Below are 56771 nucleotides of genomic sequence, written 5' to 3' on the forward strand. Positions count from 1 at the left end.
TCTGGTGCGTTATCGATCTGGTCGAAAGCACGAGCAGCACCGCCGTAGGTTTTAGCCAGTACGGTAGTGATTGCAGCAGTCAGGGTAGTTTTACCATGGTCAACGTGGCCGATAGTACCAACGTTGACGTGCGGTTTTGTACGTTCAAATTTTTCTTTAGACACGGCTATATTCCTTACTATAGTGCTCTCCCCTTCGGAGAGAGCACGGGACTTAGGTTTTAATCCTGTGGATTACTTACCACGGGCTTCGATAACGGCCTGAGCAACGTTGTTCGGCGCATCATCATACTTCAGGAATTCCATAGTGTATGATGCACGACCTTTGGTCAGAGAACGCAGCTGAGTTGCATATCCGAACATTTCAGACAGCGGAACTTCAGCGTGGATCTTAACGCCAGTTACTTCGGATTCCTGACCACGCAGCATACCGCGACGACGGCTCAAGTCACCGATAACGTCACCGGTGTTCTCTTCCGGAGTTTCTACTTCAACCTTCATGATTGGCTCAAGCAGAACTGGTTTTGCTTTCTTAAAGCCTTCTTTAAAGGCAATAGACGCAGCCAGTTTAAACGCCAGTTCAGAGGAGTCAACGTCGTGGTAAGAACCGAAGTGCAGACGAACACCCATGTCTACAACCGGGTAACCAGCCAGAGGACCAGCTTTCAGCTGCTCCTGGATACCTTTATCAACGGCAGGGATGTATTCGCCAGGAATTACACCACCTTTGATGTCGTTGATGAACTCGTAACCTTTAGGGTTAGAGCCCGGCTCCAGTGGGTACATGTCGATCACAACGTGACCGTACTGACCGCGACCACCAGACTGCTTAGCGTGTTTACCTTCAACATCGGTAACTTTCGCGCGAATCGCTTCGCGGTAAGCAACCTGAGGTTTACCCACGTTCGCTTCAACGTTGAATTCACGCTTCATACGGTCAACGATGATGTCCAGGTGCAGTTCACCCATACCAGCGATGATGGTCTGGTTAGATTCTTCATCAGTCCATACGCGGAATGATGGGTCTTCTTTCGCCAGACGGCCCAGAGCCAGACCCATTTTTTCCTGGTCAGCTTTGGTTTTTGGTTCAACCGCGATGGAGATTACCGGCTCAGGGAATTCCATACGCTCCAGAATGATCGGGTGATCCGGGTCACACAGGGTGTCACCAGTAGTCACGTCTTTCAGACCGATAGCAGCAGCGATGTCGCCCGCACGAACTTCTTTGATCTCTTCACGTTTGTTAGCGTGCATCTGTACGATACGGCCAAAACGTTCACGCGCCGATTTCACGGAGTTCAGGATGGTGTCACCGGAGTTAACCACACCAGAGTAAACGCGGAAGAAGGTCAGGTTACCCACGAATGGGTCGGTAGCAATTTTGAACGCCAGCGCAGAGAACGGCTCGTCATCACTTGCGTGACGCTCAGCCGGAGTATCTTTACCGTCGTCCAGGATGCCGTTGATCGCAGGAACGTCAACCGGGGATGGCAGGTAGTCAACTACCGCATCCAGCATTGCCTGAACACCTTTGTTCTTGAACGCAGAACCACAGGTTACCAGGATGATTTCGTTGTTCAGAACACGCTGACGCAGAGCAGATTTGATCTCTTGCTCAGTCAGTTCTTCACCACCCAGGTATTTCTCCATCAGCTCTTCAGAAGCTTCTGCTGCGGATTCGATCAGGTTCTGGTGCCATTCGTCAGCCAGGTCCTGCATCTCTGCCGGGATATCTTCGTATTCGAAGGTAACGCCCGCATCTGCTTCGTTCCAGTTGATGGCTTTCATTTTCACCAGGTCGATAACACCGGTGAAGCCTTCTTCAGCACCAATTGCCAACTGAAGCGGAACAGGGTTCGCGCCCAGACGGGTTTTGATCTGGCCAACAACTTTCAGGAAGTTAGCACCCATACGGTCCATTTTGTTAACGAACGCGATGCGTGGAACTTTATATTTGTTAGCCTGACGCCATACGGTTTCAGACTGAGGCTGAACACCACCAACTGCGCAATAAACCATTACCGCGCCGTCAAGAACACGCATGGAACGTTCTACTTCGATGGTGAAGTCAACGTGCCCTGGGGTGTCGATGATGTTTACGCGATGCGGTTCGTACTGCTTAGCCATACCTGACCAGAAAGCAGTAGTCGCTGCGGAGGTGATAGTAATACCACGCTCCTGCTCCTGTTCCATCCAGTCCATGGTGGCTGCGCCGTCATGAACTTCACCGATTTTATGGTTTACACCGGTGTAGAACAGAATACGTTCGGTAGTAGTGGTTTTACCGGCGTCGATGTGCGCACTGATACCGATGTTACGGTAGCGTGCGATGGGTGTTGTACGAGCCATTTGATTCCTCGTTTATATCTTTAGGCGTTCAGTTAAGTTAGCCAGAGCGGGCGGCTTCTCTGAAGCGCCCGCCTGGTGACTACGACTCCGAAGGGATTACCAACGGTAGTGTGCGAACGCCTTGTTGGCTTCTGCCATACGGTGAACGTCTTCACGTTTCTTAACTGCAGTACCTTTGTTTTCTGCAGCATCAGAAAGTTCGTTCGCCAGACGCAGAGCCATGGATTTATCACCGCGTTTACGAGCAGCTTCAACGATCCAACGCATTGCCAGAGCATTACGACGAACCGGACGAACTTCAACTGGAACCTGATAAGTAGAACCACCAACGCGGCGAGACTTAACTTCTACAGTCGGGCGCACGTTGTCGAGAGCGACTTCGAAAGCTTCCAGTTCATTTTTACCAGAACGCTGAGCCAGGGTCTCCAGCGCGCTGTATACGATTGCTTCTGCAGTAGATTTTTTACCATCTACCATCAGGATATTTACAAATTTTGCCAGCAGTTCTGATCCGAATTTCGGATCTGGAAGAATTTTACGCTGACCAATGACGCGACGACGTGGCATGGGATTACTCCGTTGTTAATTCAGGATTGTCCAAAACTCTACGAGTTTAGTTTGACATTAAGATAAATCAGTTTGGCCTTACTTAACGGAGAACCATTAAGCCTTAGGACGCTTCACGCCGTACTTGGAGCGAGCCTGCTTACGGTCTTTAACACCTGAGCAGTCCAGCGCACCACGAACGGTGTGGTAACGAACACCCGGAAGGTCTTTAACACGACCGCCACGGATCAGGATCACGGAGTGCTCCTGAAGGTTGTGACCTTCACCACCGATGTAGGAAGTCACTTCGAAACCGTTAGTCAAACGCACACGGCATACTTTACGCAGTGCGGAGTTTGGTTTTTTAGGAGTGGTGGTATATACACGAGTACATACGCCACGTTTCTGCGGGCAGGCTTCCAGCGCAGGCACGTTGCTTTTTGCAACTTTGCGTGCACGTGGTTTGCGTACCAGCTGGTTAACTGTTGCCATTAAATAGCTCCTGGTTTTAGCTTTTGCTTCGTAAACACGTAATAAAACGACCTCATACAATATGAGGACGCGAAATTTTAGGGCTACGTCGAAAAGGTGTCAAGAAATATACAGCGATCTCAAATCACCAGTTCATTTGACTGGCGTGCGTCACAGTAAGATTGACGAAATCAGTATAGCCAACCACGTCAATTTTGGCTGAAATTTGACCAGAAAGACCCCGCGCATCCAGATCCTCTTTAAGCGCAGAGACTGTTATGGGGGCATTAGCGAGGATTTCAACAAAACGGCTGCCATCAAGCGCCGCGAGCACGCCATCCTGAATCAGCAGCAGATCATCGCCTTCGCGCAGCATGCTCAGTAACGTGTCGATATCGCATTGCCACGGTGAACGGCTCAGGGTATGGAGCATGATAGCCTCAGAAAGTCAGAACGGTATCGTAGTGAGAAAGTTGTTCGCGCAGCGCAGAAGATGTCAGGATCGTCACGTCCAGCACGAACGGTATTTTCTCATTTAACCCACGAGCGGCCAGCGAGTCGGCGCACACATAGAAGGTTTCAATGTCATAGAGCGGCAGAACTTTAAAGGTCGCAATGTAGTCGCGCGCAAGAATAGCCTGCGGTTGTTGGCCTGCCAGAAGCTGGAATACGCCATCGCCTAAAAAGAAGACGCCAATATCTTCGGTTAAAGCCGAGGTCGCCAGCAATGCATCCAGCCCTTCCCGGCCTGAAGCGCTGCCATGCGGGGCAGAAGTAAAAACAAACGCTACGCGCTTCATCAAAATTGCACCACTCTGTCGCAGGTCAACGCCGCCTGTGCTAATGCGCCTAATCCGCTGAGCGAAAAGCCCGGTTGCAGGTTAGCCCCCGCCAGACCAAGGCGTTCGGCTTCAGTCGCATCCGTCACGCCGCGACGCAGTGCCGCCGCGACGCAGATATGCAGGTCGACGCCCTGCGTTTCGTTTAATTTTTGCCAGGCGCGCACAAGGTCAAACTCATCGCTCGCCGGGGACGTAAACTGGTTCGCGTTATAGACCCCTTCACGATAGAAGAAGACGCTTGCCAGTTCATGACCGGCATCAAGCAGCGCATGGGCAAACTGTAGCGCGCTGCTGGCCTGCTGGGTACCGTACGCCGGGCCCGTCACCATTAACGCAAAACGCATTACTTGTCTTGCCCCAGGAAGTCGCCGCTTTTGAACTGGCGAATATAGAGGTAAACCGTGTGTTTGGAGATATTCAGGCGATCGGCCACCTGGTTGATGGCATCTTTGATATCAAAAATCCCTTTCTCATAGAGGTTCAGGACGATCTGACGATTCTTGGCGTTGTTGGATACGTTGCGATCGGCATTCACCTCTTCAATGGTGAACTCCAGCGTCTGTGTCACGAGATCCTCAACAGAAGAGGCAAAGTTCACCGATGAGCCCACGTCCGGCGTTTCTGGCGGAATGAAAGTGCTCATGATTTGCGAGAATGGCACATCAAGGTTCATGTTGATGCACAGCAGACCGATCACCCGGTGTTCGCGGTTTCGAATCGCGATCGTTTCTGATTTCATCAGCACGCCGCTTTTGGCGCGGGTGAAATAGCATTTTGAGACGCTGCTGTCCGCGCCGGTCATGTCATGCAACATACGCAATGCAAGGTCGGTGATTGGCGAACCAATTTTACGGCCAGTGTGCTCACCATTCGCAATGCGGATAGCGGAACACTTAAGATCTTGCAGGGAATGCAATACGATTTCGCAGTGGGAACCAATGAGCATCGCTAACCCGTCCACTACCGCTTCGTAGGATTTCAGAATATCGAAGTCGGTCTGGTCAAATGGACGTTGATCCAGCAAATCAAGTTCACTGGTTTCGTTGGTTAAAAGCGACCTGGACATGAAAAAAACACTCCTTTTCAGGAGCCTGTCGTTAGGTTTTCAGGGCAGGCTCATTATCTACACGGACAACTAAATTAATACAGCGTGTATAACGCTTTCCAGTGTTAATTATATCTGCCCCACAATAAAAAAACCGCCGCCTGTAAAGGCGGCGGTTTTTTTCAGCATTACTTCTTAGCTGCTGCGGCTTTGTCGTCAGCCGGTGCGTCTGTTTTCGCATCCGCTTTCGGCGCCGGTTTGATGTCCAGCAGTTCTACATCAAATACCAGCGTAGAGTTAGCCGGGATACCCGGAACGCCGGTTTTGCCGTAAGCCAGATCCGGTGGGATGACCAGCTTGATTTTACCGCCTTTCTTGATGTTCTTCAGGCCTTCGGTCCAGCCCGGGATCACACCGTCCAGACGGAAGGAGAGAGGCTCACCGCGAGTATAAGAATTATCGAATTCTTTACCGTCGATCAGCGTACCTTTGTAGTTAACTACAACGGTGTCGCTGTCTTTAGGCGCGTCGCCGGTACCTTCTTTCTCAACTTTATAGATCAGGCCAGTAGAAGACGTTTTAACGCCTTTCTCTTTAGCGAACTTATCGCGGTAGGCTTTGCCTTTCGCTTCGTTATCTTTAGCGTCTGCTTCCATCTTGGTCTGAGCGGCGCCTTTCACGCGCGCTTCAAACGCTTGCAGAGTCTGCTCGATTTCCTGGTCAGACAGTTTGCTCTTGTCTGCGAACGCATCCTGAACCCCTGCGATCAGCTGGTTTTTGTCCAGTTTGATGCCCAGTTTCTCTTGTTCTTTCAGAGAGTTTTCCATGTAACGGCCCAGAGACGCGCCAAGTGCGTAGGCGGATTTCTGGTCGTCATTCTTGAATGCCGCTTTGCTGTCTGTAGTCGCAGCAGGCTTCGCAGCAGTATCAGCAGCGAAAGACAGCGGCGCATTGAGCGCTACAGCCATAGTGGTCGCCAGCAGCGTAACTTTAAACAGTGATTTCATCCATATCTCCAGGACCTGAGGTCTCTCACCCCAGTGTTAAACGTAAATGAGTGACGTACTATAAAACGTTGTGGAAGAAATCTACAGACAGACTCCCCCGAATGTCGCTTCTTTTCAGACTATTTTTGTTTAAATAAGTTTCTTGTCAGGGAGATGGATACTGTACTTAAGGAAAAAGTCAGATAAACTTCGCCGCCGCTGGTCCATTATGGCGCATGAGAGATAAACGAGGTGAATGATGAAGGATACAACGATCGAAGCGAGACTGGCTGAGCTGGAAAGCCGCCTGGCTTTTCAGGACATCACCATCGAAGAACTGAACCAGACCGTGACGGCTCATGAGCTTGAAATGGCAAAAATGCGCGATTTGATGCGACTTCTCACTGAAAAAGTGAAGGCAACGCAGTCGTCGCACATCGCCTCTCAGGCTGAAGAGACGCCACCACCTCATTATTGAGGCGTAAAAAAAGCGGGATTATCCCGCTTTTTTATTTTCCGCAGTACGGAATCAGTGGCAGCCGCAGCCGCCGTTACCGCAACCACCTTTACCGTGGCCGTGGTCATGACCATGATCGTGGCCGTGACCACCGCAGCAGCCGTCGTGGCCGTGATCGTGGTCATGGTCGTGACCGTGCGCACCATGAACGTGGCCATGAGCCAGCTCTTCTTCGGTCGCTTCACGGATAGCAACAACTTCTACGTTGAACTTCAGGTTCTGACCAGCCAGCATGTGGTTGCCGTCAACCACAACGTGGTCGTCTTCAACTTCTGTGATTTCAACCGGAACCGGACCCTGGTCAGTTTCAGCCAGGAAGCGCATGCCAACCTGCAACTCGTCAACGCCCATGAACACGTCTTTAGGAACGCGCTGAACCAGGTTGTCATCATACTGACCGTAAGCGTCGTTCGCGCCGACAGCAACGTCGAATTTGTCGCCAACTTCATGACCTTCCAGCGCCGTTTCCAGGCCGGAAATCAGGGAACCGTGACCATGCAGGTAGTCCAGCGGCGCACTCACCGGAGACTCATCAACCAACACACCGTCTTCTGTACGTACCTGATAGGCCAGGCTGACCACCAGGTCTTTTGCTACTTTCATGATATCTCCTGAGCGTGGGAAAATTGCTGGCGCAGATTGTAGCGGAATTCTGCACCCGTGTACCCTTAAGCTTAAAAAAACTCAGAGCATATCGCTAGTCTGGATGAAAAATGCCGATCACTTGCTCTTCTTTGCGAACGTGATCGCGGGCTTCTTTGTCGGCCTCACGCATCTGGTGACCGCACTTAACACATTCAACAATATCGATATTATTCTCCCGCCACATGGCCAGCGTATCTTGCGCCTGGCAAGACGGGCATTTTGCGCCCGCGATAAAGCGTTTACGTAAAGCCATCTTTCGTTACCCTTTATTCAAATTCATCCCAGCCGTCGAGCTGGCGTCGTTCCTGTTGCATCTCACGCTGGAAGATCTCCTCCAGTTCGCGACGCGCTTCCCGCACGCGGGAGATCTGCGCCGTGTCGCTGTGCACAGGCATCAGTTCACGCAGCATTCGCATATCCAGCCGGCGGAAATGCATCTGGGCGCGTTGCGCCTGGTGAGGATGCATACCCAGCGAAACCAGCGCCTTGCGCCCCAGCTCCAGCGCGCTGGAGAAGGTTTCGCGGGAGAAGTGTTTCACACCCGCCTGCAAAAGTTCGTGAGCCTCAACACGTCCGCGCGCACGCGCCAGAATATGCAGATGCGGGAAATGCTGCTGGCACAGCTCCACCAGCTTCATTGTGTCTTCCGGATCGTTACAGGTGATGACGATGGACTCCGCAGCCTCTGCGCCCGCCGAGCGCAACAGCTCAAGCTGCGTCGCATCCCCGTAGTACACCTTATAACCATATTTGCGCATCAGGTTGACTGCGCTGATATCGCGCTCCAGCACCGTAATGCGCATTTTATTTGCCATCAACAGGCGACCAATCACCTGTCCGAAGCGGCCAAAGCCCACGACGATCACCTGCGGTTTATCATCTTCCACCCACGGCGCTTCGTCTTCATCGTCTGCGGGATTAAGACGGCGCGACAGCAGTTTGTCCACCAGCTTCATCAGCAGCGGCGTGGTCATCATCGACAGCGTGACCGTCACCAGCAGCAGCGCCATCTGGTCATCTTTAAACAGCTTCTGTGACGACGCAGTGGAAAACAGCACAAACGCAAACTCTCCGCCCTGACTTAACACGCTGGAAAACTGCATCCTTTCCGAGCTGCGCAGCCCGTAAATCCTCGCGAGGAGATACAGCACCAGCGTTTTGACCGCCACCAGCACGGCGACACTCGCAATAACCCACAGCAGATGGGTATAGAGCACGCCAAGATTAAGCGCCATACCCACCGAGATAAAGAACAGCCCTAACAGCAGCCCCTTAAACGGATCGATGGCGGTCTCCAGCTCGTGGCGGTACTCGCTTTCCGCAAGCAGCACCCCGGCGATAAACGTCCCGAGCGCCATCGACAGCCCCAGCGCATCCATAAACAGCGCTGAACCAAGCACCAGCAGCAGCGTTGCGGCGGTGAAGACCTCGCGTACGCCGGATGCCGCAATAAACCGGAACACTGGACGCAGTAAAAACCGTCCGCCGATCAGCATCCCCGCGAAGGCCAGCACCTTCATGGAGATCTTCATCCAGTCGAAATGATCGTCTCCGGAGCCTGCCAGCAGCGGCACCAGCGCCAGCGCCGGGATCACCGCTAAATCCTGGAACAGCAGCACCGAAAAGCCCAGTTGCCCCGCCTCGTTGCGGTTCATCCCTTTGTCGCGCATCAGCTGAAGCGCCATCGCCGTCGACGACATTGCAAGACCGATCCCGCCAATCACCGCGGCCTGCCAGGAAAACTGCGTCAGCATCAGCAGGCCCGCCAGAATGGCGGCGCTGAGCAACACCTGCGCCGCCCCGACGCCAAAAATAGATTGCCGCAGTTGCCACAGCTTGGACGGATTAAGCTCAAGCCCGATGATGAACATCAGGAACACCACGCCCAGCTCGGAGAAGTGGAGAATTTCATCCACATCGCTGATAAACCCAAGCCCCCAGGGACCAATGGCTATCCCCGCCAGCAAATAGCCCAGCACCGCGCCAATGCCGAGACGCGCGGCAAGGGGGACCGCGACGACGGCGGCAAACAAAAACAGCACCCCGGCGAGGAGTAAATTCGAACCGTTCATTAGCGTCCTCCCGCCGGAATCGGTGACGCCAGCCATTCGCCATAGGCCCTGGCATGGCTCGCCAGCGCTTTCGGATCCTGCCGCCGTGCCCAGTAGATAATAATCGGGCTCATCCAGTGCATACGGCACATCGCCGCCGTCAGCTCAAACGGCCGCAGAATGTCGCTCATGGGGTAACGGTTCAGCCCGTCGTGACGGTAAGCGCTTTCCGGCTCACCGGTGGTGATGACACTCCGCCAGTACTTTCCCGCCAGTTGGTTGCCCCCCACCCCGCTGGAAAAGCCCCGGCTCAGCACGCGGTCCAGCCACTCTTTCAGCAGCGCCGGACAGCTATAGGTATAAAGCGGATGCTGGAACACAATCACGTCGTGCTGACGCAGCAGTTCCTGCTCGTAAGGAATATCAATAAAGAAATCGGGATAGTGCGCGTAGAGATCGTGCACCGTTACGTTACTGAGCTGTGTGGCCGGCTTAAGCAGCACCCGGTTTGCCACCGAGTCCTGTGATTCCGGATGGGCATACAGCAGCAGCACTTTCGCTGTCTGAGACATCACTCCCCTCCCGGTTCTGTTTTTGTGTATTGTTGTCGTTTTGGGCTACCATGGCGGCCCGGTGGGGAAATTGGCCCACACCTTACATTATCATAATGACAAATTAACATAGTCGGAACATACGGCGCTTCTATGATTGTTTTCTCCTCGTTACAAATTCGTCGCGGCGTGCGCGTCCTGCTGGATAACGCGACTGCTACCATCAACCCGGGCCAGAAAGTGGGGCTGGTCGGCAAAAACGGCTGCGGTAAATCCACCCTGCTGGCACTGCTGAAAAACGAGATAAGCGCGGATGGCGGGAACTTTACCTTCCCAGGCAACTGGCAGCTCGCCTGGGTAAACCAGGAGACCCCCGCGCTGAGCGAACCGGCGCTCGACTATGTTATCGACGGCGACCGTGAATACCGCAAGCTCGAAGCGGAGCTCAACGCCGCCAACGAGCGCAACGACGGCCACGCCATCGCCACCGTCCACGGCAAGCTGGACGCCATCGACGCCTGGACCATTCGCTCCCGCGCCTCCAGCCTGCTGCACGGCCTGGGCTTCAGCAACGAACAGCTTGAACGCCCGGTGAGCGATTTCTCGGGTGGCTGGCGTATGCGCCTTAACCTGGCGCAGGCGCTGATCTGCCGCTCTGACCTCCTGCTGCTCGATGAACCGACCAACCACCTCGATCTCGATGCGGTTATTTGGCTGGAGAAGTGGCTCAAGAGCTATCAGGGCACTCTGATTCTGATCTCCCACGACCGCGACTTCCTCGACCCGGTGGTGGATAAAATCATTCATATCGAACAGCAAAGCCTGTTCGAGTACACCGGCAACTACAGCTCTTTCGAGCGCCAGCGCGCGACGCGCCTCGCCCAGCAGCAGGCGATGTATGAAAGCCAGCAGCAGCGCGTGGCGCACCTGCAAAGCTTTGTGGATCGCTTCAAGGCCAAGGCGTCAAAAGCCAAGCAGGCGCAGAGCCGCGTCAAAATGCTGGAACGCATGGAGATGATCGCCCCCGCGCACGTGGATAACCCGTTCCACTTCAGCTTCCGCGAGCCGGAGAGCCTGCCGAACCCGCTGCTGAAGATGGAAAAAGTGAGCGCGGGCTATGGCGATCGCATTATTCTCGACTCTATCAAGCTCAACCTGGTGCCGGGTTCACGCATCGGTCTGCTGGGGCGTAACGGCGCCGGTAAATCGACGCTGATCAAGCTGCTGGCGGGCGAGCTTAACCCGGTCAGCGGCGAAATCGGGCTGGCGAAGGGCATCAAGCTTGGCTACTTCGCTCAGCATCAGCTGGAATTTTTACGCGCCGATGAATCGCCGATCCAGCACCTGGCGCGCCTGGCGCCGCAGGAGATGGAGCAGAAGCTGCGCGACTACCTCGGCGGCTTTGGCTTCCAGGGCGATAAGGTGACTGAAAATACAGCGCGTTTCTCCGGCGGCGAAAAAGCGCGTCTGGTGCTGGCGCTGATCGTCTGGCAGCGTCCAAACCTGCTGCTGCTCGATGAACCGACCAACCACCTCGATCTCGACATGCGTCAGGCGCTGACCGAAGCGCTGATCGAGTTCGAAGGGGCGCTGGTTGTCGTTTCGCACGATCGCCACCTGATCCGCTCCACCACCGACGATCTCTATCTGGTTCACGGCGGCAAAGTGGAACCGTTCGACGGCGACCTGGAAGATTACCAGCAGTGGCTGACGGACGTGCAGAAGCAGGAAAACCAGCCGGAAGAGTCAGCGAAAGACAACGCCAACAGCGCCCAGGCGCGTAAAGACCAGAAGCGCCGTGAAGCGGAACTGCGCACCCAGACTCAGCCGCTGCGTAAAGAGATTACCCGTCTCGAAAAAGAGATGGAAAAGCTTAACGCCACGCTTGCCGCCGTCGAAGAGAAGCTGGGCGACAGCGAACTGTACGATCAGAGCCGCAAAGCGGAGCTGACGGACTGTCTGCAAACGCAGGCGAAAACCAAATCCAGTCTCGAAGAGTGCGAAATGGCATGGCTGGACGCGCAGGAACAGCTGGAAGCGATGCTGCAAGCCGACTAACACGCCGGGAGGGTTATGGGCTTCGATACCACGAGCGAGATTACATTCCGTAAGCTCAGCATCTTCATGACGTTCATGGACAAGGGCAATATCGCACGTACCGCCGAAACGCTCGGCCTGAGCGGTGTCAGCGTGCACCGCGCGCTGCATACCCTCGAAGAGAACGTCCGCTGCCCGCTCTTTGCTCACAAAGGGCGTAACCTGATTGCCCTCCCCTCCGCATGGACGCTGCTGGAGTATTGTCAGGAGGTGATGCAGGTGATGGAGCGCGGGCTGGAAGAGTCGCGCAAGATTGCCGGTATCGGCCAGGGACGGTTGCGCGTCGGTACGCTTTACTCGCTGACGCTGGAAACCGTGCCGCGCCTGATAATGGGCATGAAGCTGCGCCGTCCGGATCTGGAGATGGATCTGACGATGGGCTCGAACGAAACCCTGCTCCATATGCTGGATGAGGGGTCGCTGGATGCGATTTTAATCTCTATCTCCGAGAGCGATATCGACCGTAACAGCCTCGAAGTGCTGCCCCTGTTCCATGACGATATTTTCCTTGCCGCACCGGCCTCTGCCACGCTGAATACCAGCGGTCCCGCCGATCTGCGTGACTATAAAGATCAGAAGTTTGTCGCCCTCGCGGAAGGGTTCGCCACTTACGCCGGGTTTCAGGAAGCGTTTCATATTGCCGGTTTCGAGCCGGAGATTGTGACGCGGGTAAACGATATTTTCTCGATGCTGAGCCTGGTACAGGCGGGGGTCGGGTTTACGCTGATGCCGGGCAGGATGAAGAAAGTGTACGAAAATTCGGTGCAGCTACTGAAGCTGGCACAGCCGTACCAGATGCAGCAGCTGATTGCGATCGTCTTTGCCCGCAACCGCGAGCAGGATCCGAGCCTGCGAGCATTGGCCGCGGAAGGGCGGATGTACGCCAGAAGTTTGCAGGACGGAGCCTGAGGCCTTGCCGGGTGGCGACGCGTTGCGTCTTACCCGGCCTACAAAATAATACAACCGAACCCGTAGGCCCGGTAAGGCGCAGCCGCCACCGGGCAAAAAAACTCACGCACGAAGCCGCCCCGCCAGATGCACCGCCACGTCCACCCCGCTGCGCTCCAGCGAAATGGATTCGCCTTCCCACGCCGCCTGCCGCGTCAGGCAGGTTAATATGCCTCCCGGCGGCATCTCAATCGCCAGCCGCGCTTCACGCTCGTTAGCGGAAATCACCGCCTCCTGCCAGCGCACGGTTCGCGCCATGTTCATTGCCAGATCGTCGGCAATTTTCTCCGGCTGCCAGAGCACGCGTCCGGTACTGCCGCTCAGGTACGCGCAGCGGGGACGGGAAAGCGTGACCGATTCAAACGCCGCTGCCAGCTTCTTCGCCGGTTCCGCCAGCAGCGCGCAGTGCGATGGCACGCTCACCGCCAGCCGTTTGGCCTTGCTTGCACCCTTCGCCAGCGCGCGCTCCGCCACCTGCGCCATACCGTCATCGGTTCCGGCAATCACGATCTGCGTTTCGGCGTTCAGGTTAGCGATATAGGTTCCAGTCCCCTGAATCAGGTTTTCCACCTGCGGCAGGGTCAACCCCATAATCGCCGTCAGGCCGTAGCCGTGCGGATACGCCTGCTCCATCAAATCACCGCGCAGCGCCACCAGCTTCAGCGCATCCGTAAAGTCCAGCGAGCCTGCGATAACCGCCGCAGGATAAGCGCCAATGGACAGACCGCTGACAATATCCGGCGACACGCCGCGACGTTCCAGCTCGCGCGCCCAGGCCACGCCGGCAATCAGCAGTGAAAGCTGAACCGCACGGGTGTGGGTTAACGAGGATGCGCTGTCCAAGGTATCGACTTCCGCCCCCAGCACAGCACGGGCCTGCTCCAGCTCCGTTCCCGGCAGGTTTTGCAGCATACCTTCGTGCTGTGTGCCCTGCCCCGGAAAGGTAAACAGTATTTTCATTACTCCTCCCTGTGCCATGGATCCGCTACCAGGCGCGGTCCACATTGCGTTTTTAGCAGCGTTTTGCCGTCGCGTAACCATTCTGCCAGCGCGAATCCGCCCTCGGGCGTGTCCACCTGCGTATCCACCCGGCACAACGCACGGCTGAGCTGAGCCTGCCAGTCAGTAAACGCCTCAGGGGAAACGGTACGCGGGGCGCGGATCAGCAGATCGAGATCGCTATCGGCGTGGATCACCGGAATGCCGGTCGCCAGCGCGTAACCCGTACTGCCGGTTATCCCCCACGTCCACGGCCACGACTGCTGCGCAAGCTGAAGCGCCACCTGAACCGGCGGCTGAGTGACAAACGGCGAACGCAGCAGGTCGGCGGCAACGCTCAACTCTTCGGGCGACACCACGCGCAACACGTTCTCAGGCTTCACCCATCCGGCCGCCCGCTGGTCGCGGCGCAATCCGCGCACGCCAACGGGAATACGGCCTTCATTATCAACATCACGCCGCACCACTACCGGTAGCCCGGTATGCCAGGCCGCATCTACCCAGGATTCGGTAATCCCTTCCAGGGCGTCGCGCGCGGTAAGCCAGATGAGGTCGTGTGGGCGTAATGTTGTGGTCATGATTACATTCCTGAAGTCAGCGAGATAAACAGCGGCAGCGACAGGATACACAGTATGGAGCTCAACAGCAGCACGGCTTCAGCATCCGGCGACTGCACGCCAAAGCGGTTACCGAACACCACGCCAAAGAAGCCCGCAGACAGCGCAATCATCAGGATGGCGGTGATCGCCACGGAGCCGTGCAGACCGAAGATTAAAACGATACCCCAGGCAATCGCTGGCTGGATCAGCAGCTTGGCGATAGTGGAAGTGATCACCATGGTGTTGATCTGAAGCTTACGCGCGGAGAGGATCACCCCGGTCAGGAACAGCGCCGCAGCGGTCGCGGACAGTCCCAGAGGTTTAATCGCCGCCAGTACCAGCTCTGGCATTTTGATGCCGATAGCGGACAGGATCACACCCAGTAGCGGGCCCATCACGATCGGTTTTTTAATGGAGCGCCACATCAGCACCGGCAGCATGGAAAGCGTTGAACCGGAGTTAGTGCCTTCGGCGCGGGCTTTCTCACGCTCCAGAATAAGCAGGCAGAACGGGGTCATCAGCACCGAACCACAGGCGATGGAGACCGCCACGGAGAGTGAAGTAGAAGAACTTTCACCCAGCACGCTGCCCAGAATCGGCAGGCCGAGCGCCGCATAGTTTGGCAGAGCGACGGTCAGCGTCAGTACGGCCGCATCCTGCGGAGATTTTTTAAAGACTTTGGTGGCGAGGAAGTAGATGGCCGCATAGGTGATCCACATCGCCAGGGTGAGAACCAGGATCAGCGGCGACTGCGCCACAATGCCGGTCCACGGGGTTTGCACGGTGGCGCTGAACAGCGCGGCAGGGAGTGCAAAATCCATAACGAAGATATTCAGCAGGGAAACATTTTTGTTATCGACCATCTTTGCTTTACCGGCCCAGAATCCCAGCAGCATGATGACGAAAATCGGTGCAAGAGCATGAACAATTACGTAAGTCATAAATCACCTGTAGTAAAAAAGTTTAAGCACTGGCGCGATGTTTATTATTTTCAGGATGCAGGTTCCCGCGTGGACGCAACGGGCGCGCCCACGGGGTAATGCATCTGGCAGGTCTCTTTTTACTTACCAGCTGGCTCGCATACGTTCACGTACGAGCGCCGAGCTGCGGCGGTTGTCAGCACCCAGACGGTTTTTCAACGTGGTGTCCTGACGAGCGTCGCTGATGGCCTGTTGCAGGGTAGTTTTCACCCGCGTCAGATCGCTTTCGGAAGGGGCATCCGGGTTGCTGATATCCAGCAGGTCGGAGAGCAGCCCCAGCGTGGCGTAGTTGCTGATGTCGTACGCCATTGGCGGAATGGTTGCCGCCAGTTTTTCCAGCGCCTCCACGGTACGCAGCGTAATGCGCGCCGCAGACTCTTTGCCCATGGCATGGATCAGCACGCCTTTATCGTTGAAGGCAATCAGGCGGTTGGCCTGATAGCCGTGCGCCAGAAACGCGCCGGACATGGCCTTACCGACGATAAGACCAATCACCGGATGCCCCGCCAGCCGCGCATTGGCATAGGCGGCAGCGGCGCCGGCCAGCGCCTGGTGGATACCAAACGCCTCTTCGCGACGGCCATAGGCCTGGCTTGGGACATCGATCACCGCCACAATCGGGCGCTTCACGGCTTTATCGGCGTCAGCGGCGACGGTTTCGCTGACCACTTTTGCCAGCGTCCATCCTTCCAGCAGGCCGACTTCCCCTTGCGCCGCGCGCGGGAAGTGGTTGTTGGCGTCCGGCACCACGGCGACAAAACGCACCGTTTCACCGTTTAGCTCGCCGTCTGCGGCCTGCACGGACGGGCATAACCCCTCCAGACGTTTCGCGTTCGGGGCCAGAGTTTCCAGCCAGAGTTCGCCACGGCTAATTGAGTTAGTCATCATTTCACCTCCCGGGCAAAAAGCGCTTTAATCTGTTCGGCATCGGCCTGTTTGCGGGTGTCGAAATTCGTCAGACGGTTCAGGTAATCGTCATAGTTATCGGTGCGATGTTTCGCCGGTACGCCTTTGGCGATGGCTTCGTTCATCGCGGCTTTCACCGCGTTCACGCCGTCGCCCACCAGCGCGTCCACCAGTCCGCTTTCATAGCGCACTTCGCCGCCGGTCATGCTCCAGATAAACGGACGGTCGCGGGAGTCATACTCTTCAATGCCCGCTTCCTGCTCAATAACCTGCGGGCCGTTGAGGCCAAGACGCGCTTCGCGGGTTACAATCAGGTAGCTGCACAGCGCCGCGGCGATAGACATCCCGCCGAAGCAGCCCACGGTCCCGGCGACAATCCCGACAACCGGGGTATAGCGACGCAGGTCAACGATCGCGGCGTGGATATCGGCAATCGCCGCCAGGCCAAGGTTGGCTTCCTGCAAACGTACGCCGCCGGTTTCGAGGCACAGTACCGCCTGAGTCGGAATGCCGTTGCGGTTATCTTCCGCCGCCAGCTCCAGCGCCGCCGCCATTTTGGCACCGGACACTTCGCCCATGCTGCCGCCCTGGAAGGTGCCTTCAATCGCCACCACCACTGCAGGCTGGCCGTTGATGGTCCCTTTCGCGACTACCATGCCGTCATCGGCCTGAGGAACAATCCCCTGTGGCCCAAGCCACGGAGAGATAATGCCTTCAAACGGATCCAGCAGTTCGCGGTAGCTGCCGTCGTCGAGCAGCGCCTGCGCACGCTGGCGCGCTTTTAATTCGATAAAGCTGCTGTCATCACGCATGGTTCACCCCTTCAAAAACCTGTTCGATACGAATGCGTGCCACGCCCGGCGTCGCGCCGAAGTCGTGGATGGTCAGCTTACCTGCGGGCAGGCTGCTGACGGTTTGCAGGCGATTGAACAACGCCTCCCAGCGCCCACGGCTGTTGTCGACGGAGGTGGTGATATCAATGGTTAAGGTCTGGCCCGGTTCGGCGGTGAAAAGCACCTCCATATCCCCGGAACCGACTACCCCTGCCAGCGCCCTGCCGCTTACTTCGCGGCTGGCGGGCACGGTCAATGTGATTTTTTCCATAACATCCTCTTAATGCTTTGAATAGGGCGTTTCGACGCGGTCAAGAAACAGCGTGGCGGCAAGCAGGTCTGCGGCTCCGCCCGGCGAGGCGTAAAGCGTCAGCATCTGACGGTCTAACCGCGCCAGCGCCTGCTGCCCCGCAAGTGTTGCGCATCCTCCCGCGTTCAGCACCGCACGGGCACCGTTCTGCATGGCATCCAGCCCCTCCATGCCGGCGCGTGACAGCACGCAGGTGTCGGTGAGCGAGGTCATGATCGCCATCAGCGCGTCGAGTCTGGCCTGCGTTTCGCTGCTGCCGTTGAGACGGCTAAGGTGAAGCTGCGGCAGCGCGCGCTGCATGATATGCGGAAACGCCTGCTGAGCCTCTTCACGCGCGCCCGGTACACGGTAGCGGTGCGTGACGCGTAACCCCTTGCTGAATACTTTCGGCGCCGCGTCATCCGGCAGTTTCGCCAGCTGAGCGGCGGTGTTCGCGACGGTTTGCGCCCGGGCATCGCCGCCCAGCATCGCCACCGCGCTCACCAGCAATCCCAGCGCCCAGATCGCGCCACGGTGTGTGTTCACGCCGTCGGTAGCGGCCATCATCTGCCGTTCGCCTTCACGACCCAGGCGGCCAACGGTTTGCCTGAGGGCAATATCCGCCGGACGCTGCCAGCTCTGTTGCGCCAGCGCCTGAAACGTGGGGGTCAGGCTGTGAGCGGAGCGCTCCATCAGCGCAAGCGATAAATCGTGATGCGCGCCGTTCCCCCGGCTGTCCACCAGACCGGGCTTCGGGCTTAAACGTGCTTCGTCAATCAGACACTGCGTGGCGGTTCGCGCCAGCCATTCGGCACCGCCTTCAACCTGGATCTGGGGCAGAAGTTTCATTACCAGCTCCGGAATTTCGCAGGTGGGTTATACAGGCCGCCGGACCACTCAACGAGGTCAGCCACGCTGCCCGCAGCCAGCAGAGAGCGGGTGGCATCGGTACGACGAATGCCAATATCTTCCGGATACACAACCTTGCCGCTCTGGCGCAGTTCCGCCACGCGTTTGGCGTCAACGCCCAGACCGATATCGGTGATACCCGCCACGGCGGCGACCATGGCGCGACGCTCTTCCAGATCTTTCGCCCGGTAGAGGTAAGCAATCCCCTCTTCCGTCAGCACGTGGGTGACGTCATCGCCGTAAATCATGACCGGCGCCAGCGGCATGCCGGAGGCTTTCGCCACGTCTACGGCGTCGAGTTTCTCCACGAAGGTTGGCTTCACGCCCGCCTGGAAGGTTTCCACCATCTGCACAACCAGCTTTTTACCGCGCTGCATCGGGTCAGGCTCGGTGATCATGTTCAGCCAGGCCGGTGTGGCGTGGCGACGACCGTGCGGATCGTGGCCCATGTTTGGTGCGCCGCCGAAGCCGGAGAGACGGCCGCGGGTCACGGTTGAGGAGTTAGCGTAACCATCAACCTGTAGCGTGGAGCCGATAAACATATCGACCGCGTACTGACCAGCCAACTGACAGAAGGCGCGGTTAGAGCGCATGGAGCCGTCAGCACCGGTAAAGAACACGTCCGGACGGGCGCGGATGTACTCTTCCATCCCCAGCTCGCCGCCGAAGCAGTGGACGCTCTCCACCCAGCCGCTTTCGATGGCCGGGATCAGCGTTGGATGCGGGTTCAAAGTCCAGTGTTTACAGATTTTTCCTTTGAGTCCGAGCTGTTCGCCGTAGGTTGGCAGCAGCAGTTCGATCGCTGCGGTATTAAAGCCAATCCCGTGGTTCAGGGACTGCACCTGGTGTTCAGCGTAGATGCCTTTAATCGCCATCATCGCCATCAGGATGTGTTCCTGTTTAATCAGGCGCGGGTCGCGGGTGAAGAGCGGTTCAATAAAGAACGGCTTGTCCGCCACCACCACGTAATCGATCCACGAGCCCGGAATATCGACGCGCGGCAGGTCGCACTCGTCGTCCACCAGCTCGTTCACCTGTGCGATGACGATGCCGTCGTGGAACGCGGCGGCTTCCACCAGCGCCGGGGTATCTTCGGTACTCGCCCCGGTGTAGAGGTTACCTTTACGGTCCGCTTTAAAACCGGCAATCAGCGCCACGTTTGGCGAAAGGTCGACGTATAAACGTGAGTAGAGTTCGATGTAGGTGTGAATCGCCCCGATTTCGAGCTGACCATCCTCCAGCAGCTGCGAAATGCGCAGGCTTTGCGTACCGGAGAAGGAGAAGTCGAGCTTGCGGGCAATGCCTTTCTCAAAGATGTCCAGATGTTCGCTGCGGCCCACGCTCGGCATGATCATATGCAGATCGTGCACGATTTGCGGGTTCACTTCGGCCAGTGAACGGGAAAGGAAATCCGCCTGCTTCTGGTTGTTGCCTTCCAGAACGACTTTGTCGCCTGGTGCGATCAGTTTTTCCAGCATGGCGACAAGATCGCCGGTTGGCAGTACCTTGCCCTGCACCGGTACGGACGCCAGACGACGCGCTTTCTCGCTGCGTCGGGTGTTCCATTGCCGGGTGGGTGTTTGCCCAGATAACATTATTAACCTCCTGATTCAGCACATCATTCTGATTTGCTTAACGTTGAGTAAAGTGTGCGCTCTGGTGAGAAAGGCATCAATTAAGCGTAGGACGTAATCATTAGCCTGAGAGTAATAATCAAGGTAAAGAAATGTGATCGGGATCAGTTCATGTTTCGGAAAAACGGGCTAAACGGGGTACAATTCGGAAGGTATAGTTAATTTCTGACAAGAATCAGCATCGCCCTTATGACCCAAATCATTCCCTCAGACTTCGACATTGCAGCCGAAGAGAGCGCAGAGTTCGTGCCCATGCGCGGTGTGGCTAACCCTCACCTGCAAACCATGCTGCCGCGCCTGATCCGCCGCAAGGTGCAGTTCAACCCCCACTGGCAGCGCATTGACCTGCCGGACGGTGACTTTTTGGATCTCGCCTGGAGCGAAGATCCGGATCGGGCCAGACATAAACCCCGTCTGGTGGTTTTTCACGGCCTGGAAGGCAGCCTGCACAGCCCTTACGCACACGGTCTCATTGAGGCGGCGAAAGCCCGCGGCTGGCTTGGGGTGGTGATGCATTTTCGCGGATGCAGCGGCGAGCCTAACCGTCAGAAACGCATTTATCACTCGGGTGAAACCGAGGACGGCTCCTGGTTCCTGCGCTGGCTAAGAGACAATTTCGGCGAGGCACCAACGGCAGCGGTGGGGTATTCGCTGGGCGGGAATATGCTGGCCTGCCTGCTGGCGAAGGAGAGCGACGCCGTACCGCTGGATGCGGCGGTGATTGTCTCTGCGCCCTTTATGCTGGAGCAGTGCAGTTATCATATGGAAAAGGGGTTTTCGCGGGTCTATCAGCGTTATCTGCTCAACCTGCTGAAAGCCAACGCCGCACGTAAACTTAAGGCCTATCCGGATACGCTGCCTGTGACGCTGCAACAGCTCAAACGCGTGAAGCGCCTGCGCGAGTTTGATGATTTGATCACCTCGAAAATTCACGGCTTTGCCGATGCGATTGACTATTACCGTCAGTGCAGCGCCATGCCTTTACTGAATCAAATCACGAAACCAACGCTGATTATCCACGCCAAAGACGATCCGTTTATGGATCATCACTCGATCCCCGCCCCTGACTATCTGCCGGATAACGTGGAGTATCAGCTCACCGAGTTCGGCGGGCACGTGGGCTTTGTTGGCGGCACGCTGCGTCGGCCAAAAATGTGGCTTGAGACGCGTATACCCGACTGGTTAACGGCCTATCTGGACGGTAAAAAATGATTATTCCCTGGCAGGATCTCTCTCCCGAAACGCTCGATAATCTGATTGAAAGCTTTGTCTTGCGCGAAGGCACCGATTATGGTGAACATGAACGTTCGCTTGAACAAAAGGTCAACGATGTGAAGCGCCAGCTTAAAAGCGGCGACGTGGTGTTGGTATGGTCCGAACTGCATGAGACGGTGAATATCATGCCCCGCAACGCGTTTCATGGCTGATCTTACACTTTTCCAGTCAGGGAGTTGCTATGTCTGCCAGACATCCGGTTATTGCCGTTACGGGTTCGAGTGGGGCGGGAACCACTACCACCAGCCTCGCCTTCCGCAAGATTTTCGCCCAGCTTAACTTACGGGCGGCAGAGGTAGAGGGCGACAGCTTTCACCGCTACACGCGCCCGGAGATGGATATGGCCATCCGCAAGGCGCGCGATCTGGGTAAACACATCAGCTATTTTGGCCCGGAGGCCAATGACTTCGGCCTGCTGGAGCAAACCTTCCGTGAATACGGGCAGAGCGGCACCGGGCAGTCCCGCAAGTATCTCCACACCTACGATGAAGCCGTGCCCTGGAACCAGGTCCCCGGCACGTTCACGCCCTGGCAGCCGCTGCCGGAACCGACTGACGTGCTGTTTTACGAAGGATTGCACGGCGGCGTGGTGACGCCTCAGCACGACGTGGCGCGCCATGTGGATTTGCTGGTGGGGGTGGTGCCGATTGTTAACCTTGAGTGGATCCAGAAGCTGACGCGTGACATGAGCGAGCGCGGCCATTCGCGAGAGGCGGTAATGGATTCGGTGGTGCGCTCCATGGAAGATTACATCAACTTCCTGACGCCGCAGTTCTCCCGAACCCACATTAACTTCCAGCGCGTCCCCACCGTGGACACCTCCAACCCGTTCGCCGCAAAAAGCATCCCTTCCCTGGACGAGAGCTTTGTAGTGATCCACTTCCGCAACCTGGAAGGCATTGATTACCCCTGGCTGCTGGCGATGCTACAAGGTTCGTTTATTTCGCACATGAATACGTTAGTGGTACCGGGCGGAAAAATGGGGCTGGCGATGGAGCTGATCATGACGCCGCTGGTGCAGCGGCTGATGGAAGGAAAGCAAATCGCGTGAGTTGTTTTGCCCGGTGGCGCTGCGCTTACCGGGCCTACGGGCGTGCTTTTGTAGGGCGGGTAAGCGAAGCGCCACCCGCCAAAAATTAAGCCTCGATCACTTCATACGAATGGGTGATGTTTACCGCTTTCTCCAGCATTAGCGCCACAGAGCAGTATTTCTCCGCAGACAGGTCAACCGCACGCGAGACCGCCGCATCCTTCAGTTCTTTGCCGGTGACGATAAAGTGCAGATTAATATGCGTGAACAGACGTGGCGCCTCTTCGCGACGTTCTGACGTCAGCTTCACTTCACAATCGGTCACGTCATGACGGCCTTTTTGCAGGATCGACACCACGTCGATCGCACTGCATCCACCTGCCGCCATCAGCACCATTTCCATCGGGCTGGGGGCTTTATCACCGGAGTTGCCATCCATCAAAACCTGGTGCCCGGAAGCAGACTCGCCCAGGAACGTTAACCCTTCAACCCATTTCACACGCGCTTGCATATTCACTCACTCCAACGTTGCATTTTTTATGACAGATTACGTGTACGTTACATTTCTCGCAACGGAAGGCGACCTGCGTCATGCTGAAGCGAGACACCAGGAGACACGCGGCGAAAGCTATGCTAAAACACTCTGGATGCTACAGTAATACATTGACGTTACACATGTATGCAGAGGACATCAAACTTTACTGGCTGCGAAACGTTACGACAGCCGACTTCCCAGGTATGGGTAAGAATTCGATTGCAACCCCAGAGTCCGGATGCATCTTATGACTCTGGTGACAGCTTATAACAGAGGATAACAGCGCATGGTGCTTGGCAAACCGCAAACAGACCCGACTCTCGAATGGTTCTTGTCTCATTGCCACATTCATAAGTACCCATCAAAGAGCACGCTGATTCACCAGGGTGAAAAAGCGGAAACGTTGTATTACATCGTTAAAGGCTCGGTGGCCGTGCTGATCAAAGATGAAGAAGGGAAAGAGATGATCCTTTCTTATCTGAACCAGGGCGATTTTATCGGTGAACTGGGCCTGTTTGAAGAAGGCCAGGAACGTAGCGCCTGGGTTCGTGCAAAAACAGCATGTGAAGTGGCTGAAATTTCTTACAAGAAATTCCGTCAGCTGATTCAGGTCAACCCTGACATCCTGATGCGTCTTTCTTCCCAGATGGCACGCCGTCTGCAAGTGACCTCTGAGAAGGTGGGTAACCTCGCCTTCCTGGACGTGACCGGTCGTATCGCGCAGACTCTGTTGAACCTGGCGAAACAGCCAGACGCCATGACCCACCCTGACGGTATGCAAATTAAAATTACCCGCCAGGAAATCGGTCAGATCGTCGGCTGCTCCCGTGAAACAGTGGGCCGTATCCTGAAGATGCTGGAAGATCAAAACCTGATCTCCGCCCACGGTAAAACCATCGTGGTTTACGGGACCCGTTAATTCCGGTCAGACGGCGTGCCGCCGCAGGGTGGCACGCCGTTTTTGTCTCTACTCCTTATGTGGCGCAGGCTGATCTATCACCCGGAAGTTAACTACGCACTGCGACAAACGCTGGTGTTGTGTCTTCCCGTGGCCGTGGGCCTGATCCTCGGACATCTTCAGCAAGGCCTGCTGTTTTCCCTCGTGCCCGCCTGCTGCAACATTGCCGGTCTGGACACCCCGCATAAACGCTTTTTCAAACGCCTGATTATTGGCGGCTGCCTGTTTGCCGGCTGTAGCCTTGCCGTGCAACTCTTACTGGCCCGCGACATTCCTCTGCCGCTGATCCTGACCGTGCTGGCGATGACGCTTGGCGTAACCGCTGAAATCAGCTCGCTGCACGCCCGCCTGCTTCCCGCGTCGCTGATTGCCGCCATCTTCACCTTAAGCCTTGCGGGCAATATGCCGGTGTGGGAGCCATTCCTGATCTACGCCCTCGGCACGCTGTGGTACGGGCTGTTTAACTGGTTCTGGTTCTGGTTGTGGCGGGAACAGCCGCTTCGCGAATCCCTGAGCCTGCTCTATGTGCAGCTTGCTGAATACTGTGAAGCAAAATACACCCTGCTCACGCAACATACCGACCCGGAAAAATCCCTGCCGCCGCTGCTGGCACGCCAGCAAAAAGTGGTGGATCTGATCAGCCAGTGCTATCAGCAGTTGCACATGCTTGCCGCCAACAAAAATCATGAATATAAGCGGCTGCTGCGTACCTTCCAGGTCGGGCTGGATTTGCAGGAGCATATTTCCGTCAGCCTTCATAATCCGGAAGAGGTGCAAAAGCTGGTGGAGCGCAGCCATGCGGAAGCGGTGATCCGCTGGAACGCGCAGACCGTCGCGGCGCGCCTGCGGGTGCTGGCTGAGGATATCCTCTATCACCGATATCCGACGCGCTTTAACATGGACAAACAGCTCGGCGCGCTGGAAAAGATTGCGCGTCAGCACGCGGATAACCCGGTCGGGCAGTTTGCCGCCTGGCATTTCAGCCGCATCGCCCGGGTGTTGCGCACCCAGCGCCCGCTTTATACCCGGGACCTGATGGCCGATAAGCAAAAACGACTGCCGTTGCTGCCTGCGCTCAAAAGCTACCTGTCGCTGAAGTCTTCCGCCCTGCGCAACGCCGCAAGAATTAGCGTCATGCTCAGCATCGCCAGCCTGATGGGAATGGCCCTGCACCTGCCGAAACCCTACTGGATCTTAATGACCGTGCTGTTTGTCACCCAGAACGGCTATGGTGCCACGCGGGTGCGCATTCTGCATCGGGCGGGCGGCACGATGGCGGGGCTGATTATCGCGGGCGTAACGTTGCACTTCCACGTGCCGGAAGGGTATACGCTGGTCGGCATGCTGGCGATTACGATGGTGAGTTATCTGATCATCCGTAAAAACTACGGCTGGGCGACGGTGGGCTTTACGGTAACGGCGGTGTACACCCTGCAGTTGCTTACGCTCAACGCCGATCAGTTAATTATTGCCCGCCTGGTCGATACCCTGATTGGCTGTCTGATCGCCTTTGGCGGCATGGTCTGGCTGTGGCCGCAGTGGCAAAGTGGATTACTGAGGCAAAACGCCCACGACGCGCTGGAGGCGGATCAGCAGGCCATTCGCCTGATCCTGAGCGACGACCCGCAGCCGTCTCCGCTGGCCTACGAGCGCATGAAGGTCAACCAGGCGCATAATGCCCTGTTCAACTCCCTTAACCAGGCCATGCAGGAGCCGGGCTTCAACTCGCACTATCTGGCAGACATGAAGCTGTGGGTCACGCACAGCCAGTTTATCGTCGAACACATCAATGCCATGACCACGCTGGCGCGCGAGCACACCATGCTGACGCCGGATCTGGCGCAGCGCTATTTGCAGTCGTGTGAAATTGCCCTCCAGCGCTGTCAGCAGCGTCTGGAGTACGACGCGCCGGGCGAGTCAGGGGATTCGAACATTCTGGAAGCGCCGGAGACGCTGACCCACGGGCCGATGAGCACCCTTGAGCAGCATTTACAGCGCGTTCTCGGGCATCTCAACACCATGCACACCATTTCGTCGGTGGCATGGCGTCAGCGTCCGCATCACGGGATTTGGTTAACGCGCCGGTTAAAACGAACCGCGTATTAGCCTCTGACGATCTTCGCCACCGCCGCGGAAAAACGGGTTAACCCGTCTTCGATGTCTTTGTCTTCCACCACCAGCGACGGCGCAAAGCGCATCACGTCCGGCCCGGCGTTGAGCACCATGACGCCTTCGTGCGCGGCGGCGTGCAGGAAATCGCGCGCGCGGCCTTTGTACTGAGGCTTCAGCTCGGCGCCGATCAGCAGCCCCATTCCGCGGATGTCGCTGAAGACATCAAACTGTTCGTCAATCTGCTGAAGATGTTTCACAAAAAGGGCGCGTTTCGCATTCACGCCATTCAGGACGTCCGGCGTATTAATGATGTCGAACGCCGCTCCCGCCACGGCGCACGCCAGCGGATTACCGCCGTAAGTGGAGCCGTGTGAGCCCACATGAAATGCGGAAGCGATATCCTGGGTGGTGAGCACCGCGCTGACCGGAAAACCGCCGCCGAGCGCTTTCGCGCTGGTCAGAATATCCGGCGTTACGCCGTAGTGCATATAAGCGAACAGGTCTCCGGTACGCCCCATCCCACACTGCACTTCATCAAACACCAGCAGCGCCTGGTGCTCGTCGCACAGTTCGCGCAGCCCTTGCAGAAATTCCGGGGTGGCCGCCGTGACGCCGCCTTCCCCCTGAATGGGCTCGACCACCACGGCACAGGTGTGATCGTCCATCACCGCTTTAACGGCGTGCAGATCGTTAAACGGCACGTGGATGATATCCGCAGGTTTCGGACCAAAGCCGTCGGAATACTTCGGCTGGCCGCCAACGGAAACGGTAAAGAACGAGCGACCGTGGAAGGCGTTATGGAAGGCGATGATTTTGGTTTTGTACGGACTATGACGCGTGGTTGCGTAGTAGCGCGCAAGCTTAAAGGCGGTTTCGTTGGCTTCGGTGCCAGAGTTCATAAACAGCACGCGTTCGGCGAAGGTGGCATCGATGATCTTACGCCCCAGACGCAGCGCCGGTTCGTTAGTGAACACGTTGCTGGTGTGCCACAGCGTTTCGCCCTGCGTTTTCAGCGCGTCCACCAGCGCAGGATGGCAATGGCCCAGCGCCGTCACCGCAATACCGCCTGCGAAATCAACATACTCGTTGCCCTGCTGATCCCAGACGCGGCTGCCTCTCCCTTTCACCGGGATAAACTCAGCCGGTGCATAAATCGGCAGAATCACTTCATCGAATGTCGCGCGGGTAATTGCTGGTTGTTCAGTTGCCATGTCATGACCATCCATTTTTATGTCACAGTGATTGTGAAAATATAATCACAAAATATGCATAAAAAATCACAACAAGGCAACAGATATTCAGCGATTAAGGAAATTGGCCAGCAGCGCGTGCCCCTGTTCGCTGAGAATGCTTTCCGGGTGGAACTGCACCCCTTCCAGATCGTACTCGCGGTGGCGAATGCCCATGATTTCCCGGGTCTCACTCCAGGCGGTCACTTCAAAGTCTGCGGGCAGGGTCGGCGGATCAATCACCAGAGAATGGTAGCGCGTCACGGTTAACGGATTGTTTAGCCCCAGGAATACGCCGGTAACGGTGTGCGTGATCGGTGAGGTTTTGCCGTGCATGACTTTCGCGGCACGGACAATGCTGGCGCCAAAGACCTGCGCAATGGCCTGGTGACCCAGGCAGACGCCCAGAATCGGCAGCTTGCCCGCATAGTGGCGGATTACTTCCAGCGAGATGCCGGACTCCGACGGCGTACACGGCCCGGGCGAAATCACGATTTTCTGGGGCGCCAGCGCGGCAATGTCAGCCAGCGCGATCTCATCGTTACGGCGGACAACCACCTCTGCCCCCAGTTCACAAAAATACTGGTAAAGGTTCCAGGTAAAGGAATCGTAGTTATCAATCAGCAGAATCATGGCGGCTCCTGAAAAAATGGCCGCCCTATTTTACTCAGATCCCCGCGCTTCGCTCACAACTTTGGCAAAGATAGCATTCAGGGCGGTCAGATCACCCATCGCCCCGCTCTGGTTGGCGGATGCCCAGTCGTCCGGGTCGATCCCCTGCCAGTTCAGCACGTAGCCCGCATGGATCGCCAGCTGTTCAAAGAAGATGCGCTGAGCCACGCCATTACCGCTCATAAACGGATGTAGCATGTTGATTTCACAGTAGTAATGACTGATTCTGTCTGTAAACTCTTCTTTCTGAAGGCCCACCAGATATTTATCGCTTTCCAGCGAAGCCATCAGCTCATTACCCACCTTCTCGATGTACTCGAAATGGCAAAATGGAATGTCGCCCTTGGAGATATCGGCGGTGCGCAGCTCGCCAGCGCCTTTCATTTCGTTGCGGAATAAATGGCGGTGAATAAGGCACAGATGGGGTAAACCCGGTGCAGAAGGCCCCAGTGCCAGCGTCTCGATATCGGGTTCAGCGGGACCCTTGCCTTTTTCAAGGAGGCAACTGGCCTGAAGATTGACGCTACGCTGTTGCTCCCAGAGTCGGGATTTTTGCTTGTCGGTGAGTTTTTTCACTACGCCTCCCTGAATAGTCCGTTTGCCACAAGTATAAGCAGCAAAACGCGCTTTCGCAGGGAGGGCGGAAAGACACGGGCAGGATGTGCCCGTGTGAGGGAACGATTACGGCAGCACTTTCGCGGAGAGAATCACCACTGGCTTAGACGGCACATTCTGGTATGGACCGACATCGTGAGTCTGAACCTGAGAGATCTTGTCCGCCACGTCCATGCCTTTCACCACTTTACCGAACACCGCGTAGCCAAAGTCGCGCTGGCCGTGGTCCAGGAAGGCGTTATCCGCCACGTTGAGGAAGAACTGGCTGGTGGCGCTGTCTTTATCCGCCGTACGCGCCATAGAAATGGTGCCGCGCTTGTTCAGCAGGCCGTTATCCGCTTCATTTTTGATTGGCGGGTTAGGCTTTTTCTGCTGCATCTGCTCGTTGAAACCGCCGCCCTGAATCATAAAGCCCGGGATCACGCGGTGGAACGTGGTGTTGTTATAAAAACCACTGTTCACGTAGTCGAGGAAGTTTTTCACGGAAACAGGGGCTTTCTGGCTATCCAGCTCCAGCTCAATATTCCCCGCAGAGGTAGTCAGCAGGACGTGAGGGTCTCCTTTAGCTGCCAGCGCAGCAGGGGAAACGGCAGAAAGAGCAAACACAGCTGCGACAGCCGCCAGTGTTGATTTGAGCATGAGAATTCCTTAACAAAGCGCAGTATAAAAAGCGAATGGCTTGATTCTAAAGAGCAGTATGACCCCAGACCAGTCTTTTACCTAATTTTACGAAATTGAAACAATTATTACCGCGCAAACGATTGTTCACCCCGCGATATAATGTGATCTCCATCACGTTAAAGCCTGCAATTGTGCTCAATATTTTCTGAAAAGATTTAATTAGATCACTTTCGCGACTAAAATCTGCCCGATCAAACGCAGTCATTGCGTTTTTCTTTACTTTTAACAGGCCAGACATGACTAACAGCAATCGCATCAAGCTCACATGGATCAGCTTCTTCTCCTACGCCCTGACCGGCGCGTTGGTGATCGTCACCGGGATGGTGATGGGAAATATCGCAGACTATTTCCAGTTGCCCGTTTCCAGCATGAGCAATACCTTCACTTTCCTGAACGCGGGGATCCTGATCTCTATTTTCCTTAATGCCTGGCTGATGGAAATCGTGCCGCTGAAAACCCAGCTGCGCTTCGGCTTCGTGCTGATGGTTGCCGCCGTGGCGGGCCTGGTGCTGAGCCACAGCATCGCCCTCTTCTCTGCCGCCATGTTCGTGCTGGGCCTGGTGAGCGGGATCACCATGTCGATCGGTACGTTCCTGATCACCCATATGTATGAAGGTCGCCAGCGCGGCGCGCGTCTGCTGTTCACCGACTCCTTCTTCAGCATGGCCGGGATGATTTTCCCGATGGTCGCCGCGTATCTTCTGGCGCGCAGCATTGAGTGGTACTGGGTGTACGCCTGCATTGGTCTGGTCTATGTCGCGATCTTTATTCTCACCTTCGGCTGCGAGTTCCCGGTGCTGGGCAAAAAAGCGCAGACCACGTCTGAGCCAGTTGCGAAAGAAAAATGGGGTATCGGCGTGCTGTTCCTTTCCATCGCCGCGCTGTGTTACATCCTGGGCCAGCTGGGCTTTATCTCCTGGGTTCCTGAGTATGCGAAAGGTCTGGGCATGAGTCTGAACGACGCGGGTAAACTGGTGAGCGATTTCTGGATGTCTTACATGTTCGGCATGTGGGCGTTTAGCTTTATCCTGCGCTTCTTCGACCTGCAACGGATCCTGACCGTTCTGGCGGGTCTGGCAACCGTGCTGATGTATCTGTTCATCAACGGTTCCCCGGAGCATATGCCGTGGTTCATCCTGACCCTGGGCTTCTTCTCCAGCGCGATTTATACCTCGATCATCACCCTTGGCTCTCTTCAGACCAAAGTGGCTTCGCCAAAGCTGGTGAACTTCGTGCTGACCTGCGGCACCATCGGCACCATGCTGACCTTCGTGGTCACGGGCCCAATTGTGGCGCACAGCGGCCCGCTGGCGGCGCTGCATACCGCTAACGGTCTGTACGCCGTGGTGTTCATCATGTGCTTCGTGCTGGGCTTTGTGACCCGTCACCGTCAACACAACCCGGCAACAGCTACCCACTAATCGCCGTAACCCCTTTGCGTACTGCAAAGGGGTTTTCTCCTGCTCACCCGCCCTGCCCGCCGATGGGTAAAAAACCCCACCAAAATTGTGCGAAAAACAAGCAAGCACAAAAATCAAACAATATCCGTAACTTATAAAAATCCTGACAAATCATAGATATACCACCTAAGGGGTAGGTGAAGGCGTATTTGATTTGCATCAATAAGTGCCCCTGCTGAATCGTTAAGGTAGGCAGTAATAGAAAAGAAATCGAGGCAAAAATGAGCAAAGTCAGACTCGCTATCATCGGTAACGGCATGGTCGGCCACCGCTTTATTGAGGATCTTCTCGATAAAGCCGATGCTAACCAGTTCGATATTACCGTGTTCTGTGAAGAACCCCGCAAGGCGTACGACCGTGTGCACTTGTCTTCCTACTTCTCTCACCATACCGCCGAAGAACTCTCTCTGGTGCGTGAAGGTTTCTACGAGAAGCATGGCGTAAAAGTGCTGGTGGGCGAACGCGCTATCACCATCAACCGTCAGGAGAAAGTGATCCACTCCAGCGCCGGACGCACGGTTTTTTACGATAAGCTGATCATGGCGACAGGCTCGTATCCGTGGATCCCGCCGATTAAAGGTTCGGAAACCCAGGATTGCTTCGTTTACCGTACCATTGAAGACCTCAACGCCATTGAATCCTGCGCACGTCGAAGCAAACGTGGCGCGGTTGTCGGCGGTGGTCTGCTGGGTCTGGAAGCGGCAGGCGCACTGAAAAACCTCGGCGTTGAAACCCACGTCATCGAATTTGCCCCGATGCTGATGGCGGAACAGCTGGACCATATGGGTGGCGACCAGCTACGCCGTAAAATCGAAAGCATGGGCGTGAAGGTTCACACCAGCAAGAACACTAAAGAGATCGTGCAGGAAGGCACTGAAGCGCGTAAAACCATGCGCTTTGCCGACGGCAGCGAGCTGGAAGTGGATTTCATCGTCTTCTCCACCGGCATTCGCCCGCGCGACAAGCTGGCCACCCAGTGCGGTCTGGCCGTTGCGCAGCGCGGCGGGATCATGATCAACGACACCTGCCAGACCTCCGATCCGGACATCTACGCCATCGGCGAATGCGCCAGCTGGAATAACCGCGTATACGGTCTGGTTGCACCTGGGTACAAAATGGCGCAGGTCGCCGTTGACCATATCCTCGGCAGCGAAAATGCCTTCACCGGCGCAGACATGAGCGCCAAGCTGAAGCTGCTGGGCGTGGACGTGGGCGGTATTGGCGATGCGCATGGTCGCACCCCGAACTCCCGCAGCTATGTTTATCTGGACGAAAGCAAAGAAGTCTACAAACGTCTTATCGTCAGCCAGGATAACAAAACCCTGCTCGGGGCGGTGCTGGTGGGCGACACCAGCGACTTCGGCAACCTGCTCCAGCTGGTGCTGAACGCCATTGAGCTGCCGGAAAACCCGGACGCGCTGATCCTCCCGGCGCACGCCTCCAGCGGTAAGCCGTCCATTGGCGTGGATAAACTGCCGGACAGCGCGCAAATCTGCTCCTGCTTCGACGTCACCAAAGGCATGCTGATCTCCGCCATTAACAAAGGCTGCCACACCGTTGCGGCGCTGAAGGCGGAAACCAAAGCCGGGACCGGCTGCGGCGGCTGTATCCCGCTGGTCACCCAGGTGCTGAACGCCGAGCTGGCAAAACAGGGCATTGAAGTGAACAACAACCTGTGCGAGCACTTCGCTTACTCTCGCCAGGAGCTGTATCACCTGATCCGCGTGGAGGGCATTAAATCCTTCGACGAACTGCTGGAGAAACACGGCCAGGGCTACGGCTGTGAAGTATGTAAGCCTACCGTCGGTTCCCTGCTGGCGTCCTGCTGGAACGAATATGTGCTCAAACCAGAACACACTCCGCTTCAGGACACCAACGATAACTTCCTGGCCAATATTCAGAAAGACGGGACTTACTCGGTGATCCCGCGTTCTGCCGGGGGGGAAATTACCCCTGAAGGGCTGGTCGCCGTGGGCCGTATCGCCCGTGAGTTTAACCTGTACACTAAAATCACCGGTTCCCAGCGTATCGGCCTGTTCGGTGCGCAGAAAGATGACCTGCCGGAAATCTGGCGTCAGCTGATTGAGGCGGGCTTCGAAACCGGTCACGCGTACGCCAAGGCGCTGCGCATGGCGAAAACCTGCGTGGGCAGCACCTGGTGCCGCTACGGCGTGGGCGACAGCGTGGGCTTCGGCGTCGAGCTGGAAAACCGCTACAAAGGCATCCGTACGCCGCACAAAATGAAGTTCGGCGTCTCAGGGTGTACCCGTGAATGTGCGGAAGCACAGGGTAAAGACGTGGGTATTATCGCCACCGAGAAAGGCTGGAACCTGTACGTGTGCGGTAACGGCGGGATGAAACCTCGCCACGCCGATCTGCTGGCTGCCGATCTCGATCGCGATACGCTGATCAAATACCTCGACCGCTTCATGATGTTCTACATTCGTACCGCCGATAAGCTGACCCGTACCGCGTCCTGGCTGGATAATCTCGAAGGCGGCATCGACTACCTGAAGTCAGTCATTATCGACGACAAGCTGGGCCTGAATGAACAGCTGGAATCCGAGATGACTCGCCTGCGCGAGGCGGTTATCTGCGAGTGGACCGAAACCGTGAACACGCCAGCGGCGCAGACGCGCTTCAAACACTTTATCAACAGCACCCAGCGCGACCCGAACGTGCAGGTGGTGCCGGAGCGCGAACAGCATCGTCCAGCGACCCCGTATGAACGTATTCCGGTGATGCTGGTGGAGGAAAACGCATGAGCCAGTGGGTAAACATCTGCAACATTAACGACATTCTGCCAGCAACCGGCGTCTGTGCCCTGCTGGGCAACGAGCAGGTAGCGATTTTCCGCCCTCGCCACGATGAACAGGTTTTTGCCATCAGCAATATCGACCCGTTTTTCGAGGCCAGCGTGCTCTCCCGCGGTCTGATTGCGGAGCACCAGGGCGAACTGTGGGTTGCCAGCCCGCTGAAAAAGCAGCGCTTCCGCTTAACCGACGGGCGCTGCATGGAAGATGAAAGCTTCTCGGTCAAACACTACGACGTCCGCGTGAAGGACGGCGAGGTGCAGCTGAAAGCGTAACCCCTCGCCTTTTCAATAGGAAAGGCTTATGACCCCTTATGGGTAACGGCAGGAAAAACCGTATGTTCTGTACGATTCCTGCTGTTATCCTGACGTCAATTCTTCCCCCGCCATGAATGCTGTGAGGTAACGTCGTGGATCACCTGCCGATTTTTTGTCAATTACGCAACCGCGACTGCCTGCTCGTGGGCGGCGGCGATGTGGCTGAACGCAAGGCGCGCCTGCTGTTAGAGGCGGGCGCCAGACTGACCGTTAACGCCCTCACCTTCGCCCCACAGTTTGACGTCTGGGCGCAGGAAGGGATGCTCACGCAAGTGCAGGGCGAATTTGATGAATCCCTGCTGGATACCTGCTGGCTGACCATCGCCGCAACGGATAACGATGACGTTAACCAGCGCGTCAGCGACGCCTGCGAAGCGCGCCGCATCTTCTGTAACGTGGTGGATGCGCCGAAAGAGGCGAGCTTTATCATGCCATCCATTATCGACCGCTCGCCGCTGATGATTGCGGTGTCGTCCGGTGGCCGCTCGCCCGTTCTTGCCCGTCTGCTGCGGGAAAAACTGGAAGCCGTGCTGCCTCAACACCTTGGTCAGATTGCGCATTATGCCGGGCAGCTGCGTTCCCGCGTGAAGCAAACCTTCGCAACCGTGGGCGAACGCCGTCGCTTCTGGGAGAAGTTCTTTGTCAACGACAGGCTGGCGCAGTCGCTGGCCAATCAGGACGCCAAAGCGGTTGAAGAGACGACCGAGCAACTCCTCTCTGAACCGCTGGATCATCGCGGTGAAGTGGTACTGGTGGGCGCAGGTCCCGGCGATGCGGGCTTGCTGACGCTGAAGGGTCTCCAGCAGATCCAGCAGGCGGACATCGTGGTATATGACCGTCTGGTCTCTGATGACATCATGAATCTGGTGCGCCGCGATGCTGACCGCGTATTCGTCGGCAAACGGGCAGGTTATCACTGCGTACCGCAGGAGGAGATCAACCAGATCCTGCTGCGGGAAGCGCAAAAAGGTAAGCGTGTGGTGCGTCTGAAAGGGGGCGATCCGTTTATCTTTGGTCGCGGCGGCGAGGAGCTGGAAACTCTCTGCAACGCGGGCATTCCGTTCTCCGTGGTGCCGGGCATTACGGCGGCATCCGGCTGTTCTGCCTATTCCGGCATTCCGTTAACCCATCGCGACTATGCCCAGAGCGTGCGCCTGGTGACAGGCCACCTGAAAACCGGCAGCGAACTGGACTGGCATAATCTGGCCGCTGAAAAGCAGACGTTGGTCTTTTATATGGGGCTAAATCAGGCAGCCACGATTCAGGCGAAACTGCTGGAGCACGGCATGGAAGCAGATATGCCGGTCGCACTGGTAGAAAACGGTACCGCCATTACGCAGCGCGTGGTCGATGGCGTACTGACGCAGCTGGGCGAGCTGGCGCAGCAGGTTGAAAGCCCGGCGCTGATCGTGGTGGGCCGCGTGGTAGCACTGCGTGAAAAACTGAACTGGTTCTCCAGCCACTAACGCACAATCTCTCTCCCGGGAGTAGTCTTGAAGCGGACTACTCCCTTCTTACCTCAGTCGATAACATACCGCCCGCGTAATGGAACTTTTCCATTTATTCCCTCGTGTTACATCCAATTTTTTGATTTTATTGACAAGGAATGCGTATGTTCAAACTGGCAAAAGCTGCCGTTCTGGTCGGCCTGTTAACAACTCTGACGGCCTGCACCGGTCACGTTCAAAATACTAAAAATAATTGCAGCTACGATTACCTGCTTCACCCGGCGATCTCCATTTCGAAGATCATTGGCGGTTGCGGCCCGGCGGCACAGCAGTAAGCGTTTTTCAGGCGTAAAAAAACCGGGGATTTCCCGGTTTTTTTTCGTCAGTTTTGTCGGGTGGCGGCTCCGCCTTACCCGACCTACACGGTCCCGTAGGCCGGGTAAGCGTAAGCGCCACCCGGCAAAGCGGCTTAAGGTTTCGCCACAAACCCAATCGCGTCGTACACCGCTTTCAGGGTTTCGGAGGCGCGCGCGCTGGCTTTTTCCGCGCCCTCTTTCATCACTTTTTGCAGGAAAGCTTCGTCGTTACGGTAACGGTGATAGCGCTCCTGCAACTCGGTCAGCATGCCGGAAACGGCGTCTGCCACTTCGCCTTTCAGGTGGCCGTACATTTTGCCTTCAAAGTGTTTTTCCAGCTCAGGGATGCTCTGTCCGGTCACACCGGAGAGAATGTCCAGCAGGTTGGATACGCCCGCTTTGTTCTGCACGTCGTAGCGCACCACTGGCGGCTCGTCGGAGTCGGTCACCGCACGCTTGAGCTTTTTCACCACCGATTTCGGATCTTCCAGCAGGCCGATAACGTTGTTGCGGTTATCGTCAGACTTGGACATCTTTTTGGTCGGCTCCAGCAGCGACATCACGCGCGCGCCGGATTTCGGAATAAACGGCTCAGGCACTTTGAACACGTCGCCGTAAAGCGCATTGAAGCGCTGGGCGATATCGCGGCTCAGCTCCAGGTGCTGCTTCTGATCTTCGCCCACTGGTACCTGGTTGGTCTGGTACAGCAGAATATCTGCCGCCATCAGCACCGGATAATCAAACAGACCGGCGTTGATGTTTTCAGAGTAGCGCGCAGATTTATCCTTGAACTGGGTCATGCGGCTCAGCTCGCCGAAATAGGTGTAGCAGTTCAGCGCCCAGCCCAGCTGCGCGTGCTCTGGCACGTGAGACTGAACGAAAATGGTGCTCTTCTCGGGATCGATACCGCACGCCAGGTACAGCGACAGCGTATCGAGCGTCGCCTTGCGCAGCTTCTCGGGATCCTGACGCACGGTGATAGCATGCAAATCCACGATGCAGTAAATGCAGTGGTAGTCATCCTGCATGCTCACCCACTGACGTAACGCACCCATGTAGTTACCAATGGTCAGTTCACCTGAAGGCTGTGCGCCACTAAAAACGATGGGCTTAGTCATTATTCAATTCCTGATGTTCACTGTGCGAGAGCCCGAGTGCGGGCAACAAATCTTTGAAGTGGTCGAACACAACGTCCGGCTCACTCAGCGTAATGGCTTCACCGTAGTTGTAGCCGTAGGTCAACCCAACAGACGGGCAACCTGCCGCTCTGGCAGCCAGAATATCATTGCGGGAATCCCCGACAAAGAGCAGCTCCGCAGGCGCTAAGGATAATTTTCCTGCCACCAGCAATAGCGGTTCCGGATGCGGCTTTTTATTCTGCACGTCATCGCCGCCCACAATTACGGAGAAGTATTTCGCGATATCCAGCGCTTCCAGCAGAGGCGCAACGAACGGTGTTGGCTTGTTGGTCACCAGCCCCAGCGGGATGCCTTTCGCATGTAGCGCGCTCAGCGTTTCAGCGACATCCGGGAACAGGAAGCTGCCCTCTTCGACGGTCTCTTCGTAGAAACGGTCGAACAGTTTGCGCAGAATACGCTGCTGCTCATCCTGGGGAATATCCGCGTGGTCAACACTCGGTTTCCCTTGCGCAGAACGCTGAGATGCACGTTCCTGACGAGCCCAGGTCAGCGCGCGCTCCATCAGCACGTCTGCACCGTTACCAATCCACGTCACGACGCGCTCTTCGCCCGCAACGGGGAGTTCAAGGGCATACAGCGCCTGATCGACGGCGCGGGTTAATCCAGGCGCGCTGTCGACCAGCGTGCCGTCGAGGTCAAATGCTACACCCCGAATAGCCTGCAATTTATCCATGACTTACCTTCGCCAGTTCACGGCGCATTTCATCAATGACTTTTTTGTAATCCGGTTGATCGAAGATGGCGGAGCCTGCGACGAACATATCCGCCCCTGCCGCCGCAATCTCACCGATGTTATTGACCTTCACGCCGCCGTCCACTTCCAGACGAATATCATAGCCAGACTCATCAATGCGGCGGCGCACTTCACGCAACTTGTCGAGCGTCTGAGGAATAAACGACTGGCCGCCAAAGCCCGGGTTGACGGACATCAGCAGGATCACGTCCAGCTTGTCCATCACGTAGTCGAGATAGCTCAGCGGGGTCGCCGGGTTAAAGACCAGCCCCGCCTTACAGCCGTTCTCTTTGATCAGCTGTAGCGTGCGGTCAACGTGTTCGGAGGCTTCCGGGTGGAAAGTGATGATGCTGGCACCCGCCGCGGCGAAATCAGGCACGATGCGATCAACCGGTTTCACCATCAGATGCACGTCAATGGGCGCGGTGATCCCGTAGTTACGCAGCGCTTTAAGCACCATCGGACCGATGGTCAGGTTGGGAACGTAGTGGTTATCCATAACGTCGAAATGGACGACATCTGCGCCAGCCGCGAGAGCTTTGGCAGTGTCTTCACCCAGGCGGGCAAAATCGGCCGACAGAATTGAGGGGGCAATCAAAAACTGTTTCATCCGCATCTCCTTGAAATGTGTTTACCGGCGGGCAAAGGCTCAGGGTCGATAAAGCGCCAGAAGTTCGTCCACCTTTTTACGTGTGCCGCCATTGCTACTAATGCTACGCCGCACTTTTACCTGAAAATGCTTCGCGGCTTTGTACCATTCGCGCGTATCAGGCGTGTCGTGATTCGAAATTAACACCGGAATTCTTTTGCTGACCAGCTTTTCCGCCATCTCAGCCAGACGCGCCTGCTCGGCCGGGCTGAAGCTGTTGGTGTGGTAGGCGGTGAAATTTGCCGTGGCAGACAGCGGCGCGTAAGGCGGGTCGCAGTAGACCACCGAGTTTACGCCCGCCAGCTCCATGCACTCTTCATAGGAGAGACAGTAGAACTCGGCATTCTGCGCTTTTTCAGCAAAGTGATACAGCTCGTCCTGCGGGAAATAGGGACGCTTATAGCGGCCAAACGGCACGTTAAACTCGCCACGCAGATTATACCGGCACAGACCGTTGTAGCCATGGCGGTTGAGATAAAGAAACAACAGCGCGCGACGGAACGGGTCCTGGCTCTGATTAAACTCAGCGCGGAACTGATAGTAAATGTCCGGGTTGTTGTTCTCTGGCGTAAACAGCTTCCGCGCCTCTTCCACATACTCATCGGTACGCAGTTTGACGATGTTATAGAGGCTGATAAGGTCGCTGTTGATATCCGCCAGGATATAACGAGAAAAATCGGTATTCAGGAATACCGATCCAGCACCCACGAAGGGCTCGATAAGACACTCGCCTTTCGGCAGGTGCTTTTTAATATCGTCGAGCAGGGGGTATTTCCCCCCTGCCCATTTAAGAAAAGCGCGATTTTTTTTCATGCTGACTAACTGATTACACCTTCTCCGGCTGTGGAGAAAGCTCCGACAGCATCCTGCGCTTTAAACATTACTTCAGATCGGCCTGCACCTGATGAATTGGCTTCGCCCACGGGTTTTTCGCCTGCACATCGGCAGGCAGCGTGGAGACGGCTCGTTTTGCTTCATCTTTTGAGGCATAAACTCCGCTTACCAGAACGTACCAAGGCTGTCCGTTACGGGTCGTCTGATAAACCACATAGTTTTTCAGATTCGATTTCTTCGCCCAGGCGTTGAGGTTGTCGTAGTTAGACGAACTGCTCAGCTGCAACGTGTAGTTGCTGGATGATGCGGATTTCAGAGAACCCACGTTACCCGTCGTTTTACCTGCCGCGGTGCTGGATGCGCTAGCGGTTGGCGTAGCAGCCGGTGCCGCAGTTGCAGCAGGCGCGGTTGTGGTCGCCGTTGCTTTAGGTGCAGCGGTTGCCGCAGGCGTTGGCGCTTTAACCGGTTGGCTCACCGCAGGTTTTGTCTGCGCTGGCGCTTTCGTTTCTGGCGCTTTTGCCACGGTCTGCGGTTTCGTCTCACGCTTCGGCTCAATCACAGCCTGCTTACGCTCCTGACGCGGCGCAGTCGGCGTCTGGCGCGGTTTGGTTTCCGTTGCCGCCGTTTGCTGCTGGGCATTGCTGCCATGAACTGGCGCAACGGTGGCAGGTTCAGTAGGCAGCGTGGAGTTCACCACGGCAGCGTTAACCTGCTCCTGATTCTGCGGCTGCGTCAGCGCGTTATTCAGATCGCCCTGAACTTCAACACGCTGCTGGCCCTCCGGCGTAACAGGCGCCTGGCCCTGAGTTGGGGTCGCAGAGACGGGCGGCAGAGAGATATCCTGACCGGCGCTGGTGTTACCTGCGGTCTGCTCTGCGGAAGTGGTGCCCGGCGCTGGCTGAGCGCCATTCGCCTGGTTGCTCGCATCGTTACCAGACAGGTCGATGCTCTTCTCGGCAGACGCTGTCTGCTCGGTAGAATGGGTAGAAGGTGCTTTTAGCGCGGAACCAATGCCGACAATCAGCAATACCAGAACCAGAACGCCAAGGCCCATCATGATGTACTGACGGGAGGCCGGTTTTGCCGCTACCGCTTTTTTACGTTTGCGCGGACGACGTTCAACAGGCTGTTCATCCATTAACTCTTCTTCGGATTCATACTCCTCGTCTTCACGCTCATTTCGCGCGTTACGGCTACGCGAAGGGCGACGATCGTCTGCATCCAGATCGACATCGTCAAAGTTGATCTGCGGCTCGTTATCACGTTCTGAAGATTGACGAGAACGACCAGTACGACGATCGCTGGGATCGGGTTTCAGCTCGTCTTCTGGTTTGAATTCATCCATTTAACACCCCACTCAAAGGCTTCTGCCAACGACTCTGCATTTACCTGAAGCTAAAACGACCACCTGTTACAGCAGCCTGACCTTTCTAGTTGTTACGCCTGCTGACAATCAGCAATAGCGCCAAGTACGACTTCGTGCGGCACTCCGCCGCGCACTTCACTTTTCCCTATTGCAAGCGGGAGTACCAGACGCATCTCACCTGCCAATACTTTTTTATCGCGCATCATGTGGGGAAGGTACGCTTGCGCAGACATTTCCTGCGGACCACTCACCGGCAAGCCAGCACGTTTAAGCAACGTGATGATACGTGCTGTCTCTTCCGGCCTGAACTGCCCCAGACGTTCAGAGGCACGGGCCGCCATGACCATTCCGGCAGCGACAGCTTCACCGTGAAGCCAGTTACCGTAGCCCATTTCGGCTTCGATCGCATGACCAAACGTATGCCCCAGATTCAGTAAAGCACGTAAGCCGGTTTCACGCTCATCTGCGGCAACGACTTCTGCTTTCAGCTCACAGCACCGGCGAATACAGTAGGCCATTGCCTGCCCATCGAGGCGCAGCAGCGCATCCATATTCTCTTCCAGCCAGGTGAAGAACTCACCGTCAAGAATAATGCCGTATTTGATCACTTCTGCAAGGCCGGACGCCAGTTCGCGCGCTGGCAAGGTTTGCAGACAGTCGAGATCCACCACCACCGATGCAGGCTGGTAGAACGCGCCAATCATGTTTTTGCCGAGCGGATGGTTAACCGCCGTTTTACCGCCCACAGAAGAATCGACCTGTGAGAGCAACGTGGTTGGAATTTGAATAAAGCGCACACCGCGCTGGTAGCTGGCGGCTGCAAAACCGGTCAGATCGCCCACAACGCCGCCGCCCAGGGCAAGCAGTGTTGTATCACGACCGTGCGGTTTTTGCAGAAGTGCGGTAAAGACGGTATCCAGTACCGTCAGGCTTTTGTACTGCTCGCCATCGGGCAGAATCACACTGTCGACCTTCACGCCCGCCTGCTCAAGCAGGTGGCGTACACGGTCGAGATAAAGCGGAGCCAGCGTCTCGTTGGTGACCAGCATCGCCTGATCACCCGCTTTCAGTGGTAAGAAGGAAGCTGGATCGTTAAACAAACCAGCCGCGATGGTGATAGGGTAACTACGTTCCCCGAGAGTAACTGTAATCCTCTCCATGACGCGACATCCACCTTAAATGCTTTTACCCGCAGGCGAGTGTATATAAAGCCAGAATCAGTTGCTTTCCAGCATATGAATAATCTGGTTTGCAACCACTTTAGCGCTTTGATCGTCAGTACGAATGGTCACATCAGCAATCTCTTCGTACAGAGGATTGCGTTCATCGGCCAAAGCTTCCAGAACTTCACGTGGCGGTGTTTCAACCTGCAACAACGGGCGCTTTTTATCACGCTGCGTGCGTGCCAGCTGTTTTTCGATGGTCGTCTCAAGATAGACCACTACGCCACGGGCGGAGAGACGGTTGCGGGTTTCGCGAGATTTTACAGAGCCGCCGCCTGTTGCCAGCACAATGCCCTGTTTTTCCGTGAGTTCGTTGATCACTTTTTCTTCTCGGTCACGGAAACCTTCTTCGCCTTCTACGTCGAAGACCCAGCCCACATCCGCTCCGGTTCGTTTCTCAATCTCTTGATCAGAATCGTAAAATTCCATATTGAGTTGTTGAGCTAACTGACGCCCAATAGTGCTTTTGCCGGCACCCATAGGCCCAACCAGAAAGATATTGCGTTTCTCTGCCATTTTTTCGGTACTACTAAGACTATTCGTTAATGGTAATCCCCGCTGCGCAGACACCCGGCGTAGCAGGACATGAACTGAAACCTCATTTGCAATAGAGCGAGAGTCAGACGAAAAATTATCTCAATACTCCGGCTTGTTTGGCAACTGATTAAATCACCGTTCCCGGCGCATAAGGAAATAAGACGTAAGTCCAACTCAAATCGGTACTCCTTGTATGCTAATTCATGCCCCACGTCAAACATCTGCAACAAACTGAATGCAAAATCATTGCGGGGATCGTTACCCATTAATGAATACTGACCAGACGTGGCGTGATAAACACCACTAACTCGCGCCGTTCGTTATCTTTTCCGTCATGGCGGAACAGCTGACCCAGCCACGGAATGTTGCCCAGCACGGGCACGCTGTCGCGTCCGGTTTTATTCTTTTGCGAAAAGATCCCGCCCAGCGCGAGCGTTTCCCCACTTTTTACCTCTACCTGCGTTTCGATCTCCTGCTTATCAATCGCCAGCGTTTCGCCGTCCGCCTGTTGCAGCACCTGGCCAGGCATATTTTCACTGATATGCAGCTTCAGTCGAACGCGGCCGCCCGGGAGCACCACCGGCGTGACCTCCATGCCTAATACCGCCTCTTTAAACTCAACGGAGGTCGCCCCGCTTTCGCCGCTGGAAACCTGATACGGGATTTCGCTGCCCTGCTTGATGCTGGCCGGCTGCATGTGTGACGCCAGTAGCCGCGGGCTGGCGATGATATCCACCTGCTGCTTTTGCTCAAGCGCCGACAACTCAAGATCCAGCATCCTGCCGTTGATGCGCCCGATATTAAACCCAACGTGGGTGGTTGCACTGGCCACCGACAGGTCAGCGCCCAACGTCGTGACCTGACCTACCTTACCGGCCTCCGTTGCGTCAGCGAGGTTCCATTTCACCCCCAGTTCACGCAGGCTTTTTTCACTAATGGTCACAATCTGCGCCGCCAGTTCTACCTGCTCGACGGGCAGATCCATCTGCGCTGCCCAGCGCTGGAGCATATCCACCACCGACTTGTTATCCCTGACCAGGAGACGGTTGGTGCGCTTGTCGACGGAGAGACTGCCTTTCGGGCTTAAGAGCTTTTCCGCCGCTTTTTGCATTTCGGCCGCATCCGCATAAGCAAACGGAATGCTGTAAGAGAGCAGCGGAGCGTCGAGCAGACGCTGGGCCCGCTCCTGCGCTTTACGCGTCTGTTGCTCCCGCTGCCAGGCCGCCGTATGCACATAAAAAATGCCGCCCTCTTCCCGCAATACCAGCCCGGCACTGTTCACTACCGTCTGAAGCGCCTGCCTCCAGGGCACCCGCGTTAGATTCAGCGAAAGCGAACCGCTGACATCCGGCGACACCACCAGATTGCGATCCTCCTGCGCTACCATTGCCTGTAATACCTGCACCACCGGGACATCATCCACCAGCAGGGTGACCGGTTTTGGCGTCGCGGCCCACAGGGGCTGGCTGAGTGCCGCCAGTAACAGCCCTATCCATATCTTCACTTTTTTTCGTTCCTTCTCGCTGCCATGTCCATCGCTTCGGCTCGCACATCTCGCCGACATCAACGGTCAGTTGTTGTGTATCTATCGCACTCACCCGCCAGCCTGGCGGTAACCGCATCTGCGTTTTTACCCGGTGCCAGCGGTTCTGCCCGTCCTGCATAAGGCCGATATCCCTGCTGCCGCTGACGACTCCCTGATACCGCCACTGGCTGAGTTGCCCTGCTGCGCAACGCTCTTCCGGCACGGAGAAGGGATCCCGCATCCCGGTCAGGAAAAGCGGAGAAAGCAGGATCAGCAAACGGGTTTTACTGCGCATGACCGATCTCCAGTTGCAGGCTAAGGCGTAGCTGTTTTCCCTGTGGGGTGATGGAAAACGCGCTCACCCGCACGTTCTCAAGCGCCAGCCGGGAAAAGAGCGCCGGAACTGCGCCCCACAAGGCATCCAGCGCCAGCTCTCCCCCACTCTGCTGCGGTTTCCAGTACACCAGCCTTGCGTCCTCACGCTGAAATGCCAGCGGAGAAAAGGGCTGCACCGGCTTCACTTGCGTAACCACAGGTCGCCGCCCGGCCTTTGGCCACAGCGAGGCGTTGATTCGCTTCGCACTGCTGGCCTGCGCCTGAATATCGGCGTAGCACAGAGCAGCGGGTCTGAGCAGCGCTCCCCAAATCGCAAACGCAACGATCCCCGACGCGATCAACCAGCAAAGGACGCGCCGGGAAGGACGTGCATCTGTCCAGCGTTGATACCAGATGCCCACTGTCTACCTCCGGCTATGCAGTTGAAAAGAGAACATCCATCGCCCCTGGCTATCCTGTTGCAATTCGCCTGCCGGTCCGGGGTTAAACCCCGTCACCCTTTTCAGCGCATCGGTCATGGCGGAGAGCGTCGGGAGTGAGGTGGTATAGCCCGTCAGGATCAGCGAGGGTGGCTGATAACGCAGCGCCGTCAGCCACGCCTGCCGGGGCATTGCACTGGCAAGGGATTCAAGCGCGGGTTGCCATGCCACCGTCTCAGGCGGCTGCGAAAGGGGTTCCAGCCCCGCAGACTGCGGCTGACGGGCTTTCAATACCTTCTGCACCGCACGCGTTCCCGCCAGATCGCTCTGCAACGCCTGTGACGCGAGAGTCTGCGTCGCCCGAAGGCTGACGCCTCCCGCCAGCATCACCAACAATGAGGCGGTAAACAGCAGCCCCCAAAAACGCAGGCGCTGATTACGTTGCTGCCGACGCCAGGGTAAAAGATTGGGCATGCTCATTACGGCGCCTCGCTCATGGCCAGCGCCAGGGCGACGGTGTAATCAGCACCACATTCTGGCAACGGCGGCTGACACAGCGTCACCGCTTCCCAGGGATCCCGTGCAGCATCAAACACGGCGATATCAGAAGGAGAAAGTGCAAGCAACGCCGCCAGCTCATTCACCGTCGCCGCTTCTGTGGTGTAGCGCCGCCCCCACTGGTGACGCATCGCCCACAGCCACTGGTGTTTATCCCTCCAGGCTACGCACCGGACGGGGGCAACAGCAGAGAGAAGATTAGCCAGCGCGCCGGCATCCGGGACGATTGCGGCCAGGCGCAAACGCAGCGCTTTCGCCAGCGACAACAGGGTATCGACCTCTCTGTTTTGCGCGGCGGTAACCTGAAAAGTGTTGCTGAACGTATCCTGCGCGTAGTCAAAGCAGAGCGTATCGGGAGGCATCTCCAGCTCACGCGCTAATGCGGCGCCTACCCAGGTGAGCTGTTCGCTGTCACGCAAGGTAACGGATGGACGGGGCAACGCGCGTTGCAGAACGCGCGTTGCCGGAAATGAGAGAAATACCCGATGCGAGTGCGGCAATGTTTTCCGCCAGCCACGTAATGCGTTAACCAGTTGTTCTGGCTTAAGTATTTTGCCTTCACCGATAACCCCGTCCGACAGCGGCACCGCCCACCAGCGCCGTAAACGCCAGCCGGCCCGCTCTCTGGTCAGCGCCACGGCAATCACCTTATCCTGTTGAATATGAACGCCTGTTTGCCACGTTTTAAAAGCCATACTTCACGATCTCCTTATCGCCCGTCGGAGTGACGGCTATATCAATGAATCAGGCTTGCCTTTATACTACCGCGCGATTGTTTAGAAACTGCCCAGGCTAAACCAAATGGGAAATCTCCGGTGAAGTTCGTAAAGTATTTATTGATCCTTGCAGTCTGTTGCATTCTGCTGGGAGCAGGCTCGATTATTGGTTTGTACAAATATGTCGAGCCGCAACTCCCTGATGTCGCCACACTTCGTGATGTGCGGCTTCAGATCCCTATGCAGGTCTATAGCGCCGATGGTGAACTGATGGCGCAATACGGCGAGAAACGTCGTATCCCACTGACCTTAAATCAAATTCCACCCGTGATGGTGAAGGCTTTTATCGCCACCGAGGACAGCCGTTTTTACGAGCACCACGGTGTCGATCCGGTCGGTATTTTCCGTGCGGCAAGCGTGGCGCTGTTCTCCGGTCATGCCTCTCAGGGGGCAAGTACCATTACCCAGCAGCTGGCGCGTAACTTCTTCCTCAGCCCGGAAAAGACGCTGATACGTAAGATCAAAGAAGTGTTCCTCGCGATCCGCATTGAGCAACTGCTGAGCAAAGACGAGATCCTTGAGCTTTACCTCAACAAGATCTATCTGGGCTACCGCGCCTATGGTGTAGGGGCTGCGGCTCAGGTCTATTTCGGTAAGTCGATCGATCAGCTCACGCTGAGCGAAATGGCGACCATTGCCGGCCTGCCAAAAGCGCCATCAACGTTTAACCCGCTCTACTCGCTGGACCGCGCCACCGCGCGCCGTAACGTTGTGCTATCGCGTATGTTGAGCGAAGGCTACATCAGCCAGGATGAGTACGATCGGGCACGCAGCGATGTGATTGATGCCAATTACCATGCACCGGAAATTGCTTTCTCATCGCCGTATCTGACGGAAATGGTTCGCCAGGAGATGGTGCGCCGCTACGGCGACAAAGCATATGAAGACGGCTATCGCGTTTACACCACCGTGACCCGCAAGGTGCAGCAGGCTGCCCAGCAGGCGGTGCGTAATAACGTGATGGATTACGATATGCGTCACGGCTATCGCGGCCCGTCCAACGTGCTGTGGAGAGTGGGCGAAGGCGCATGGGACAGCAAAAAAATTACTGATTCCCTGAAAGCGCTGCCGACCTATGGCCCGCTGCGTCCGGCGGTGGTCACCCAGGCCGATCCGCAGGAAGCGGTGGCGATGATGGCCGATGGTACATCCGTTTCGCTGCGTATGGAGGGTATCCGCTGGGCGCGTCCGTACCGTTCTGACACCCTTCAGGGGCCTACTCCACGTAAAGTGACGGATGTGGTACAAACCGGACAACAAATCTGGGTGCGTCAGGTAGGCGATGCCTGGTGGCTGGCACAGGTGCCGGACGTCAACTCTGCCCTGGTCTCCATCAATCCGCAGAACGGTGCCGTGATGGCGCTGGTTGGCGGGTTCGATTTCAACCAGAGCAAATTTAACCGCGCAACCCAGGCGCTGCGTCAGGTCGGTTCGAACATCAAACCGTTCCTGTATACCGCGGCGATGGACAAGGGGCTAACGCTCGCCAGCATTCTCAACGACGTGCCAATTTCCCGATGGGATGCCGGTGCGGGCTCTGACTGGCAGCCGAAGAACTCTCCGGCGCAATACGCTGGCCCTATCCGTCTGCGTCAGGGCCTTGGCCAGTCGAAGAACGTGGTCATGGTTCGCGCGATGCGTGCGATGGGCGTTGATTATGCGGCAGAGTATCTGCAACGCTTCGGCTTCCCGGCGCAAAACATCGTTCATACCGAATCTTTGGCGCTCGGCTCCGCGTCCTTCACGCCGCTCCAGGTCGCGCGTGGCTACTCGGTAATGGCAAACGGCGGCTTCCTGGTCGATCCGTATTTCATCAGCAAAATCGAGAACGATCAGGGCGGCGTACTGTTTGAAGCGAAGCCGAAAATTGCCTGCCCTGAATGCGATATTCCGGTGATTTACGGCGACACGCCAAAATCCAATGTCCTTGAAAACAAGGATATGGAAGATGTTGCCATCTCTCAGGAACGTCAGAATCTGGCGGTGCCGCAGCCTCAGCTGGAACAGGCCAATCAGGCGCTGGTCGCCCAGAGTGGTGCGCAGGAGTATGCTCCGCACGTGATCAGCACGCCGCTGTCGTTCCTGATTAAGAGCGCGCTGAACACCAACATCTTTGGCGAACCGGGCTGGCAAGGCACCGGCTGGCGAGCGGGCCGCGATTTGCAGCGCCGCGACATCGGCGGCAAAACAGGCACAACCAACAGCTCAAAAGATGCCTGGTTCTCAGGTTATGGCCCGGGCGTTGTCACCTCGGTCTGGATTGGTTTTGACGATCACCGCCGCACTCTGGGACGCACAACCGCTTCTGGCGCAATTAAAGATCAGATTTCCGGTTACGAGGGTGGGGCTAAGAGTGCGCAACCGGCCTGGGATGCTTACATGAAGGCCGCTCTCGAGGGCGTGCCGGAGCAGCCGCTAACGCCTCCGCCGGGCATTGTCACGATCAATATTGACCGCAGCACCGGACAGCTCGCGAATGGCGGCAACAGCCGTGCCGAGTATTTCATCGAGGGTACGCAGCCAACCACGCAGGCGGTGCATGAGGTGGGTACCGAAATCATTGATAACGGCGAAACGCACGAACTGTTCTGACGCCAACAAAAAAGCCGGGCGGTGACGACGCCTGACCCGGCCTACAGCGTAATGCAAAACGGCAACCTTCGGTTGCCGTTTTTAATGGTGGCGCTACAAACGCCCCTGCCCCTTCAGCCACTCCCGCACCAGGAACAGTGCGCTCACGTTGCGTGCCTCGTTAAAGTCAGGATCTTCCAGCAAATCCATCAGATGAGCCAGCGGCCAGCGAACCTGCGGCAGCGGTTCCGGCTCGTCTCCTTCCAGCGATTCAGGATAGAGATCTTCCGCGACAACAATGTTCATTTTGCTGGAGAAATAGGACGGCGCCATGCTCAGCTTTTTCAGGAACGTCAGCTCTTTCGCGCCAAAGCCGACCTCTTCTTTCAGCTCCCGGTTTGCCGCTTCAAACACCGTTTCGCCCGGATCGATCAGTCCTTTGGAGAAGCCCAGCTCGTAGGATTCTGTGCCCACGGCGTATTCACGAATGAGGATCAGGTGCTCGTCGACGATAGGCACTATCATCACCGCTTCACGCGAGGAGGGGCGCATACGCTCATAAACACGACGCACACCGTTGCTGAACTCCAGATCCACGCTTTCAACATTAAACAGACGCGATTTTGCGACGGTTTCAACATTCAGAATGGTGGGCTTTTGTAAGGGTTTGGTCATCTTGACGGGTCTTTGCTGGGTGAACTGGCTTTATTGTGCGATACGCCGCACGGTTTCGGCAATGTCAATTGCTCTTTATTTACATTTATGCAACGTAACTGTAGGCAATTCTCATTTCAAAACAAATGTCAAGAGGTTGAAAAGTTTCCAGGAATTTGCTGATATCGCGCCGGAACAGGCTTTGTTATCATTACCGGTCACTGGGATGCGCGTCAACATGCTCAAGTTAGACTCCATACTTGCCGATAGCCGACCACAGAATCTCATTCATTGTACAAAAGGTGCGACTGACAACACCTGTAAGAAGATAAGTAAGATGGGGAAAGCATGAGCACCATTTTGATTTTTCTCGCTGCTGTGCTGGCCTGCGCGTCGATTGCGGTGTGGGTATTCAGGCGCCGCGTACATCGCCGTTATCGGCTGCCCTTTTTGAACGCGTTTGCCGGGGCAAACACGCGCAAGCTTTCGCCAGAGGAACGCAGCACCGTTGAGCAGTATCTCGACACGCTGAACCGATCCCGGCTTTCGCCTGGCCCTACCGGCGCCAGCGCCGCCCCCGTATCGCTCAACCTGAACGCCCAAAGCGACACCGTTCTGTGCGTAACGCGCTCCATTACCCGCTACGGCATCACAACCGACGATCCCAACAAATGGCGTTACTATCTCGACTCTGTTGAAGTGCACCTGCCTCCCTTCTGGGAGCAGTATATCAACGACGAAAACAGCGTCGAGCTCATCCATACCGATACGCTGCCGCTGGTTATCTCCCTTAATGGTCATACTCTGAGCGAATATGTTCAGGAAGCGCCACGCTTTGCGCTGGAACGCGCGAGCGGAACGCAGGCCTCTATTCGTGGTGAAGAGACAGAGCAGATTGAACTGCTCAACATCCGCCAGGAAACGCATGAAGAGTACGTCCTGAGCCGCCCGGATGGCATTCGCGAAGCGGTGCTGATTGTCGTCTCGTTCCTGCTCTTTTTTATCTGCCTGCTGACGCCGGACGTGTTTGTTCCGTGGCTCGCGGGCGGCGCAGTACTGCTTCTGGCCGCCGGGCTGTGGGGCATATTTGCCCCGCCGGCAAAAACGTCATTACGCGAAATTCACTGCCTGCGCGGAACCCCAAAACGCTGGGGACTGTTCGGCGAAAACGATCAGGAACATATCAACAATATCTCGCTCGGGATCATCGATCTTATCTATCCGCGCCACTGGCAGCCGTGGATTGCGCAGGACCTGGGCCACAAAACGGATATTGATATCTATCTCGACCGCCACGTTGTACGCCAGGGACGTTACTTATCCCTGCACGACGAAGTGAAAAACTTCCCGCTTCAGCACTGGCTTCGCAGCGCGGTGATTGCCGGTGGCGCCGCGTTAATCTTCCTCATGCTGCTGCTTTTCGTGCCGCTGGATATGCCGATTAAATTTACCCTGTCATGGATCAAAGGGGCGCAAACCGTGGAAGCCACCAGCGTACAGCAGCTCGAAGAAGCGGGTGTACGCGTGGGGGATACGTTGCGGCTGAAAGGCACCGGGATGTGTAATATCCACTCACCGGGCGCCTGGAACACGCGCCAGAACTCGCCGTTCGCGCCGTTCGACTGCTCTCAGATCATCTGGAATGACGCCTCTCCGCTGCCGCTTCCGGAATCGGATGTGGTCAATAAGGCCACCGCGCTCACCCAGACGATTAATCGCCAGCTCCATCCAAAACCGGATGATGATTCTCGCGTCAGCCCTGCCCTGCGTTCGGCCATTCAGAAGTCCGGCATGGTGCTGCTGGATGACTTTGGCGAAATCGTCCTGAAAACAGAAGATCTCTGCTCAGCTCAGGATGACTGTATCCGGCTGAAGAACGCGCTGGTCAACCTCGGCAACAGCAAAGACTGGGACGCGCTGGTGAAACGCGCCGAAGCGGGACGCCTCGATGGTGTGAATGTGCTTCTGCGTCCGGTCAGCGCCGAGTCGCTGGATAACCTGGTGGCGACCTCTACCGCCCCCTTCGTGATGCGTGAAACCACCCGTGCCGCCCAGGCGCTTAACAGCCCGGCGCCTGGCGGTTTTGTGATTGCCAGCGATGAAGGCAGCGACCTGGTGGATCAACCCTATCCGCAGGTTTCGCTGTATGACTATCCAGCCCAGGAGCAGTGGAGCGAATTCCAGCGTCTGGCGCAGATGCTGATGCAGACGCCATTCAGCGCGGAAGGGATCGTCACCACCCTCTTTACCGACGCCAACGGCACGCGTCATATTGGCCTGCACCGTATGCCGGATAGCGCTGGCCTGTGGCGCTATGTAGGGACATCCCTGCTGCTGATTGCGATGCTGGCGTGTATTGTCTGGAACGGTTATCAGGCCGTACGCCGCTATCAGCGCTCCCGCACGCGACTGGCAGAAATCCAGGCCTACTACGAAAATTGCCTTAACCCGAAACTGATCTCCTCTTCTGAGAGCCTGATCGGATAACGTCTCTGCGCGACAAGTTGTGCTACCCTGTCGCGCACGTTTCTTCTGGCTGGAGTTCCCCCTTATGCATCTTAATATCGACTGGCAGGCGGTCGATACCGTCCTGCTTGATATGGACGGCACGCTGCTTGATCTCGCCTTTGATAACTATTTCTGGCAAAAGCTGGTTCCGGAAACTTACGGTGAACAGCAGGGGATCTCCCCGGCGGAAGCGCAGGAATTCATTCGTTCGCAATATAGCGCGGTGCAGCATACGCTAAACTGGTACTGTCTTGACTACTGGAGCGAGCGACTCGGTCTGGATATTTGCGCCATGACCACCGCCCAGGGCGCACGCGCCGTACTGCGCGAAGATACGGTCCCGTTCCTGGACGCGCTGAAAGCCTGCGGTAAGCGCCGTATTTTGCTGACAAATGCGCATCCCCATAACCTGGCCGTGAAGCTGGAACATACCGGTCTTGCTTCGCACCTTGATTTATTGCTTTCCACCCACACATTTGGTTATCCGAAAGAGGATCAGCGGTTGTGGCATGCCGTGGTGGAAGAGACCGGTTTACAGCCGGAACGCACGCTGTTCATTGACGACAGCGAGCCGATTCTGGATTCTGCGGCCGCTTTTGGCATTCGCTATTGCCTGGGCGTGACCAATCCTGATTCCGGCCTGGCTGAAAAAAGCTATCTGCGACATCCGGGGCTGAACGACTATCGCCGGATGATCCCCTCACTCACCGTGAAGGAGACGCCATGAAAGAAAAACCCTCTGATGGGGTAAGACTGGATAAATGGCTGTGGGCCGCCCGTTTTTACAAAACGCGCGCCCTTGCCCGTGAAATGGTTGACGGCGGAAAGGTGCATTACAACGGTCAGCGCAGCAAACCGAGCAAGCTGGTTGAACTGAATGCCACGTTAACGCTTCGCCAGGGCAACGATGAGAAAACGGTGGTGGTGAAAGCCATTACCGAACAGCGGCGGCCCGCAACCGAAGCCGTTTTGCTGTATGAAGAGACGGCCGAAAGCATAGAGAAGCGCGAGAAAACCGCGCTGGCGCGCAAAATGAACGCGCTGACGATGCCTCACCCGGACCGGCGTCCGGATAAAAAAGAGCGCCGCGATCTGATGAAATTTAAACACGGTGAGAGCGAGTAACCCTCACCTGCATGAGAGATGAAAATGGCCCAACACGACCAATTACACCGCTATCTGTTTGAACAATTCGCCGTGCGCGGCGAGCTGGTCACCGTATCCGAAACCTGGAAACAGATTCTGGAAAACCACAACTACCCGCTGCCGGTAAAAACCCTGTTGGGCGAACTGCTGGTTGCCACCAGCCTGCTGACCGCCACGCTGAAGTTCGCTGGCGATATTACCGTCCAGTTGCAGGGCGATGGCCCAATGTCGCTGGCGGTGATCAACGGCAATAACCAGCAGCAGATGCGCGGCGTGGCGCGCGTTCAGGGCGATATCCCTGAAAATGCGGATCTGAAAACGCTGGTCGGAAATGGCTACCTGGTTATCACGATCTCGCCTGAAGAAGGTGAGCGCTATCAGGGCGTTGTCGGTCTGGAAGGCGATACGCTTGCCGCCTGCCTGGAAGATTACTTCATGCGTTCCGAACAGCTGCCAACCCGTCTGTTCATCCGCACCGGTGAAGTGGATGGTCAGCCTGCTGCCGGCGGTATGCTGCTTCAGGTTCTGCCTGCGCAGGATGCGCAGACCAATGATTTCGAACATCTGGCAACGCTGACGGAAACCATCAAAGCGGAAGAGCTGTTCACCCTGTCGGCGACCGACGTGCTGTGGCGTCTCTACCACGAAGAAGAAGTGACGGTTTACGATCCGCAGGCGGTGGAATTTAAGTGCACCTGCTCCCGCGAGCGTTGTGCTGGCGCCCTGAAAACGCTGCCGGATGAAGAGATCGACAGCATCATGGCGGAAGACGGTGAAATCGATATGCACTGTGACTACTGTGGTACGCACTACGTGTTCAATTCGATGGATATCGCGGAGATCCGCAATAACGCCTCTCCGGCGGATCCGCAGGTTCACTAAGCTCTGAGCCTGTTGCCCGGCGGCGCTATGCTCGCACGGGCCTACAATGAATTGTGCAATTTTTTGATATGATTGCTAATTGTAGGCCGGGTAAGCGTAGCGCCACCCGGCAAGAAAGAGCACTAACGCCGCCGCGCATTATTGTAACTGTCGTAGCTCATATCGACACGCTCCCCAAAAATCTCAATATCCGCCCAGGGCTTCACGACAGATTTCACTTTCCTCTGCCTTAATGCGCGGTCAAGTTCTTCTCTGGTCAATGCCTCCGGCATTTTCCACGCGTCCCCGGCGATCCTCCAGCCCGTGTTGGTTTGTGTGTAAGCCACGATCGTGCGATCGGTAAATTGAAATAGCACGGCTTCAGGCTTGCCGTCGCCGTTAAGATCCAGCGGCATGAGTAAACAGTTACTCTGGGCGCTATCGCAGCTCTCAAAGCGATACTGATTGCTGAGCATGGCTTGCCACAATGCCTTATCAGGATGAGCCATTCCCGGTGCGAGCTGGACCTGTTTTTCCAGCATCGCGGCGGTCATCTTACCTGCTCCGCCAGCGTTCCTGGAGAGAAGACCATTTATTTCACGCTGCCGTTTTAGGTTAGAGATAAACTGCGGATCGTTTTGCAGCGTGAGCATTGCCTCCCGCCCCTTTCGTCCAGCGTTACTGAGCATATACAGGCTGACTTGATCCGCCGTTATTCTGCCGTCCTGATAGCGGGCCATATGGCTTGCAACGCTTATTCGCCACGGATCCAGCACGGGGGTATGGATCAACGCCAGGAAGATGAGGGAAAGCAGCCCGGTCGCCGGTATGACGTACGCATGGATCTTCTGCGGTTCACGGCGCAGAATCAGAACGCTGGCGCAAAAACCGACCGCCCAGACCAGCGCCACGATGGTTATCAATACCCCGTACAGACGCTCGGGTGACCAGCCGTATTGCGAAATGCGTAGCCACAGCGCCCACCCCGCCAGAACCGGATACGCGGGTACGATAGCCACAGCAAGGCGAATCATCCCTCGCAACGGGGCATAGTAAGGCAGCGTTTGACGCTGTGGATGCCACACTATCGTCACCAGGAATAACAGCAGCAGCGCTAAGGTGGTCAGCAAGCCCGCGGCGGATATTCTGGCTGAAATGGATTCAAAGCCGACAAAAGGCAACGCGCCAATAAAGAGCAGCGCCAGCGCCGCCATCAGGGGAAGCAGACCGGTGGCGATGAGGGTCAGCAGATTTTGCAGGGCAAGGATTAACCTTACCTGCATGCGCGTGAGCACGGCCGCACTGGCTGAAACCACGCCAATCGCCACTGAAATAAACCCGTCAGAATGAAAGAAAAGCCGATCAAAAAAGCCGATGCCGATAAGTTCGAAAAGCTCGGCCCAGAGGAAAAGCACCAGCCAGAAGAGACCATTCGAAACAAAAATAATGAGAAGTGTCAGCGCGTTATGCCAGTTTCGTTGATAAAAGTCGCTGTAGAACGAGGTAGTCGGGACGGGATCCAGACGCCGCTGAAGCCATGGCAGCACGAACAGCGTCATCAGCAGCAGATGAAAGCCGAAAACGAGCATCTCATCTCTGAGATTCCAGCTTTCGAGTCCTGCAACGCTCCACTTAAACCAGCCGCCCATACCCGCGACTGCCGCGCCGATCATCCCGAGTGACAGCCACAAAAATGGCTTTCTGAATGACGTCATGGCAAGAGACAACGTGGTTGTCATTACCACGGTGGCAGGTACTACACACATCAGCCACAGCGTATCCGATGGCAATTTTGCGTACTCGATATACCACGTGATTACATAGCAAATTACGCCCTGTAGAGCCCCCGCCAGCACGACGGCTACGCGCGTTGAAGGAGATAACGTCTCACGGTTTTCCATTTCTCATCCCTTGTTCATGAAAAATCTATTGTCTCATCAAGGCAAAACTCTGGCCCCCACCTCAAACTCTGAAAATAGCTGACCCAAGAGACCTGAATCGTTTTCCCAATGTAACTCTTACGTAATTTTCTTTCATGTATGCGATTACATTCACATTCTTCTGGATAAATTCACCAGAGATTAACCTTTTAAGAACATTTTCCCCAACCAAAAAGCGATTCCTGCGATAATCTGCCCGCCCTGTGACTGGAGTCGCAGCGTTTTCCGTTAGTAAGGGTTTTGACCAGATACGTAAATCTATGAGCCCCGTCGCGGTTAACATCCCCAGAAAAACCCTACAATTTCAGGCAGTACATATTGGCTAAGGAGCAGTGATATGCGTGTTAATGGTTTAACCCCGCAAGATCTCAAGGCTTATGGTATTCACGACGTCCAGGAAGTGGTCTACAACCCCGATTACGATACGCTGTATCAGGAAGAGCTCAATCCGGCACTGGAAGGATACGAGCGAGGTGTGTTGACGAATCTTGGTGCTATCGCCGTCGATACCGGTATTTTTACCGGCCGTTCGCCGAAAGATAAATACATCGTCCGAGATGATACCACCCGCGATACGCTGTGGTGGGCCGATAAAGGCAAAGGGAAGAACGATAACAAACCGCTCTCTCCTGAAACCTGGCAGCATCTGAAAGGGCTCGTCACCCATCAGCTTTCCGGCAAGCGTCTGTTCATCGTCGATGCTTTCTGCGGCGCTAACGCCGACACCCGTCTCTCCGTTCGGTTTATCACTGAAGTGGCCTGGCAGGCGCATTTCGTGAAGAACATGTTCATTCGTCCGACCGATGAAGAACTGCAAAACTTCACCCCTGACTTTATCGTGATGAACGGCGCGAAATGCACCAACCCGCAGTGGAAAGAGCAGGGTCTGAACTCCGAAAACTTCATCGCCTTCAACCTGACCGAGCGTATCCAGCTGATCGGCGGTACCTGGTACGGCGGCGAAATGAAGAAAGGGATGTTCTCGGTCATGAACTACCTGCTGCCGCTGCGCGGTATCGCCTCCATGCACTGCTCGGCGAACGTCGGTGAAAAAGGTGACGTGGCGGTGTTCTTCGGCCTTTCCGGCACCGGTAAAACAACGCTGTCCACCGATCCAAAACGTCGTCTGATTGGCGACGACGAGCACGGCTGGGACGACGACGGTGTGTTTAACTTTGAAGGCGGCTGCTACGCGAAAACCATTCGCCTGTCTGAAGAGGCAGAGCCGGATATCTACCA

General features: G+C 56.2%; 59 protein-coding genes (1 of these 59 running past the window's edge). 19 read left to right on the forward strand and 40 right to left on the reverse strand.

Features of this window, described 5'->3' with window-relative positions; all coding sequences use genetic code 11:
• The 9 genes from IPZ49_RS14330 to fkpA form a co-directional block, all read right to left on the reverse strand.
• The coding region (locus IPZ49_RS14330; RefSeq protein WP_001445782.1) for a GTP-binding protein at positions 1-164 on the reverse strand (164 nt) is incomplete at its 3' end.
• A gap of 69 nt (positions 165-233) precedes the next feature.
• Positions 234-2348 (reverse strand): elongation factor G, encoded by a 2115-nt coding sequence (fusA, locus tag IPZ49_RS14335; RefSeq protein WP_022649591.1) that lies wholly within the window; start codon positions 2346-2348, stop codon positions 234-236.
• 96 nt (positions 2349-2444) lie between these two features.
• Positions 2445-2915, reverse strand: coding sequence for a 30S ribosomal protein S7 (gene rpsG / locus IPZ49_RS14340; protein WP_003861706.1), 471 nt, complete (start codon positions 2913-2915; stop codon positions 2445-2447).
• 96 nt (positions 2916-3011) lie between these two features.
• Positions 3012-3386 carry a 30S ribosomal protein S12 gene (rpsL, locus tag IPZ49_RS14345; protein ID WP_000246815.1) on the reverse strand — a complete coding sequence of 125 codons (375 nt, stop codon included), beginning with the start codon at positions 3384-3386 and terminating at the stop codon, positions 3012-3014.
• 124 nt (positions 3387-3510) lie between these two features.
• Complete coding sequence (tusB, locus tag IPZ49_RS14350; RefSeq protein WP_022649592.1) at positions 3511-3798, reverse strand: sulfurtransferase complex subunit TusB; 288 nt, start codon at positions 3796-3798, stop codon at positions 3511-3513.
• 7 nt (positions 3799-3805) lie between these two features.
• On the reverse strand, positions 3806-4165 hold the full coding sequence (gene tusC, locus IPZ49_RS14355; RefSeq protein ID WP_023298759.1) for a sulfurtransferase complex subunit TusC: 360 nt from the start codon (positions 4163-4165) through the stop codon (positions 3806-3808).
• Positions 4165-4551 carry a sulfurtransferase complex subunit TusD gene (gene tusD, locus IPZ49_RS14360; RefSeq protein WP_003861699.1) on the reverse strand — a complete coding sequence of 129 codons (387 nt, stop codon included), beginning with the start codon at positions 4549-4551 and terminating at the stop codon, positions 4165-4167. Before tusD ends, tusC begins: the two co-directional genes overlap by 1 nt.
• Positions 4551-5273: a transcriptional regulator gene (locus tag IPZ49_RS14365; RefSeq protein WP_003861697.1), complete on the reverse strand. Its 723-nt coding sequence runs from the start codon at positions 5271-5273 to the stop codon at positions 4551-4553. The genes tusD and IPZ49_RS14365 overlap by 1 nt, the downstream gene beginning before the upstream one ends.
• A 167-nt stretch (positions 5274-5440) precedes the next feature.
• Positions 5441-6259 (reverse strand): FKBP-type peptidyl-prolyl cis-trans isomerase, encoded by an 819-nt coding sequence (gene fkpA / locus IPZ49_RS14370; RefSeq protein WP_003861695.1) that lies wholly within the window; start codon positions 6257-6259, stop codon positions 5441-5443.
• 238 nt (positions 6260-6497) lie between these two features.
• Here fkpA and IPZ49_RS14375 point away from each other — a divergent pair, with 238 nt between their 5' ends.
• Positions 6498-6716 carry a protein SlyX gene (locus IPZ49_RS14375; RefSeq protein WP_023298761.1) on the forward strand — a complete coding sequence of 73 codons (219 nt, stop codon included), beginning with the start codon at positions 6498-6500 and terminating at the stop codon, positions 6714-6716.
• Positions 6717-6767: 51 nt separating this feature from the next.
• Here the strand turns inward: IPZ49_RS14375 and slyD are convergent, their stop codons facing one another.
• The 4 genes from slyD to kefG form a co-directional block, all read right to left on the reverse strand.
• Positions 6768-7358, reverse strand: a complete 591-nt coding sequence (gene slyD / locus IPZ49_RS14380) for a peptidylprolyl isomerase (RefSeq protein WP_003861691.1) — start codon at positions 7356-7358, stop codon at positions 6768-6770.
• Between the two features lie 94 nt (positions 7359-7452).
• Positions 7453-7653 carry a YheV family putative zinc ribbon protein gene (locus tag IPZ49_RS14385; RefSeq protein ID WP_022649597.1) on the reverse strand — a complete coding sequence of 67 codons (201 nt, stop codon included), beginning with the start codon at positions 7651-7653 and terminating at the stop codon, positions 7453-7455.
• A gap of 13 nt (positions 7654-7666) precedes the next feature.
• Positions 7667-9472 carry a glutathione-regulated potassium-efflux system protein KefB gene (kefB, locus tag IPZ49_RS14390; RefSeq protein WP_032626769.1) on the reverse strand — a complete coding sequence of 602 codons (1806 nt, stop codon included), beginning with the start codon at positions 9470-9472 and terminating at the stop codon, positions 7667-7669.
• Positions 9472-10023: a glutathione-regulated potassium-efflux system ancillary protein KefG gene (gene kefG / locus IPZ49_RS14395; RefSeq protein WP_003861686.1), complete on the reverse strand. Its 552-nt coding sequence runs from the start codon at positions 10021-10023 to the stop codon at positions 9472-9474. The genes kefB and kefG overlap by 1 nt, the downstream gene beginning before the upstream one ends.
• A gap of 132 nt (positions 10024-10155) precedes the next feature.
• Between kefG and IPZ49_RS14400 the strand changes: the two genes are divergently transcribed.
• A complete protein-coding gene (locus IPZ49_RS14400; RefSeq protein WP_023298762.1) occupies positions 10156-12060 on the forward strand; it encodes an ABC transporter ATP-binding protein in 1905 nt (634 codons plus the stop codon).
• Positions 12061-12075: 15 nt separating this feature from the next.
• A complete protein-coding gene (locus IPZ49_RS14405; RefSeq protein ID WP_022649599.1) occupies positions 12076-13008 on the forward strand; it encodes a LysR substrate-binding domain-containing protein in 933 nt (310 codons plus the stop codon).
• Between the two features lie 102 nt (positions 13009-13110).
• Here the strand turns inward: IPZ49_RS14405 and mdcH are convergent, their stop codons facing one another.
• The 8 genes from mdcH to mdcA all read right to left on the reverse strand — a co-directional run bounded on the left by mdcH (position 13111) and on the right by mdcA (position 20157).
• Entirely contained in the window at positions 13111-14007 is an 897-nt protein-coding gene (gene mdcH, locus IPZ49_RS14410) for a malonate decarboxylase subunit epsilon (RefSeq protein ID WP_022649600.1), read from the reverse strand.
• On the reverse strand, positions 14007-14624 hold the full coding sequence (locus tag IPZ49_RS14415) for a malonate decarboxylase holo-ACP synthase (protein WP_048966615.1): 618 nt from the start codon (positions 14622-14624) through the stop codon (positions 14007-14009). Before IPZ49_RS14415 ends, mdcH begins: the two co-directional genes overlap by 1 nt.
• A 2-nt stretch (positions 14625-14626) precedes the next feature.
• Complete coding sequence (locus IPZ49_RS14420) at positions 14627-15586, reverse strand: AEC family transporter (protein ID WP_063146985.1); 960 nt, start codon at positions 15584-15586, stop codon at positions 14627-14629.
• A 123-nt stretch (positions 15587-15709) separates the two neighbouring features.
• Positions 15710-16510: a biotin-independent malonate decarboxylase subunit gamma gene (mdcE, locus tag IPZ49_RS14425; protein ID WP_003861675.1), complete on the reverse strand. Its 801-nt coding sequence runs from the start codon at positions 16508-16510 to the stop codon at positions 15710-15712.
• Entirely contained in the window at positions 16510-17343 is an 834-nt protein-coding gene (locus IPZ49_RS14430) for a biotin-independent malonate decarboxylase subunit beta (RefSeq protein WP_003861672.1), read from the reverse strand. Before IPZ49_RS14430 ends, mdcE begins: the two co-directional genes overlap by 1 nt.
• A complete protein-coding gene (mdcC, locus tag IPZ49_RS14435; RefSeq protein ID WP_000411786.1) occupies positions 17336-17635 on the reverse strand; it encodes a malonate decarboxylase acyl carrier protein in 300 nt (99 codons plus the stop codon). Before mdcC ends, IPZ49_RS14430 begins: the two co-directional genes overlap by 8 nt.
• A 9-nt stretch (positions 17636-17644) precedes the next feature.
• Positions 17645-18502 (reverse strand): triphosphoribosyl-dephospho-CoA synthase, encoded by an 858-nt coding sequence (locus IPZ49_RS14440; RefSeq protein ID WP_063146986.1) that lies wholly within the window; start codon positions 18500-18502, stop codon positions 17645-17647.
• A complete protein-coding gene (gene mdcA / locus IPZ49_RS14445; RefSeq protein WP_023330194.1) occupies positions 18502-20157 on the reverse strand; it encodes a malonate decarboxylase subunit alpha in 1656 nt (551 codons plus the stop codon). Before mdcA ends, IPZ49_RS14440 begins: the two co-directional genes overlap by 1 nt.
• A 228-nt stretch (positions 20158-20385) precedes the next feature.
• Here mdcA and IPZ49_RS14450 point away from each other — a divergent pair, with 228 nt between their 5' ends.
• From IPZ49_RS14450 to IPZ49_RS14460, 3 genes are read left to right on the forward strand one after another with little or no spacing between them, the layout of a single operon-like run.
• On the forward strand, positions 20386-21408 hold the full coding sequence (locus tag IPZ49_RS14450) for a hydrolase (RefSeq protein WP_048966613.1): 1023 nt from the start codon (positions 20386-20388) through the stop codon (positions 21406-21408).
• A complete protein-coding gene (locus tag IPZ49_RS14455) occupies positions 21405-21623 on the forward strand; it encodes a YheU family protein (RefSeq protein WP_003861664.1) in 219 nt (72 codons plus the stop codon). Before IPZ49_RS14450 ends, IPZ49_RS14455 begins: the two co-directional genes overlap by 4 nt.
• Positions 21624-21652: 29 nt before the next feature.
• Positions 21653-22522 carry a phosphoribulokinase gene (locus tag IPZ49_RS14460; protein ID WP_003861663.1) on the forward strand — a complete coding sequence of 290 codons (870 nt, stop codon included), beginning with the start codon at positions 21653-21655 and terminating at the stop codon, positions 22520-22522.
• Positions 22523-22607: 85 nt separating this feature from the next.
• Here the strand turns inward: IPZ49_RS14460 and IPZ49_RS14465 are convergent, their stop codons facing one another.
• The gene (locus IPZ49_RS14465; RefSeq protein ID WP_022649609.1) at positions 22608-23012 is read right to left on the reverse strand and encodes an OsmC family protein; all 405 of its coding nucleotides are present in this window, start codon (positions 23010-23012) and stop codon (positions 22608-22610) included.
• 310 nt (positions 23013-23322) lie between these two features.
• On the opposite strand from IPZ49_RS14465, the gene crp reads away from it, so the two are divergent.
• Positions 23323-23955 (forward strand): cAMP-activated global transcriptional regulator CRP, encoded by a 633-nt coding sequence (gene crp / locus IPZ49_RS14470; RefSeq protein ID WP_000242758.1) that lies wholly within the window; start codon positions 23323-23325, stop codon positions 23953-23955.
• A gap of 57 nt (positions 23956-24012) precedes the next feature.
• Complete coding sequence (locus tag IPZ49_RS14475; protein ID WP_063929516.1) at positions 24013-26100, forward strand: YccS/YhfK family putative transporter; 2088 nt, start codon at positions 24013-24015, stop codon at positions 26098-26100.
• Here the strand turns inward: IPZ49_RS14475 and IPZ49_RS14480 are convergent.
• The 4 genes from IPZ49_RS14480 to ppiA all read right to left on the reverse strand — a co-directional run bounded on the left by IPZ49_RS14480 (position 26097) and on the right by ppiA (position 29261).
• Positions 26097-27317, reverse strand: coding sequence for an aspartate aminotransferase family protein (locus tag IPZ49_RS14480; protein WP_179954859.1), 1221 nt, complete (start codon positions 27315-27317; stop codon positions 26097-26099). The genes IPZ49_RS14475 and IPZ49_RS14480 overlap by 4 nt on opposite strands.
• 87 nt (positions 27318-27404) lie before the next feature.
• Positions 27405-27968, reverse strand: a complete 564-nt coding sequence (gene pabA / locus IPZ49_RS14485) for an aminodeoxychorismate synthase component 2 (RefSeq protein ID WP_063146989.1) — start codon at positions 27966-27968, stop codon at positions 27405-27407.
• A 30-nt stretch (positions 27969-27998) separates the two neighbouring features.
• Positions 27999-28583 carry a putative adenosine monophosphate-protein transferase Fic gene (locus IPZ49_RS14490; RefSeq protein WP_023298771.1) on the reverse strand — a complete coding sequence of 195 codons (585 nt, stop codon included), beginning with the start codon at positions 28581-28583 and terminating at the stop codon, positions 27999-28001.
• A gap of 105 nt (positions 28584-28688) precedes the next feature.
• Positions 28689-29261 carry a peptidylprolyl isomerase A gene (ppiA, locus tag IPZ49_RS14495; protein WP_022649614.1) on the reverse strand — a complete coding sequence of 191 codons (573 nt, stop codon included), beginning with the start codon at positions 29259-29261 and terminating at the stop codon, positions 28689-28691.
• 278 nt (positions 29262-29539) lie between these two features.
• Between ppiA and tsgA the strand changes: the two genes are divergently transcribed.
• From tsgA to IPZ49_RS14520, 5 genes are all read left to right on the forward strand, one after another.
• Entirely contained in the window at positions 29540-30724 is a 1185-nt protein-coding gene (gene tsgA, locus IPZ49_RS14500) for an MFS transporter TsgA (RefSeq protein ID WP_022649615.1), read from the forward strand.
• 260 nt (positions 30725-30984) lie between these two features.
• The gene (nirB, locus tag IPZ49_RS14505) at positions 30985-33528 is read left to right on the forward strand and encodes a nitrite reductase large subunit NirB (RefSeq protein WP_022649616.1); all 2544 of its coding nucleotides are present in this window, start codon (positions 30985-30987) and stop codon (positions 33526-33528) included.
• Positions 33525-33851 carry a nitrite reductase small subunit NirD gene (gene nirD, locus IPZ49_RS14510; protein ID WP_022649617.1) on the forward strand — a complete coding sequence of 109 codons (327 nt, stop codon included), beginning with the start codon at positions 33525-33527 and terminating at the stop codon, positions 33849-33851. Before nirB ends, nirD begins: the two co-directional genes overlap by 4 nt.
• 134 nt (positions 33852-33985) lie before the next feature.
• Positions 33986-35359, forward strand: coding sequence for a siroheme synthase CysG (cysG, locus tag IPZ49_RS14515; RefSeq protein ID WP_022649618.1), 1374 nt, complete (start codon positions 33986-33988; stop codon positions 35357-35359).
• Between the two features lie 146 nt (positions 35360-35505).
• Positions 35506-35676 carry a YhfL family protein gene (locus IPZ49_RS14520; RefSeq protein WP_003861638.1) on the forward strand — a complete coding sequence of 57 codons (171 nt, stop codon included), beginning with the start codon at positions 35506-35508 and terminating at the stop codon, positions 35674-35676.
• Between the two features lie 134 nt (positions 35677-35810).
• On the opposite strand, the gene trpS is transcribed toward IPZ49_RS14520, so the two are convergent.
• From trpS to pilM, 12 genes are all read right to left on the reverse strand, one after another.
• Positions 35811-36815 (reverse strand): tryptophan--tRNA ligase, encoded by a 1005-nt coding sequence (trpS, locus tag IPZ49_RS14525; RefSeq protein WP_063146990.1) that lies wholly within the window; start codon positions 36813-36815, stop codon positions 35811-35813.
• On the reverse strand, positions 36808-37569 hold the full coding sequence (gph, locus tag IPZ49_RS14530; protein ID WP_017384158.1) for a phosphoglycolate phosphatase: 762 nt from the start codon (positions 37567-37569) through the stop codon (positions 36808-36810). The genes trpS and gph overlap by 8 nt, the downstream gene beginning before the upstream one ends.
• On the reverse strand, positions 37562-38239 hold the full coding sequence (gene rpe, locus IPZ49_RS14535; RefSeq protein WP_003861634.1) for a ribulose-phosphate 3-epimerase: 678 nt from the start codon (positions 38237-38239) through the stop codon (positions 37562-37564). The genes gph and rpe overlap by 8 nt, the downstream gene beginning before the upstream one ends.
• Positions 38240-38278: 39 nt before the next feature.
• Positions 38279-39091 carry an adenine-specific DNA-methyltransferase gene (dam, locus tag IPZ49_RS14540; protein WP_022649620.1) on the reverse strand — a complete coding sequence of 271 codons (813 nt, stop codon included), beginning with the start codon at positions 39089-39091 and terminating at the stop codon, positions 38279-38281.
• Positions 39092-39158: 67 nt separating this feature from the next.
• Positions 39159-40457 (reverse strand): cell division protein DamX, encoded by a 1299-nt coding sequence (damX, locus tag IPZ49_RS14545; RefSeq protein ID WP_046620338.1) that lies wholly within the window; start codon positions 40455-40457, stop codon positions 39159-39161.
• Positions 40458-40549: 92 nt separating this feature from the next.
• Complete coding sequence (gene aroB, locus IPZ49_RS14550) at positions 40550-41638, reverse strand: 3-dehydroquinate synthase (protein WP_022649622.1); 1089 nt, start codon at positions 41636-41638, stop codon at positions 40550-40552.
• Positions 41639-41695: 57 nt separating this feature from the next.
• Complete coding sequence (aroK, locus tag IPZ49_RS14555) at positions 41696-42217, reverse strand: shikimate kinase AroK (RefSeq protein ID WP_003861630.1); 522 nt, start codon at positions 42215-42217, stop codon at positions 41696-41698.
• A gap of 286 nt (positions 42218-42503) precedes the next feature.
• Positions 42504-43742, reverse strand: coding sequence for a DNA uptake porin HofQ (hofQ, locus tag IPZ49_RS14560; protein WP_063146991.1), 1239 nt, complete (start codon positions 43740-43742; stop codon positions 42504-42506).
• A complete protein-coding gene (locus IPZ49_RS14565; protein WP_032621951.1) occupies positions 43654-44058 on the reverse strand; it encodes a HofP DNA utilization family protein in 405 nt (134 codons plus the stop codon). The genes hofQ and IPZ49_RS14565 overlap by 89 nt, the downstream gene beginning before the upstream one ends.
• Positions 44048-44500: a hypothetical protein gene (locus IPZ49_RS14570; RefSeq protein ID WP_023298776.1), complete on the reverse strand. Its 453-nt coding sequence runs from the start codon at positions 44498-44500 to the stop codon at positions 44048-44050. Before IPZ49_RS14570 ends, IPZ49_RS14565 begins: the two co-directional genes overlap by 11 nt.
• 3 nt (positions 44501-44503) lie before the next feature.
• A complete protein-coding gene (locus IPZ49_RS14575; protein WP_023307110.1) occupies positions 44504-44998 on the reverse strand; it encodes a PilN domain-containing protein in 495 nt (164 codons plus the stop codon).
• Positions 44998-45771 (reverse strand): pilus assembly protein PilM, encoded by a 774-nt coding sequence (gene pilM / locus IPZ49_RS14580; RefSeq protein WP_022649626.1) that lies wholly within the window; start codon positions 45769-45771, stop codon positions 44998-45000. Before pilM ends, IPZ49_RS14575 begins: the two co-directional genes overlap by 1 nt.
• A gap of 120 nt (positions 45772-45891) precedes the next feature.
• Between pilM and mrcA the strand changes: the two genes are divergently transcribed.
• On the forward strand, positions 45892-48444 hold the full coding sequence (gene mrcA, locus IPZ49_RS14585; protein WP_045308980.1) for a peptidoglycan glycosyltransferase/peptidoglycan DD-transpeptidase MrcA: 2553 nt from the start codon (positions 45892-45894) through the stop codon (positions 48442-48444).
• Positions 48445-48537: 93 nt separating this feature from the next.
• Here the strand turns inward: mrcA and nudE are convergent, their stop codons facing one another.
• On the reverse strand, positions 48538-49098 hold the full coding sequence (gene nudE, locus IPZ49_RS14590) for an ADP compounds hydrolase NudE (RefSeq protein WP_003861622.1): 561 nt from the start codon (positions 49096-49098) through the stop codon (positions 48538-48540).
• Positions 49099-49425: 327 nt separating this feature from the next.
• Between nudE and IPZ49_RS14595 the strand changes: the two genes are divergently transcribed.
• The 4 genes from IPZ49_RS14595 (at position 49426) to hslO (ending at position 53613) form a co-directional block, all read left to right on the forward strand.
• Complete coding sequence (locus IPZ49_RS14595) at positions 49426-51564, forward strand: intracellular growth attenuator family protein (RefSeq protein ID WP_058677380.1); 2139 nt, start codon at positions 49426-49428, stop codon at positions 51562-51564.
• A gap of 64 nt (positions 51565-51628) precedes the next feature.
• Positions 51629-52312, forward strand: a complete 684-nt coding sequence (gene yrfG, locus IPZ49_RS14600; protein WP_003861619.1) for a GMP/IMP nucleotidase — start codon at positions 51629-51631, stop codon at positions 52310-52312.
• On the forward strand, positions 52309-52710 hold the full coding sequence (gene hslR, locus IPZ49_RS14605) for a ribosome-associated heat shock protein Hsp15 (RefSeq protein ID WP_003861618.1): 402 nt from the start codon (positions 52309-52311) through the stop codon (positions 52708-52710). Before yrfG ends, hslR begins: the two co-directional genes overlap by 4 nt.
• An 18-nt stretch (positions 52711-52728) precedes the next feature.
• Positions 52729-53613 carry an Hsp33 family molecular chaperone HslO gene (gene hslO, locus IPZ49_RS14610; RefSeq protein WP_006812239.1) on the forward strand — a complete coding sequence of 295 codons (885 nt, stop codon included), beginning with the start codon at positions 52729-52731 and terminating at the stop codon, positions 53611-53613.
• Between the two features lie 122 nt (positions 53614-53735).
• Here hslO and IPZ49_RS14615 read toward each other — a convergent pair whose 3' ends face one another.
• Positions 53736-55493, reverse strand: coding sequence for a DUF4153 domain-containing protein (locus IPZ49_RS14615; protein WP_063146992.1), 1758 nt, complete (start codon positions 55491-55493; stop codon positions 53736-53738).
• A 376-nt stretch (positions 55494-55869) separates the two neighbouring features.
• Between IPZ49_RS14615 and pckA the strand changes: the two genes are divergently transcribed.
• On the forward strand, positions 55870-56771 hold the 5' portion of the coding sequence (gene pckA / locus IPZ49_RS14620) for a phosphoenolpyruvate carboxykinase (ATP) (protein WP_046620356.1). 715 nt of this gene lie beyond the right edge of the window; only the first 902 of its 1617 coding nucleotides appear in the window; its start codon is at positions 55870-55872; its stop codon lies off the right edge, out of view.

It is taken from the genome of Enterobacter cloacae complex sp. S2 (assembly GCF_015159675.1).
Lineage (GTDB): Bacteria > Pseudomonadota > Gammaproteobacteria > Enterobacterales > Enterobacteriaceae > Enterobacter > Enterobacter intestinihominis.

Coding starts and splice junctions, on each gene's coding strand:
- IPZ49_RS14365 (WP_003861697.1), bottom strand. CDS start 5,273: ATGTCCAGGTCGCTTTTAACCAACGAAACCAGTGAACTTGATTTGCTG.
- kefB (WP_032626769.1), bottom strand. CDS start 9,472: ATGAACGGTTCGAATTTACTCCTCGCCGGGGTGCTGTTTTTGTTTGCC.
- IPZ49_RS14400 (WP_023298762.1), top strand. CDS start 10,156: ATGATTGTTTTCTCCTCGTTACAAATTCGTCGCGGCGTGCGCGTCCTG.
- tusD (WP_003861699.1), bottom strand. CDS start 4,551: ATGCGTTTTGCGTTAATGGTGACGGGCCCGGCGTACGGTACCCAGCAG.
- nirB (WP_022649616.1), top strand. CDS start 30,985: ATGAGCAAAGTCAGACTCGCTATCATCGGTAACGGCATGGTCGGCCAC.
- nudE (WP_003861622.1), bottom strand. CDS start 49,098: ATGACCAAACCCTTACAAAAGCCCACCATTCTGAATGTTGAAACCGTC.
- IPZ49_RS14475 (WP_063929516.1), top strand. CDS start 24,013: ATGTGGCGCAGGCTGATCTATCACCCGGAAGTTAACTACGCACTGCGA.
- aroK (WP_003861630.1), bottom strand. CDS start 42,217: ATGGCAGAGAAACGCAATATCTTTCTGGTTGGGCCTATGGGTGCCGGC.
- IPZ49_RS14465 (WP_022649609.1), bottom strand. CDS start 23,012: ATGCAAGCGCGTGTGAAATGGGTTGAAGGGTTAACGTTCCTGGGCGAG.
- IPZ49_RS14430 (WP_003861672.1), bottom strand. CDS start 17,343: ATGCGTGATGACAGCAGCTTTATCGAATTAAAAGCGCGCCAGCGTGCG.
- damX (WP_046620338.1), bottom strand. CDS start 40,457: ATGGATGAATTCAAACCAGAAGACGAGCTGAAACCCGATCCCAGCGAT.
- IPZ49_RS14440 (WP_063146986.1), bottom strand. CDS start 18,502: ATGAAACTTCTGCCCCAGATCCAGGTTGAAGGCGGTGCCGAATGGCTG.
- IPZ49_RS14615 (WP_063146992.1), bottom strand. CDS start 55,493: ATGGAAAACCGTGAGACGTTATCTCCTTCAACGCGCGTAGCCGTCGTG.
- dam (WP_022649620.1), bottom strand. CDS start 39,091: ATGAAAAAAAATCGCGCTTTTCTTAAATGGGCAGGGGGGAAATACCCC.
- IPZ49_RS14480 (WP_179954859.1), bottom strand. CDS start 27,317: ATGGCAACTGAACAACCAGCAATTACCCGCGCGACATTCGATGAAGTG.
- mdcA (WP_023330194.1), bottom strand. CDS start 20,157: ATGTTATCTGGGCAAACACCCACCCGGCAATGGAACACCCGACGCAGC.
- mdcE (WP_003861675.1), bottom strand. CDS start 16,510: ATGACTAACTCAATTAGCCGTGGCGAACTCTGGCTGGAAACTCTGGCC.
- pabA (WP_063146989.1), bottom strand. CDS start 27,968: ATGATTCTGCTGATTGATAACTACGATTCCTTTACCTGGAACCTTTAC.
- aroB (WP_022649622.1), bottom strand. CDS start 41,638: ATGGAGAGGATTACAGTTACTCTCGGGGAACGTAGTTACCCTATCACC.
- kefG (WP_003861686.1), bottom strand. CDS start 10,023: ATGTCTCAGACAGCGAAAGTGCTGCTGCTGTATGCCCATCCGGAATCA.
- rpe (WP_003861634.1), bottom strand. CDS start 38,239: ATGAAACAGTTTTTGATTGCCCCCTCAATTCTGTCGGCCGATTTTGCC.
- hslR (WP_003861618.1), top strand. CDS start 52,309: ATGAAAGAAAAACCCTCTGATGGGGTAAGACTGGATAAATGGCTGTGG.
- fkpA (WP_003861695.1), bottom strand. CDS start 6,259: ATGAAATCACTGTTTAAAGTTACGCTGCTGGCGACCACTATGGCTGTA.
- mdcH (WP_022649600.1), bottom strand. CDS start 14,007: ATGAAAATACTGTTTACCTTTCCGGGGCAGGGCACACAGCACGAAGGT.
- IPZ49_RS14455 (WP_003861664.1), top strand. CDS start 21,405: ATGATTATTCCCTGGCAGGATCTCTCTCCCGAAACGCTCGATAATCTG.
- IPZ49_RS14415 (WP_048966615.1), bottom strand. CDS start 14,624: ATGACCACAACATTACGCCCACACGACCTCATCTGGCTTACCGCGCGC.
- IPZ49_RS14405 (WP_022649599.1), top strand. CDS start 12,076: ATGGGCTTCGATACCACGAGCGAGATTACATTCCGTAAGCTCAGCATC.
- yrfG (WP_003861619.1), top strand. CDS start 51,629: ATGCATCTTAATATCGACTGGCAGGCGGTCGATACCGTCCTGCTTGAT.
- gph (WP_017384158.1), bottom strand. CDS start 37,569: ATGGATAAATTGCAGGCTATTCGGGGTGTAGCATTTGACCTCGACGGC.
- trpS (WP_063146990.1), bottom strand. CDS start 36,815: ATGACTAAGCCCATCGTTTTTAGTGGCGCACAGCCTTCAGGTGAACTG.
- tsgA (WP_022649615.1), top strand. CDS start 29,540: ATGACTAACAGCAATCGCATCAAGCTCACATGGATCAGCTTCTTCTCC.
- IPZ49_RS14520 (WP_003861638.1), top strand. CDS start 35,506: ATGTTCAAACTGGCAAAAGCTGCCGTTCTGGTCGGCCTGTTAACAACT.
- rpsG (WP_003861706.1), bottom strand. CDS start 2,915: ATGCCACGTCGTCGCGTCATTGGTCAGCGTAAAATTCTTCCAGATCCG.
- IPZ49_RS14420 (WP_063146985.1), bottom strand. CDS start 15,586: ATGACTTACGTAATTGTTCATGCTCTTGCACCGATTTTCGTCATCATG.
- hslO (WP_006812239.1), top strand. CDS start 52,729: ATGAAAATGGCCCAACACGACCAATTACACCGCTATCTGTTTGAACAA.
- ppiA (WP_022649614.1), bottom strand. CDS start 29,261: ATGCTCAAATCAACACTGGCGGCTGTCGCAGCTGTGTTTGCTCTTTCT.
- tusC (WP_023298759.1), bottom strand. CDS start 4,165: ATGAAGCGCGTAGCGTTTGTTTTTACTTCTGCCCCGCATGGCAGCGCT.
- tusB (WP_022649592.1), bottom strand. CDS start 3,798: ATGCTCCATACCCTGAGCCGTTCACCGTGGCAATGCGATATCGACACG.
- IPZ49_RS14565 (WP_032621951.1), bottom strand. CDS start 44,058: ATGCGCAGTAAAACCCGTTTGCTGATCCTGCTTTCTCCGCTTTTCCTG.
- slyD (WP_003861691.1), bottom strand. CDS start 7,358: ATGAAAGTAGCAAAAGACCTGGTGGTCAGCCTGGCCTATCAGGTACGT.
- IPZ49_RS14450 (WP_048966613.1), top strand. CDS start 20,386: ATGACCCAAATCATTCCCTCAGACTTCGACATTGCAGCCGAAGAGAGC.
- mdcC (WP_000411786.1), bottom strand. CDS start 17,635: ATGGAAAAAATCACATTGACCGTGCCCGCCAGCCGCGAAGTAAGCGGC.
- IPZ49_RS14575 (WP_023307110.1), bottom strand. CDS start 44,998: ATGAGCATGCCCAATCTTTTACCCTGGCGTCGGCAGCAACGTAATCAG.
- IPZ49_RS14460 (WP_003861663.1), top strand. CDS start 21,653: ATGTCTGCCAGACATCCGGTTATTGCCGTTACGGGTTCGAGTGGGGCG.
- crp (WP_000242758.1), top strand. CDS start 23,323: ATGGTGCTTGGCAAACCGCAAACAGACCCGACTCTCGAATGGTTCTTG.
- fusA (WP_022649591.1), bottom strand. CDS start 2,348: ATGGCTCGTACAACACCCATCGCACGCTACCGTAACATCGGTATCAGT.
- IPZ49_RS14385 (WP_022649597.1), bottom strand. CDS start 7,653: ATGGCTTTACGTAAACGCTTTATCGCGGGCGCAAAATGCCCGTCTTGC.
- IPZ49_RS14375 (WP_023298761.1), top strand. CDS start 6,498: ATGAAGGATACAACGATCGAAGCGAGACTGGCTGAGCTGGAAAGCCGC.
- IPZ49_RS14595 (WP_058677380.1), top strand. CDS start 49,426: ATGAGCACCATTTTGATTTTTCTCGCTGCTGTGCTGGCCTGCGCGTCG.
- pilM (WP_022649626.1), bottom strand. CDS start 45,771: ATGGCTTTTAAAACGTGGCAAACAGGCGTTCATATTCAACAGGATAAG.
- rpsL (WP_000246815.1), bottom strand. CDS start 3,386: ATGGCAACAGTTAACCAGCTGGTACGCAAACCACGTGCACGCAAAGTT.
- nirD (WP_022649617.1), top strand. CDS start 33,525: ATGAGCCAGTGGGTAAACATCTGCAACATTAACGACATTCTGCCAGCA.